This is a genomic window from Chromobacterium sp. IRSSSOUMB001 (assembly GCF_023507765.1).
Lineage (GTDB): Bacteria > Pseudomonadota > Gammaproteobacteria > Burkholderiales > Chromobacteriaceae > Chromobacterium > Chromobacterium haemolyticum.
The window spans coordinates 55,861-112,280 of record NZ_JALCYU010000016.1; the positions used below are offsets into that span (position 1 = coordinate 55,861).

At 63.8% G+C, this 56,420-nt stretch carries 47 protein-coding genes, 2 tRNA genes and 1 pseudogene (2 of these 50 only partly in view); 32 read left to right on the forward strand and 18 right to left on the reverse strand.

Annotated features, from left to right (window positions below; genetic code table 11):
- A protein-coding gene (locus MOV80_RS19240; protein WP_198001607.1) for an inositol phosphate phosphatase SopB crosses the window boundary here: on the reverse strand, positions 1-1,369 show its 5' portion. 329 nt of this gene lie to the left of the window's left edge; 1,369 of the gene's 1,698 nt are visible here — the first part of the coding sequence; it begins with the start codon at positions 1,367-1,369; its stop codon lies beyond the left edge, outside the window.
- A 121-nt stretch (positions 1,370-1,490) separates the two neighbouring features.
- Here MOV80_RS19240 and MOV80_RS19245 point away from each other — a divergent pair, with 121 nt between their 5' ends.
- On the forward strand, positions 1,491-3,341 hold the full coding sequence (locus MOV80_RS19245; protein ID WP_043589865.1) for a tetratricopeptide repeat protein: 1,851 nt from the start codon (positions 1,491-1,493) through the stop codon (positions 3,339-3,341).
- A 9-nt stretch (positions 3,342-3,350) separates the two neighbouring features.
- On the opposite strand, the gene MOV80_RS19250 is transcribed toward MOV80_RS19245, so the two are convergent.
- The 5 genes and pseudogenes from MOV80_RS19250 to MOV80_RS19270 all read right to left on the reverse strand — a co-directional run.
- Positions 3,351-4,733, reverse strand: coding sequence for an FAD-binding oxidoreductase (locus MOV80_RS19250; RefSeq protein WP_249605403.1), 1,383 nt, complete (start codon positions 4,731-4,733; stop codon positions 3,351-3,353).
- 1 nt (position 4,734) lies between these two features.
- On the reverse strand, positions 4,735-5,250 hold the full coding sequence (locus MOV80_RS19255; RefSeq protein WP_043589867.1) for a cupin domain-containing protein: 516 nt from the start codon (positions 5,248-5,250) through the stop codon (positions 4,735-4,737).
- 19 nt (positions 5,251-5,269) lie between these two features.
- Positions 5,270-5,893: a glutathione S-transferase family protein gene (locus MOV80_RS19260; protein WP_118268346.1), complete on the reverse strand. Its 624-nt coding sequence runs from the start codon at positions 5,891-5,893 to the stop codon at positions 5,270-5,272.
- Positions 5,890-7,401 carry a sodium/solute symporter gene (locus MOV80_RS19265; protein WP_118268345.1) on the reverse strand — a complete coding sequence of 504 codons (1,512 nt, stop codon included), beginning with the start codon at positions 7,399-7,401 and terminating at the stop codon, positions 5,890-5,892. Before MOV80_RS19265 ends, MOV80_RS19260 begins: the two co-directional genes overlap by 4 nt.
- A pseudogene (locus MOV80_RS19270) lies at positions 7,398-7,628 on the reverse strand (DUF485 domain-containing protein); the annotation flags it as partial. The gene MOV80_RS19265 and the pseudogene MOV80_RS19270, both read right to left, overlap by 4 nt.
- 222 nt (positions 7,629-7,850) lie before the next feature.
- Here MOV80_RS19270 and MOV80_RS19275 point away from each other — a divergent pair.
- Positions 7,851-8,078: a hypothetical protein gene (locus tag MOV80_RS19275; protein ID WP_249605404.1), complete on the forward strand. Its 228-nt coding sequence runs from the start codon at positions 7,851-7,853 to the stop codon at positions 8,076-8,078.
- Between the two features lie 3 nt (positions 8,079-8,081).
- Here MOV80_RS19275 and MOV80_RS19280 read toward each other — a convergent pair whose 3' ends face one another.
- Positions 8,082-9,218, reverse strand: a complete 1,137-nt coding sequence (locus MOV80_RS19280) for a sugar diacid recognition domain-containing protein (RefSeq protein ID WP_118268344.1) — start codon at positions 9,216-9,218, stop codon at positions 8,082-8,084.
- A gap of 184 nt (positions 9,219-9,402) precedes the next feature.
- On the opposite strand from MOV80_RS19280, the gene MOV80_RS19285 reads away from it, so the two are divergent.
- Entirely contained in the window at positions 9,403-10,722 is a 1,320-nt protein-coding gene (locus MOV80_RS19285; protein ID WP_249605405.1) for an MFS transporter, read from the forward strand.
- Between the two features lie 37 nt (positions 10,723-10,759).
- Positions 10,760-11,926: a glycerate kinase gene (locus MOV80_RS19290; RefSeq protein ID WP_107732893.1), complete on the forward strand. Its 1,167-nt coding sequence runs from the start codon at positions 10,760-10,762 to the stop codon at positions 11,924-11,926.
- Here the strand turns inward: MOV80_RS19290 and MOV80_RS19295 are convergent.
- Entirely contained in the window at positions 11,899-12,594 is a 696-nt protein-coding gene (locus MOV80_RS19295) for a S4 domain-containing protein (RefSeq protein WP_107732892.1), read from the reverse strand. The two genes, MOV80_RS19290 and MOV80_RS19295, sit on opposite strands and share 28 nt — an antisense overlap.
- A gap of 137 nt (positions 12,595-12,731) precedes the next feature.
- Between MOV80_RS19295 and MOV80_RS19300 the strand changes: the two genes are divergently transcribed.
- The 8 genes from MOV80_RS19300 (at position 12,732) to MOV80_RS19335 (ending at position 25,031) form a co-directional block, all read left to right on the forward strand.
- Complete coding sequence (locus MOV80_RS19300; RefSeq protein ID WP_043589876.1) at positions 12,732-13,448, forward strand: SDR family oxidoreductase; 717 nt, start codon at positions 12,732-12,734, stop codon at positions 13,446-13,448.
- Between the two features lie 85 nt (positions 13,449-13,533).
- On the forward strand, positions 13,534-17,124 hold the full coding sequence (recB, locus tag MOV80_RS19305; protein WP_249605406.1) for an exodeoxyribonuclease V subunit beta: 3,591 nt from the start codon (positions 13,534-13,536) through the stop codon (positions 17,122-17,124).
- Positions 17,125-17,386: 262 nt separating this feature from the next.
- Positions 17,387-18,871, forward strand: coding sequence for a polyphosphate:AMP phosphotransferase (gene pap / locus MOV80_RS19310; protein WP_019102245.1), 1,485 nt, complete (start codon positions 17,387-17,389; stop codon positions 18,869-18,871).
- Positions 18,846-19,580, forward strand: coding sequence for a transporter substrate-binding domain-containing protein (locus MOV80_RS19315; RefSeq protein ID WP_019102246.1), 735 nt, complete (start codon positions 18,846-18,848; stop codon positions 19,578-19,580). The genes pap and MOV80_RS19315 overlap by 26 nt, the downstream gene beginning before the upstream one ends.
- A 66-nt stretch (positions 19,581-19,646) precedes the next feature.
- A complete protein-coding gene (gene recD / locus MOV80_RS19320) occupies positions 19,647-21,344 on the forward strand; it encodes an exodeoxyribonuclease V subunit alpha (protein WP_019102247.1) in 1,698 nt (565 codons plus the stop codon).
- Positions 21,345-21,520: 176 nt separating this feature from the next.
- Positions 21,521-22,405 (forward strand): DUF4743 domain-containing protein, encoded by an 885-nt coding sequence (locus MOV80_RS19325; protein ID WP_019102248.1) that lies wholly within the window; start codon positions 21,521-21,523, stop codon positions 22,403-22,405.
- 388 nt (positions 22,406-22,793) lie between these two features.
- Complete coding sequence (locus tag MOV80_RS19330; protein ID WP_141111266.1) at positions 22,794-22,976, forward strand: hypothetical protein; 183 nt, start codon at positions 22,794-22,796, stop codon at positions 22,974-22,976.
- Positions 22,977-23,168: 192 nt separating this feature from the next.
- Positions 23,169-25,031, forward strand: coding sequence for an ABC transporter ATP-binding protein (locus MOV80_RS19335; RefSeq protein ID WP_019102250.1), 1,863 nt, complete (start codon positions 23,169-23,171; stop codon positions 25,029-25,031).
- Positions 25,032-25,200: 169 nt separating this feature from the next.
- Here MOV80_RS19335 and MOV80_RS19340 read toward each other — a convergent pair.
- Positions 25,201-25,277 (reverse strand) — tRNA-Arg (locus tag MOV80_RS19340).
- Between the two features lie 137 nt (positions 25,278-25,414).
- Here MOV80_RS19340 and MOV80_RS19345 point away from each other — a divergent pair.
- Positions 25,415-26,158: a c-type cytochrome gene (locus MOV80_RS19345; protein ID WP_039755367.1), complete on the forward strand. Its 744-nt coding sequence runs from the start codon at positions 25,415-25,417 to the stop codon at positions 26,156-26,158.
- Positions 26,159-26,530: 372 nt separating this feature from the next.
- Here the strand turns inward: MOV80_RS19345 and MOV80_RS19350 are convergent, their stop codons facing one another.
- Positions 26,531-28,546, reverse strand: a complete 2,016-nt coding sequence (locus tag MOV80_RS19350) for a UvrD-helicase domain-containing protein (RefSeq protein WP_107732888.1) — start codon at positions 28,544-28,546, stop codon at positions 26,531-26,533.
- A 129-nt stretch (positions 28,547-28,675) separates the two neighbouring features.
- Between MOV80_RS19350 and MOV80_RS19355 the strand changes: the two genes are divergently transcribed.
- The 4 genes from MOV80_RS19355 to MOV80_RS19370 all read left to right on the forward strand — a co-directional run bounded on the left by MOV80_RS19355 (position 28,676) and on the right by MOV80_RS19370 (position 33,260).
- Complete coding sequence (locus MOV80_RS19355; RefSeq protein WP_019102253.1) at positions 28,676-29,497, forward strand: symmetrical bis(5'-nucleosyl)-tetraphosphatase; 822 nt, start codon at positions 28,676-28,678, stop codon at positions 29,495-29,497.
- A 105-nt stretch (positions 29,498-29,602) separates the two neighbouring features.
- Positions 29,603-31,003 (forward strand): MBOAT family O-acyltransferase, encoded by a 1,401-nt coding sequence (locus MOV80_RS19360; protein WP_019102254.1) that lies wholly within the window; start codon positions 29,603-29,605, stop codon positions 31,001-31,003.
- Positions 31,004-31,071: 68 nt separating this feature from the next.
- A complete protein-coding gene (locus MOV80_RS19365; RefSeq protein WP_107732887.1) occupies positions 31,072-32,109 on the forward strand; it encodes an SGNH family hydrolase in 1,038 nt (345 codons plus the stop codon).
- On the forward strand, positions 32,106-33,260 hold the full coding sequence (locus MOV80_RS19370) for an SGNH/GDSL hydrolase family protein (protein WP_081575120.1): 1,155 nt from the start codon (positions 32,106-32,108) through the stop codon (positions 33,258-33,260). The genes MOV80_RS19365 and MOV80_RS19370 overlap by 4 nt, the downstream gene beginning before the upstream one ends.
- 73 nt (positions 33,261-33,333) lie before the next feature.
- Here the strand turns inward: MOV80_RS19370 and MOV80_RS19375 are convergent, their stop codons facing one another.
- Positions 33,334-34,149, reverse strand: a complete 816-nt coding sequence (locus tag MOV80_RS19375; RefSeq protein WP_039755374.1) for a lysophospholipid acyltransferase family protein — start codon at positions 34,147-34,149, stop codon at positions 33,334-33,336.
- A 40-nt stretch (positions 34,150-34,189) separates the two neighbouring features.
- A complete protein-coding gene (gene mutM, locus MOV80_RS19380) occupies positions 34,190-35,005 on the reverse strand; it encodes a bifunctional DNA-formamidopyrimidine glycosylase/DNA-(apurinic or apyrimidinic site) lyase (protein WP_039755375.1) in 816 nt (271 codons plus the stop codon).
- Between the two features lie 78 nt (positions 35,006-35,083).
- On the opposite strand from mutM, the gene MOV80_RS19385 reads away from it, so the two are divergent.
- The 10 genes from MOV80_RS19385 (at position 35,084) to MOV80_RS19430 (ending at position 43,358) form a co-directional block, all read left to right on the forward strand.
- Positions 35,084-36,841 (forward strand): tetratricopeptide repeat protein, encoded by a 1,758-nt coding sequence (locus MOV80_RS19385; protein ID WP_039755368.1) that lies wholly within the window; start codon positions 35,084-35,086, stop codon positions 36,839-36,841.
- The gene (gene lolB, locus MOV80_RS19390; protein WP_019102260.1) at positions 36,841-37,380 is read left to right on the forward strand and encodes a lipoprotein insertase outer membrane protein LolB; all 540 of its coding nucleotides are present in this window, start codon (positions 36,841-36,843) and stop codon (positions 37,378-37,380) included. The genes MOV80_RS19385 and lolB overlap by 1 nt, the downstream gene beginning before the upstream one ends.
- A 50-nt stretch (positions 37,381-37,430) precedes the next feature.
- The gene (gene ispE, locus MOV80_RS19395) at positions 37,431-38,288 is read left to right on the forward strand and encodes a 4-(cytidine 5'-diphospho)-2-C-methyl-D-erythritol kinase (protein ID WP_107732886.1); all 858 of its coding nucleotides are present in this window, start codon (positions 37,431-37,433) and stop codon (positions 38,286-38,288) included.
- 7 nt (positions 38,289-38,295) lie between these two features.
- Positions 38,296-38,370: transfer RNA gene (locus MOV80_RS19400), tRNA-Gln, on the forward strand.
- An 88-nt stretch (positions 38,371-38,458) separates the two neighbouring features.
- On the forward strand, positions 38,459-39,442 hold the full coding sequence (locus MOV80_RS19405; protein WP_043589892.1) for a ribose-phosphate pyrophosphokinase: 984 nt from the start codon (positions 38,459-38,461) through the stop codon (positions 39,440-39,442).
- Positions 39,443-39,502: 60 nt separating this feature from the next.
- Positions 39,503-39,790: a 50S ribosomal protein L25 gene (gene rplY, locus MOV80_RS19410; protein WP_043589895.1), complete on the forward strand. Its 288-nt coding sequence runs from the start codon at positions 39,503-39,505 to the stop codon at positions 39,788-39,790.
- A 91-nt stretch (positions 39,791-39,881) separates the two neighbouring features.
- Complete coding sequence (pth, locus tag MOV80_RS19415; RefSeq protein ID WP_019102264.1) at positions 39,882-40,463, forward strand: aminoacyl-tRNA hydrolase; 582 nt, start codon at positions 39,882-39,884, stop codon at positions 40,461-40,463.
- A gap of 76 nt (positions 40,464-40,539) precedes the next feature.
- The gene (gene ychF, locus MOV80_RS19420; RefSeq protein ID WP_043589896.1) at positions 40,540-41,631 is read left to right on the forward strand and encodes a redox-regulated ATPase YchF; all 1,092 of its coding nucleotides are present in this window, start codon (positions 40,540-40,542) and stop codon (positions 41,629-41,631) included.
- Positions 41,632-41,842: 211 nt separating this feature from the next.
- Positions 41,843-42,616, forward strand: a complete 774-nt coding sequence (locus tag MOV80_RS19425; RefSeq protein ID WP_232060426.1) for a transporter substrate-binding domain-containing protein — start codon at positions 41,843-41,845, stop codon at positions 42,614-42,616.
- A 79-nt stretch (positions 42,617-42,695) separates the two neighbouring features.
- Entirely contained in the window at positions 42,696-43,358 is a 663-nt protein-coding gene (locus MOV80_RS19430) for an amino acid ABC transporter permease (RefSeq protein WP_118268338.1), read from the forward strand.
- A gap of 52 nt (positions 43,359-43,410) precedes the next feature.
- Here MOV80_RS19430 and MOV80_RS19435 read toward each other — a convergent pair whose 3' ends face one another.
- Positions 43,411-45,165 carry a long-chain fatty acid--CoA ligase gene (locus MOV80_RS19435; protein ID WP_118268337.1) on the reverse strand — a complete coding sequence of 585 codons (1,755 nt, stop codon included), beginning with the start codon at positions 45,163-45,165 and terminating at the stop codon, positions 43,411-43,413.
- 234 nt (positions 45,166-45,399) lie between these two features.
- Here MOV80_RS19435 and MOV80_RS19440 point away from each other — a divergent pair, with 234 nt between their 5' ends.
- The 3 genes from MOV80_RS19440 (at position 45,400) to MOV80_RS19450 (ending at position 48,531) form a co-directional block, all read left to right on the forward strand.
- A complete protein-coding gene (locus MOV80_RS19440; protein WP_249605407.1) occupies positions 45,400-46,545 on the forward strand; it encodes a PLP-dependent aspartate aminotransferase family protein in 1,146 nt (381 codons plus the stop codon).
- 67 nt (positions 46,546-46,612) lie between these two features.
- The gene (locus tag MOV80_RS19445; RefSeq protein ID WP_081575115.1) at positions 46,613-47,668 is read left to right on the forward strand and encodes a nitronate monooxygenase; all 1,056 of its coding nucleotides are present in this window, start codon (positions 46,613-46,615) and stop codon (positions 47,666-47,668) included.
- 80 nt (positions 47,669-47,748) lie between these two features.
- Positions 47,749-48,531, forward strand: coding sequence for a ferredoxin--NADP reductase (locus MOV80_RS19450; RefSeq protein ID WP_043589904.1), 783 nt, complete (start codon positions 47,749-47,751; stop codon positions 48,529-48,531).
- A 19-nt stretch (positions 48,532-48,550) separates the two neighbouring features.
- On the opposite strand, the gene MOV80_RS19455 is transcribed toward MOV80_RS19450, so the two are convergent.
- Positions 48,551-49,000, reverse strand: a complete 450-nt coding sequence (locus tag MOV80_RS19455) for a GNAT family N-acetyltransferase (RefSeq protein ID WP_118268335.1) — start codon at positions 48,998-49,000, stop codon at positions 48,551-48,553.
- A 7-nt stretch (positions 49,001-49,007) separates the two neighbouring features.
- Positions 49,008-49,619 (reverse strand): LysE family translocator, encoded by a 612-nt coding sequence (locus MOV80_RS19460; RefSeq protein ID WP_118268334.1) that lies wholly within the window; start codon positions 49,617-49,619, stop codon positions 49,008-49,010.
- A 106-nt stretch (positions 49,620-49,725) separates the two neighbouring features.
- Between MOV80_RS19460 and MOV80_RS19465 the strand changes: the two genes are divergently transcribed.
- Complete coding sequence (locus MOV80_RS19465) at positions 49,726-50,112, forward strand: DUF488 family protein (RefSeq protein WP_019101969.1); 387 nt, start codon at positions 49,726-49,728, stop codon at positions 50,110-50,112.
- Between the two features lie 62 nt (positions 50,113-50,174).
- Entirely contained in the window at positions 50,175-50,804 is a 630-nt protein-coding gene (locus tag MOV80_RS19470; protein WP_043590018.1) for a LysE family translocator, read from the forward strand.
- Between the two features lie 18 nt (positions 50,805-50,822).
- Here the strand turns inward: MOV80_RS19470 and MOV80_RS19475 are convergent, their stop codons facing one another.
- The 3 genes from MOV80_RS19475 to MOV80_RS19485 all read right to left on the reverse strand — a co-directional run.
- Positions 50,823-52,256 (reverse strand): ATP-binding protein, encoded by a 1,434-nt coding sequence (locus MOV80_RS19475; RefSeq protein ID WP_118268333.1) that lies wholly within the window; start codon positions 52,254-52,256, stop codon positions 50,823-50,825.
- Between the two features lie 99 nt (positions 52,257-52,355).
- Entirely contained in the window at positions 52,356-54,611 is a 2,256-nt protein-coding gene (locus tag MOV80_RS19480; protein ID WP_118268332.1) for an arginine/lysine/ornithine decarboxylase, read from the reverse strand.
- 430 nt (positions 54,612-55,041) lie between these two features.
- Positions 55,042-56,420, reverse strand: partial view of a phospholipase D-like domain-containing protein gene (locus MOV80_RS19485; RefSeq protein WP_249605408.1) — the 3' portion only. It continues 142 nt past the right edge of the window; 1,379 of the gene's 1,521 nt are visible here — the last part of the coding sequence; the start codon falls outside the window, past its right edge — the gene reads right to left on this strand; its stop codon occupies positions 55,042-55,044.

Consider the following 56,420-nt stretch of genomic DNA (forward strand, 5'->3'; position numbering starts at 1 on the left):
CGCCGATCTCGAAGGCCAGCATCGCTACCCGTTGCGCAGCCTTGTAAGGCTCGCCGCCGTCGCTGCGGTGGGATTGCTTTGCCCAGATTTCCTGAAGCTGCATGGCCATGATTTCGACCTGCTTCTTATTGGCCGGGTTTTGCGCCAGGTAGTCGCCCACCCAGCCGCCTGGGGCTTTACCCGGCTTCAGATCCAGACCCAACAATTGATGCAAGGCTTCGAGGTTGAGCTTGTCGGATTCTTTGTGGCCCATGCCCAGCTTGAGCGCCAGTTCGTTGACGCCGAAATTGAAGGCGGCCACCTCCAGGTTCACCCTGACGGGTTGCAGCTCGCCATCGGCGTTTTTGATTTGCAGCGTTAGCGGTTGCGGCGCCGATGTCAAAGCGCGCCAGGCGCCGATCTGGTCGCGCAGCATGCCGCTTTCGCCGCCCAGACCCGGCGTCACCAGCGCGGTGGAGGTCAGCCGCAGGGTGACGGTGTCGCCGGCCAGCGCTTGTTGCAGCTTGTCGGGCTGTGAGAACAGCGCGGCGGTGGCGACTTCGGTCGCGCGCTGGCGGGCGCCGTCCTGGCGCAGCGTGGCGTCTTCCACGCCGTAAGGTGACAGAATGCCGTGGCGGATGCCTTTGAACAGGGTCTGGCCGGCATCGTCCTTCAGTTCGGACTGCCACAGATTGGCCGCGTGGCGGGTTTCGGTGGTGGACGCGGAGCAGACGCCGTGGTCGTGGTAGCGGTTGGGGAAGATGTCGCCGGAGGCGCTCAGCTTCATCTGGCCGGCCGGGGTCAGGGTGCAGCTGTAGCCGCGCTCATTGTGTTGCACCTGGGTTGCCACCGTCTGCCACGGGCGCTGGTTCAACAAGCGGGTGCTGGCCTCTTGTAAGGCGAACTTGGCGGCGTGGCGGGCCTGCTTGGCTGAATGGCCGAGCCGCATCAAGGCGCTGGCAACCAACTCTTTTACCTGAAGTTGCTGTTGCAAGCAGGCATCCATTTCCTGTCGTTGCGCGGTGAGCCCCATCGAGATGGGAACCGCGGGCAATTGTTGCTTCATAGCCCGCAGGGCACTGGTTTCGGGGCTGTTACGACATCCTAAGTCGCTTAGGAGCTGGATGGCGGTATTCAACCTGTGGGTTTGCAGCGTGTACAAGCCATGCAGTGAGCGCGAGGACGCCTGCGAGGCTTGTGCATGCTGGCTCAGGTGGCTGAGCCAGCCGCCGGCGGGTTCCACGCGTTGGATGCCGGCGGCGTTGAGTTTGCGCGGCGCCGGCGCACTGCCGGCAACGGGAGCGGACTGGGCTTGGGGGGCGGCTTGGGCGTTATTGCCGTGCATCCAGTGAGAGGGGCGTAGTGCTTGGAGGAAATTCAGGCGGAGCATGATAAAGGACATTTCATCAAGAAGAGATGCTGGTTACTATGCGGGAGACGATATTCCGCTGATTTCAAAAAGCGCTTATCGGGACGACGCCGGCCAGGCGCGTTCCGGGCGCCGACAATTTATGACTGAATCGACTTCCGACGCCCTGCGCGCAGGCGCCTTGCTGGCCGCCGGCGACCTGCACGGCGCGCTGCTGGCCGCGCAAAGCGGCTTGCAGGCCCAGGCAGACAACGCAGAATTGTGGAACCTGCTGGGCGTGTGCGCCGTGCGGCTGGAGCAACTGGCGATGGCCGAGCAGTGTTGGCGCCAGGCGCTGCAATGCGATCCGCGGACTCCGGACGCGCATTACAATCTGGGCCGCTGTCTGATGGCGCAGGGCCAGCTGGCGCAGGCGGAGGCGCATTACCGCGCGGAACTGGCGCAACGCCCGGAGCACGCCGCCTGCCAAGGCAATCTGGGGGTGTTGTTGGAGGAGGCGGGGCGGCTGGATGAGGCCGAGGCCCAATATCGGCAGGCCTTGCGCTTGCGGCCGCAGTCCGCCGCTCATTGTTTCAACCTAGGCCGTTTATTGTATCGGCAGCAACCGGAAGAGGCCGAGGACTGGCTGCGCCGGGCATTGGCCTGCGCGCCGGACGATGTCGACGCGCTCAATCTGCTGGGACAGCTGCTGGCGGAGCGCGGCGAGCGGGGCGAGGCGGAAACGCTGTTGCGCCGGGCGTTGGCGCTGGAGGCGAGCCATGCCGGCGCGCTGACCAATCTGGGTTTGCTGTTACAGGCTCAGCGGCGTTGGGCCGAGGCGGAAGCCTGCTTGAGCGCGGCGGCGGAGCGAACACCGGAACAGGCGCAGGTGCTGGGCAATCTGGCCTTATGCTTATGGCGCCAAGGGCGCAGCGCTGAGGCGGAGCCGCTGGCGCGCCGGGCCTTGACGCTGGAACCGGCTGGCGCGGAAGCGCATCAGCAATTGGCGCTGGCTCTGGCGCAGCAAGGCGCTTGGGATGAGGCCGAGGCGACGTTGCGCGCCGGGTTGGACGCTCAGCCGCTGCACGCCGGGCTGCGTCGCAATCTGGGCTATCTGCTGCTGACCCTGCGGCGCTGGGGAGAAGGCTGGCCCTTGCACGAGGCCCGGCTGGAAACCGCGCCGTCTCCGGCTTTGATGTCGCCGCGCTGGCGCGGCGAGGCATTGACCGGACGTCGTCTGCTGCTGTGGTTCGAGCAGGGCTACGGCGACGCCTTGCAGATGGCGCGTTACTTGCCGCCGCTGTTGCAGCGTTCGCCAGGGAGCGTGGTCGCCGCCTGCCGGCCGGCCTTGCTGCCCTTGTTGGCGGCTCAGGGCTGGCCAGTGGAGTGCTTGTCGATCTCCGACCTGGGCGGGCCGTGGCCCGAGCACGATTGTCATGTATTTTCGATGAGCTTGCCCGGTTTGTTGCAACCGGAGCCGATGCCGGAGCCGGCGTATCTGCGCGCCGACTCAGCCGGCCGCGCCGCCTGGCGCGCGCGCTTGCCGGCCGGCGGATGCAAAGTGGGGCTGGTGTGGCGCGGCAGACCGGAGCATGAATTCGACCATTGCCGCTCTTTGCCGGATCTGGAAACGCTGAATCCGTTGCTGACAGCGCCAGGGATCACCTGGCTGGCCTTGCAGCCGGAGTTGAACGAGACGGAGCGCGACTGGCTGCGCGCGCGCGGCGTGGAGGCACTGGGAGATGAACTGACGGACTTCGCCGCCAGCGCCGCCTTGCTGGCGGAATTGGACGGGCTGGTGACGGTGGACACCGCCTTCGGCCACCTGGCCGGCGCCTTGGGACTGCCCTGCGCCTTGTTGCTGTCGGCCGATCACACCGACTGGCGCTGGGGGCTGGACAGCGAAACCACGCCCTGGTACCCGGAGCATCGCTTGTTCCGCCAAAGCGAGCCGGGCGATTGGACCGAGCCGTTGGCGCGGGTCCTGTCGGCGGGTTTCGGCGCTAGCGCCTGAGCCGGCGGCTTACAGCCATTTGCCCGGATTCATCAAGCGCTCCGGGTCCAGCGCGGCTTTGAGCGTGCGCATCAACTCCAGCGCCAGCGGGTTCTTGTAGCGTTCCAGCCATTGCGGTTTGAGCTGGCCTATGCCGTGTTCGGCCGCCAGCGTGCCGCCCAGCCGGTAGACGTGGTCGTAGACTATGGCGTTGACCGCGGGCTCGTCGTCGAACAGATCGACGTTGCCGGGCCGGGTGTAGCTGATGTTGTAATGCAAATTGCCGTCGCCGGCGTGACCAAAGGCGACGATGCGCACGCCGGGGTAAGCCTGGCGCAGGGCGGCGCCGCAGTCGCGCACCAGTTGCGGCAAGGCCGAGGTGGGCACTGCGATGTCGTGCTTGATGCTGGGGCCGTCTTGTTTCTGGATTTCCGAAATCTCCTCGCGCAGCAGCCACAGCTTGCGTCGCTCGGCCTCGCTTTGCGCCACCACCCCGTCGCGCGGGGTCTGCCCGGCCAGCCAGTCCAGCAGAGCCTCGTTCAGCGCGGAGTCGTCGCCGCCATCGGACAACTCGATCAACAGCAGCCACGGCGCGGTGAACGGCAACTGGCCGGGCCGGTGGCGTGCTATCGCTTGTTGGCAATCGGCCTCGATCACCTCGAAGGCGGTGAGGCGGTCGTCGAAGCGTTGGCGCAGGCCGTTGAGCCAGCGAATGGCGGTTTCGATGTCGTCGACGCCGATCAGCGCCGTGGCGCGGGCGCTGGGCAGCGGGAACAGCTTGAGCGTGGCGGCGGTGATCAGGCCCAGTTGTCCCTCTGCGCCGATGAACCATTGCTTCAGATCCAGGCCGGTGGTGTCTTTGCGCAGGCCGGCCAGCGCGTCCAGCACCCGGCCGTCCGGCAGTACCACTTCCAGGCCCAGCGTCAGTTCGCGCATGGTGCCGTAGCGCAGCACCGCCACGCCGCCGGCGTTGGTGGACAGGTTGCCGCCGATCTGGCAACTGCCTTCCGAGGCCAGCGACAGAGGAAACAGCCGGCCGGCCTGCTCCGCCGCCAGTTGCACTTCGCGTAGGGTGGCGCCGGCCTCCACGGTGATGGCGTTGTTGTCCGCGTCCAGCCTGCGCACGGCGCGCAGGCGCCGCATCGTCACCACCAATTGGCGGCCGCTGGCGTCAGGCGTGGCCGCGCCGCAGGTGGAGGTGTTGCCGCCTTGCGGCACGATGGCCACCTGATGGCGGCGGCAGAGCTTGACCAGCTCGGCGGCCTCGGCTGTGCTGCCGGGCAGCGCCACCGCCAGCGGGAGGCCTTGGTAGCGGCGGCGCCAGTCCAGGGTGTAGGGCGCGGTGTCGGCGGCGTCGGTCAGCAGATGGGCCGGGCCAATCAGAGCCGCGACGGCCTGGAGAAAATCGCGCATGTCAGAAAGGGCCTCCGGCTGCGCGCAGCAGGTCGGGCAAGCCGTCGTGGTCGCCCAAGGGCCGCTCCGGCGCGTCGCTCCAGTGCAGAGGGCCGATGGCGGCGTTGCGCGCCGGGTGCAGCGGGTAGTGCACCTGGTTGTCGGCGCGGTTGACGTCGCCGACGCAGAGCAGGCGCACGGGCTGCGCGGTGTTGTTGATGAAGGTGTGAGCCAGGCCGGTGCCGGCCTTGAAGCCGACTGAATCGCCCGGCCGCAGCCGGTGCAGCGCGCCGTCCAGCCAGACGTCGGGCTCGCCCTCCAGCACATGGACGAATTCATCCTCGGTTTTTTCGGCGTGCGGCCAACTGGTGCGCTGGCCCGGCGCCAAGAGTTCGTGATGGATGCCCAGCCGGGCGAAACCGTAATGCTTGCCCAGCGCCGCACCCCGCGCCAGCGGCTCCCGGCTGTCGGGGTAGCTTTGGGAGTCGGCTTCGATCAACTCGCTCCAGTGTCGGATGCAATCGGGACGGGGGGACATGGCGGGGCTCCGTGGGCGGTCAGTCGGGAATATCCGGGGCCATCAGCACGTCTGGGTGCTGCCAGCCAGGCTGTTGGGCGATGCGTTCCAGCCAGGTCTGGACCCGCGGCCAGCCGGCGATGTCGAGGCCGGCGTCGGCCAGCCACCATAGATAGGCGCTGGCGGACAGGTCGGCGATGCTCGGCCGCTGGCCGGCGAGATAGGGTTGTTCGGCCAGCGCGGCGTCCAGAGTGTCCAGATCGGCGCGCGCGCGCTGTTCCAGCCAGGCCTCCACCTCCGGCTGCGGGAGGCGATTCAGCCGCGACCAGCGCAGATTGGGCACCGACAGGCCAATGCGGTTGGCTTCCCAGCTTAGCCATTCGCGCACGGTTTCCCGGCTGCCGTGCTCGCCGCTGAGCTGACCGAAATTATTGGCCAGCCATTGCAGGATGGCGTTGGACTGGCACAGCGCGGTGCCGTCGGCCACCAGCACCGGCACTTCGCCGAAGCGGCTGGCGGCGCGAAAATCCTCCGGCCGCTGCTCGCGCGGTACGGCCAGGTCCACGTGGACGTAATCATGGGAAACATCGGCCAGCATCAGCGCCAAGCGCACCTTGTAGCTGTGGCCGGACAGGCGATTGCCGTAAAGAGTCAGTGTGGTCATGAGCGTTGGGATCGATTCGAAGTTTGGCCAGCCGATGATACCGCCGTTGCGCCGCGGCGCGAACCCAGCCAGGCCAGCGCAAAGGCCAGCGGCACCGAGAACAAGGCCGGGTTGGCGTAAGGGAACAGCGGCTTGGCGTGGCCCAGCGCGCCCACCCATACCGCCGGGCCAGCCACGATCAGCGTCACCGCGGCGGCCAGCCCGCCCAGGCTGCCCCACAGCGCGCCGCGCGCGCTGAGGCCGGGCCAGTGCAGGGCGAGCAGCAGCACCGGGAAATTGGCGGAGGCGGCGATGGCGAAGGCCAGGCCCATCAGGAAAGCGATGTTTTGCTGCTGGAACAGCGTGGACAGCAGCAGCGCCAGCAGACCCAGACCGACGGTGGCCCATCGCGATACCCGCAGTTCGGCGTTGGCATCGGCTCGGCCGCGCCGCCACCAGGCGGCGTAGAGATCGTGACTGATGGCGCTGGCGCCGGCCATGGCCAGGCCGGCCACCACCGCCAGGATGGTGGCGAAAGCCACCGCCGCCACCAGGCCCTGCCAGGCCGGCCCGCCCAGCAGGGTGGCCAGATGGATGGCGGCCATATTGCCGCCGCCCAGCAGCTTGCCGGCGGCGTCGTGGAAGCCGGGCTCCGGCGTCACCAAGGCCAGGGCGCCGTAGCCGATGACGATGTTGACGGCGAAGAACAGCGCGATCAAGCCGGTGGCGAAGCAGGCGGACTGCCGCGCGGCGCGGCGGTCCGGCACGGTGAAGAAGCGCATCAGCACATGGGGCAAGCCCAGCAGGCCCAGACAGAGGCCCAGGCCCAGCGACAGCACTTCCAGCGGATCGCTCAGCGCCGGGCTGGGCAGGAAGACTTGCGGTCCGCGCAGCGCCTCGGCGGCGGCGAACAGCCGCGCCGGGTCGCCGCCGAAGCGCGCCAGCACGCCGCCGGCCAGCAGCAGCGCGCAGCCGAACATCAGCACCGCTTTGACCATCTGTACCCAAGTGGTGGCCAGCATGCCGCCCAGCGCCACGTAAAGCACCATCAGCGCCCCCACCAGGCTCACGGCGGCCAGATAGGGCAGGCCGAACAGCAGTTCGATCAGCTTGCCCGCGCCCACCATCTGCACGATCAGATAAAACAGCGTCACCGTCAGCGAGTTGACGCTGGCGGCCAGCCGCACCCCGTCGTGGTCGAAGCGTCGGCCCAGCACTGCGGCGGCGGTGTAGCAGCCGCTGCCGCGCAGCTTCTCCGCCAGCAACAGCAGTAATAGCGGCCAGCCGGCCAGGGTGCCGACGGCGTAGGCCAGCGAATCGTAGCCCTGGGACAAATACATGCCGGCGGCGCCGAGGAAGGCCGCCGCGGACAGATAATCGCCGGCCAGCGCCAGCCCGTTCTGCCAGCCGCGGATGCGGCCGCCGGCGGTGTAGAAATCGCCGGCCGAGGCGGTGCGCCGCGCGGCGGCGGCGGTGATGGCCAGGGTCAGCAGCACGAACAATAGGAAAAAGGCGGAGGCGTGGCTCATGAAGGCTCCGAGTCGTCGGCGCGGCCGGCGGCCAGCGCGTAGCCGGCGGCCAGCAGGAAGAACAGCAGGAACATGGCCAGCGCGAGCAGGACGGACGCCGGCCAGCCGGCGAGCTTGGCTTCCAGCCAGGCCGGGCGCAGCGCCAGCAGCAGGTAGTAGCCCAGGCAGCCGGCGGCGGCGGTCCAGGCCAGCCGGCGGGAGAGTGAGGTGGTCCGCGTCATGGCAGCGAATTCGGGAGAAAAGCGCTAGTGTAGCGCATCCGGTCGCGCAGATGCCTTCCGGCCCGGGGACGACGACGCCTTGCTGGCCGGCATGATGGCGCAGATGGAGAAAACCACCGCGCAGGCCGGCGCTGCCATCGACGAAGCCTTGAGCTATGTAGAAGCTTCCAACCGCCGCATCGCGGCGATGGAAGCGCGCGCCAGCGGCAAGCGGGTGGCGTGATGGGCGTGGGCGACAAGATGTGGGACGCGCTGACCACCGTGATCAAGATGAACGACAAGGTGGAGCGCATGGCCGGCGCGCTGAAAAGCCAGCAGGCTAAGATTGAAAGCCTGACCGAGCGCGTGATCCGCTTGGAGACTCTGCTGGAAATCGCGCTGGCGCAGCAGGGGGCCAAGCCGGCGCGGCTCAAGCGCATAGGCCGGCAGCCTGAAGCCGATGCCGGCGGCGAGTGAGTTTCAGCCCAGCAGCAGCGCGACGTAGAGCCGGAAACGGTCCTCGTGGCGCTCCAGATCCAGGCCGGTGATTTCGGCGATGCGGTCCAGCCGGTAGTCCAGCGTGTTGCGGTGGATGTGCAGCGCCCGCGCGGTGGCGCCGGGATGCGATTGATGGGCGAACCAGGCTTCGGCGGTGCGGCGCAGCCCGCTCTTGCCGGCTTGCTCCAGCCGTTGTAGCGGCTGCCGCAATTGTTGGGCCTGCCAGCCGTGGTCGAGGCCGGACAGCAACACGGGCAGCGCCAGTTCGTAATAGCTGTGCGCCCGCTTTTTGGGCTGCCGTTGCCGGCCGATGCGCGCGGCGGCGCGCGCGCTGAGGCAGGATTGGGCCGCGCCGTCCCGTCCGGGTAGCGCAATGCCCATGCCTAGGCGGAAGCCGGGAGTCTCCATCTCCTCTAGCCAGCCAGCCAGCGCGCTCAGCCGGCGTTGCAGCAGCGCTTCGCGTTCGGCTTCGCCGTCTTCCTCGCAGGCCTCCACCAGCACCAGTTCGTAAGGGCCGGTGGCCGCGCTAAGCAGTCGCGGCCAGCGTGCGGCCAACGTTGATTGCAACTGCTGCAGCGTTGCCTGGGCCTGATCGGCGGCCAAGTTATCTTCGTCCAGTTGCAGGCTCAGCACTACATGAGGTTGTTCCAGCCTCAGCCCCAGCCGCTGCGCCCAAGCGTCCAGCGCCGCGCCGGATTCGCCTCGTATCCACTCCAGTACAAAGGCTTCGCGCTGGCGCGCATCGTGTTGCAGCGCCCGCTGCAATTGGGCCTGCTCCAGAATCATCTCGGCGGTGAGCCGCACCAATTCGCCAAACTGGCGCACCTGCTCCGGCTGGCCGGTAAGGCCGACCACGCCCGCGATACGACCGTCCACATGCAAGGGCAGGTTGATGCCGGGGCGGGAGCCGTGCAGTTTGCCGGCGGTGACGTCGTCGATTTCCACCGTGCGCCGCTGCGCCAGCGCCAGCAGCGCGCCATCGTGCAATTGCCCCAGCCTGTCGGAGTCGCCGCTGCCCAGGATTGCGCCTTGGGCATCCATTACATTCACGTTGAAAGGGATGATGCGCATGGTGCGGCTGACGATGTCTTGCGCCAGTTCCGTGGTCAGAATGGACATGGACACTCCCGTTGATGTGCTTTTGCCCAATATATCCGTGGATTGATCCGATATAAATAGTGCGTTTGCATGAAGCATTTTCCGAGCGCGCTGACCAGAATGGGCGGCACAATACAAAAACAATATTCATCAGAACCAAGGAGACGCGCCGGAGGGACGGCCCCCGCGCGCAGAGGAGATGGATTTGAACCCTAGCGACACCCTGAGCGCGCCGCGGCAAGACATTCTGGCCGGCGCTTACAAGAAAGCCGTGTGGCGGCTGATTCCCTTTATTTTTGTCTGTTACCTGTTCAACTACCTGGACCGCGTCAACGTCGGCTTCGCCAAGCTGGAGATGCTGGACGCGTTGGGTTTGAGCGAAACCGTCTACGGCTTGGGCGCCGGTATTTTCTTCATCGGCTATGTGTTGTGCGGCGTGCCCAGCAACCTGATGTTGCACAAGGTGGGCGCGCGGCGCTGGATCGCGCTGCTGATGCTGGTGTGGGGCACGCTGTCCGCCTGCCTGATGTTTGTTTCCACGCCGCAATCTTTTTATGTGCTGCGTTTTTTCACCGGCGTGGCCGAGGCCGGTTTCTTCCCCGGCATCGTGCTGTACTTCACCCGTTGGTTCCCGGCCGACAAACGTGGTCAGGTGATGGCGTTGTTCATGTCGGCGATCCCGGTGTCCGGCGTGCTGGGCGGCCCTTTGTCCGGCTGGATGCTGCAACATTTCGCCGCCGGACAAGGCGGCCTGGCCGGCTGGCAATGGCTGTTTCTGTTACAGGGCCTGCCCACGGTGCTGTTGGGCCTGGGCGTGTATTTCTATCTGAACGACGGCATCGCCCAGGCGCGCTGGCTGAGCGCGGAAGAAAAGGTGGCGATGCAACAGGCTCTGATCGACGATGAGGCGCGGCGCGCGGCGCAGCGTCCAATGGAACAGTCTTTCGCCAGCGTGTTGCGCAACGCCAACGTCTGGATGCTGGGCGCGATTTACTTCGCCATCCAGATGGGGGTGTACGCCATCAACTTCTGGCTGCCGTCCATCATCAAGAGCCTGGGTTTCCAGAGCGCAGGCGTCATCGGCTGGCTCAGCGCCTTGCCCTACTTGGCCGCTTGTTTCTTCATGGTCTGGGTCGGCCGTTCCGGCGACCTGCGCGGGGAGCGCCGCTGGCACGTGGTGCTGCCGCTGCTGATGGGCGTGCTTGGCCTGCTGTTGGCGGCCAATAGCGGCGGCGCGGTCTGGCTGTCCATGCTGGGCCTGACCCTGGCCACCATGGGCGCGTTGGCCGGCCTGTCCATGTTCTGGCCGCTGCCCACAGCCTTTCTTGGCAGCGCCGCCGCCGCCGGCGGGCTGGCCTTGATCAATTCGCTGGGACAGGTGGCCGGTTTCGTCAGCCCCTTCCTGGTGGGCTGGATCAAGGACCTGACCCATAGCACGGACCCGGCGCTGTATATTCTGTCCGGGGTGATGCTGGCCGGCGCGCTGCTGGTGCTGAGGATTCCGCCGCGGCTGGTCAATCGCTAATATCTTGCTCTTGTCATCTTTTGTGATTGAAAACCGCATGAAAATCGTGATTGCCCCGGACTCCTACAAGGAAAGCCTGAGCGCGCTGCAGGTGGCTCAGGCGATAGAGGACGGCTTCCGCCAGGTATTCCCCGCCGCTCTCTACCACAAGCTGCCGATGGCGGACGGAGGCGAGGGCACGGTGCAGGCCATGTTGGACGCGCTGGGCGGCCAGCGGCGCGAGGCCACGGCGCGAAGCCCGCTGGGCGAGACGCTGTCCGCGAGCTACGGTTTGACCGCGGACGGCGTGGCGGTGATTGAAATGGCCGCCGCCAGCGGTCTGGCGCTGTTGCCGCCGGCGCGACGCAACCCCTTGCTGACTGGCAGCCACGGCACCGGCGACATGATTCGCGACGCGTTGGACGCGGGGGCGCGCCGCTTCGTGTTGGGCATCGGCGGCAGCGCCACCAACGACGGCGGCGCCGGTATGTTGCAGGCCTTGGGCGCCAGGCTGCTGGACGCGGAAGGACGAGACCTGCCGGCCGGCGGCGCTGCTTTGGCGAGACTGGCGCGGCTGGATCTGTCCGGACTGGACCCGCGCTTGGCCGCCTGCCGCATCGATGTGGCTTGCGACGTCGACAACCCCCTGATCGGCCCGCGCGGCGCGTCGGCGGTTTTCGGGCCGCAGAAGGGCGCGACGCCGGAGATGGTGGCGGAACTGGACGCGGCGCTGGCGCATTTCGCGGTGTTGATGGAGGCCGCGTCGGGAGTGGCCGCGGCCGAGGCGGCCGGCGCCGGCGCGGCCGGCGGCATGGGCGCCGCGCTGCTGGCTTGCCTGGGGGGCCGCCTGCGTTCCGGCAGCGCCATTGTCGCGGAGGCCGTCGGCCTGGACGCGGCGTTGGCCGACGCCGATCTGGCGCTGACCGGCGAAGGCCGCATCGATAGCCAGAGCGTGCAAGGCAAGACGCCGATTGGCGTCGCCCGCGTTGCTCAGCGATATGGCGTGCCGGTGCTGGCGATAGGGGGTTGTTTGGGCGCGGGCAGCGAACTGACCCACGCGCACGGGCTGGACGCGGTGTTCGCCGCGGTCAGCCGGCCGTGCAGTCAGGAGCAGGCTTTGGCCGAGGCCGCGGACAATGTGAGCCGCGCCGCGCGCAACGCGGCGGCGGCATTGGCTCTGGGCATGAGGCTAAGCTCTCAGAAACGCTCGAAGTCCGGCACATAACGCCATTGTCCGGCGGCCAACTGGCCGATGGCCAGCCGGCCGATGCGGATGCAGCGCAGCGCCAGCGGGCTGACGCCCAGGCCGGCGCAGATATCGTCCAGCCAGCACGCGTCGCGCGCCGCGAGCACCAGGCGCAGCTGACGGTCGCTTTGGCGCGAAACCTTGAGGTCGCGCAGCGGCTTGCCACCGGGGCGCAAGCCTTTTTGACGCTGCTGCAGGTCGCCGGCGGAGGGCGCGGCGTCGACATTGATCAGGAACTCCAGCTGGCAATCGGCCAGCCGCTGCGCCAGCTTGCGGTCCTGGGTCAGCGCCACCAGGCCGTGGGCGTGGTCGGCGATGGCGCCGAAACCTTGCAGATGCTGGCGATGTCGCGGCAGCCAGCTCAGCCCGCTGATATCGCCCGGCAACTGGCTGTCCGGCCCCAGCAGCGCCAGCGGCTCGGCGCCGGCGGGCTTGTGCAGCAGCAGGGTGACCGCCGCTTCGCGCTGCGCGTCGGGCCGGCCCATGAGTTCGACGCGCTGTTGCGGTTCCACCCGGCTGCCCAGCGCGGTGACGGTCTGGCCGTCCACTTTCACCAGGCCTTGTTCGATGCAGGCGTCGGCTTCGCGCCGCGTGCACAGGCCCAGCTCCACCATGCGTTTTGAAAGTCGGATTGCGGCGTCGCTCATTGTGTCTGGCCTTGAGTGCGGGTGTTCGGGCGGCGATTATCCCCTTTGCCGGCGCAGCCGACAAATTTGACGAATCGAGTATCCTTCTCGTCTGGTGCCGCCGCGGGACCGCCGCGCGGATTCATTTTGGAGAAGCCGTGAATATACTGATCATTGGAGCGAGCCGGGGGCTTGGCAAGGCTTTTGTGGAAGGGCTGGGGACAAAAGGGGACCGGGTGATCGGCGTTTCCAGGCGCAGGCCGGAGGGCTTGAAGCCGCCAACCGGCGTTGGCGTGGACTGGATTGAAGCCGACTTGTCCAAGCCGGCCCTGGCCGTGCAACAGGTCATTAGCGCGCTTCCGGAACAGTTGGACGTGGTGATGTGCAATGTGGGCATTTGGGAGCGGGAGGCGTTCGAGCCGTCTTATGCGTTTTCCCGTTGTTCGGATCTGGAGCTGATGGAAGTGGTCCAGGTCAATATCGCTTCGACCATTCTCTTGCTCAAGCATGTGTTGCCGCGCATGTCGGGCGCGGCCAAACCGCAGTTGTTCCTGACCGGGTCGACATCGGGCCTTCCGCGCAGCGGCCGCCCCGAAGTGGCTTTCGCCGCGAGCAAGTTCGCCTTGAGCGGCATGGCCGACGCGCTGCGCGAGGAGTACCGCGCACAGCGGCTGGCCGTGACCTGCCTGCAATTGGGCTACCTTAACACGGAGGACGATTTGTCCGTGTCCCGCGAGCAAGCCGCCGAACGAGGCGCCGGTCATCTGATCCCGCTGCATGACGTAGTGAGCTTGACGCGGGCTTTGCTGAATTTGTCCGACGCTTCCTTCGCGCGGGAAATCGTCCTGCCCGCGATCCTGGACGAGCGCTTCTGAACATGGGCGCGCGGCGCGGACAAGCGCATCTAATCTCGTTTTTCGGGTCGTTTAAATGCTCAAATCGCATTAAAGTGTCGCCATTATGAGCCTGCTTCCCCAAGCGCTGGATGCGCTGAACTGCCCGCTGACCGGCATCAACCTGATCGAGGCTTCGGCCGGCACCGGCAAGACGTGGACCATCGCGGCCCTGTTCGCCCGGCTATTGCTGGAAGAGCGCGACGGCCAACCGCCGCCCACCGTCGATCAAGTGCTGGTGGTCACCTATACCAAGGCCGCCACCGCCGAGCTGCGCGAGCGCCTGCGCCGACGGCTGAGCGAGCTGGCGCAGACGCTGGCCGGAGACGGCGACGTTGGCGGAGATCCCTTCCTGTCTGCGCTGGCGGCGCGCTTTCCGCCCGGCTCGGCGCGGGAGCAGGCGTTGCAGCGGCTTAACGCCGCGATCACCGGCTTCGACGCCGCCGCCATCTACACCATTCACGGCTTCTGCCAGCGGGTGCTGACCGACGCCGCTTTTGAAAGCAGCCAGACCTTCGACGCCGAACTGGTCAGCGACGACGAGGAGCGCTTGACCGAAATCGTCGACGATTTTTGGCGTCGACGGGTGGTGGACGACCCCTTGCTTGCCCAAGTGCTGGTGGACAACGGGGAGACCCCGGACGGTTGGTTGGCCGACATCCGGCCCTATCTGTCCAAACCTTATCTGCGCATGCGCGCGCCGCACACCGCCGGCCTGGAGCGCGCCTTGCTCGCGGTGGAGCAAGGCTGGCGGGCGCTGGCGGCGCGGCCGGAATACGCGGCGGAGGCGGCCGATTTGCTGCGCTCCGCCGCCGGTTTCAACGCGCGCAGCTACAGCCCCGCCATCATCGAGCGCGCCATCGGCGCTTTGGACGGCCTGCTGGCGACGCCGGAAACCACGCCGGTGCTGGACAAGGAAAGCCGTCGCCAGCTCGACAAGCTGCTGCCGGCCTCGCTGGCCAAGGGGGTGAAGAAAGGCCACGCTGCGCCGGAACATCCCTTGTTCGGGCTGGCGGAGGCCTGGCTAGGGGCCTGGGACGCCTATCTGGACGAAGTGGCGCTGTCCGTGGCCCAGCTCAAGTTGGAACTGATCGCCTGGACCAACGAGCAACTGAGCGCGCGCCGGGCGGGCGAGCGCAGCCGCAGCTTCGACGATTTGCTGACCGACCTGGGGGCGGCGCTGGCCGATCCGATCAGCGGCCCGCTGCTGGCCGCTCACGTGGCTCGCAGCTTTCAGGTGGCGCTGATCGACGAGTTTCAGGACACGGACCCCATCCAGTACTCGATCTTCCGACATTGCTTTGTAGCGCAGCAGCGGCCGGTTTTTCTGGTGGGCGACCCGAAACAGGCCATCTACAGCTTTCGCGGCGCAGACATCTTCGCCTATCTGGCGGCGCGCGGAGATGCGCAACATCATTACACGCTGGACACCAACCGCCGGTCCGAGGCGCCGCTGGTGAGCACCGTCAACGCCTTGTTCGCGCGCGAGCTGCCGTTTCTGATCGAAGGCATCGCCTATCAGCCGGTGGCGGCGCAACCGGCTTCCGGCGGTCGGCTAGAGATCGACGACGACAGGCCGCCGTTCTGCTTCCAATGGCTGCAGCCGGAGAAGGCGGACAAGGCCGCCAGCGGCGAGAGCGCCGCCGAACTGGCGGCCAACGCCAGCGCCGACGAGATCGCGCGCTTGCTGGCGCTGGCCGCCGACGGCCGCGCCGCCATCGTCGCCTGCGACGCCCGACGGCCTTTGGCCGGCGGCGATATCGCGGTGCTGGTGTCCACTCACCGTCAGGGCGACCGGGTGCGCCAGGCCTTGGCGGAGCGCGGCGTGGCCAGCGTGGCGCTGACCCAGGAAAGCGTGTTCGCCAGCCGCGAGGCCGGCGAGATGCTGGCCTTGCTGCGCGCTTGGGCGGAGCCGGCCAGCGAGGCGCGTCTGCGCGCGGCGCTGGTGACGGAACTGGCCGGGGTCGACGCCGGCGAATTGCTGGCCAGGGTGGAGAACGAGACGCGCTGGGAAGCGCAACTGCAGGCCAACGCCGCAGACCACCTGCTTTGGCGCGAGCGCGGATTCATGGCGGCTTGGCGGCATTTCTTCGCTCGGGAACGGGTGGCGGAACGCTTGTTGCCGCTGCCGGACGGCGAGCGACGGTTGACCAATTTGTCGCACCTGGCTGAATTGTTGCAACAAGAGAGCGACCAGCGCCAGGGCATGGCGCCGCTGCTGGGCTGGCTGGAGACGCGGGTGGCGCAGCCGCCGGGCGGAGAGGAGGCGGTGTTGAGGTTGGAGAGCGACGCGGCCCTGGTCAAGATCGTCACCATCCACACCGCCAAGGGTCTTCAGTATCCAGTGGCCTTCTGCCCCTTTCTGTGGGGCGGGGCGCTGGAACGGCGCGACGCCGCGTTCTGGCGCTACCACGCTGAAGATCAATCCTGGCTGGCGCCGGATGCCGCGGCCGACGCCGGGGTGAAGCTGGCGGCGCGCAGCGAGTTGTTGGCGGAGAAGCTGCGCCTGCTCTATGTGGCGCTGACTCGGGCGCAGTATCGCCAATACCTGTGCTGGGGCTGGGTGCGGGGCATGGAGACGGCGGCTTTGAGCTGGCTGCTGCATGGCCGCGACGCGCGCGCGCTGCCGGAACTGGAGGCGCTGGAGTTGGACGCCGAGGTGCTGAGACGAGAGTTGGGCGCTTTCGCGGCCGCGGCCAACGCCCAGGCGGCGGGCGCGTGCGCGGTGCTGGAGGAGAGCGGCGTGGGGCCGGCCTTGGCCGCGCGGCGCGAAACAGGACGGAATTATCTGGCCCAGACATTCACGCGCCGGCTGGCCGCGCCGTGGCGGGTAGCCAGTTTCACCTCGCTGACCCATGCGCAGGCGGCCGGCAAATGGCAGGAAAGCCCGGACCACGACGCGGGTCAGCCGGCGGCGGCGGAACTGCAAGCGCCCCCGGTTTTGGATCGTTTCGGTTTTCCGCGCGGCGCCAAGGCCGGTACCTGCCTGCACGAGATTTTTGAAACCATCAGCTTCGGTGTCGATGCGGCCGGGCTGCGGCAGGCGGTGGAGCTGGCTCTGGCCAAGCACGGCTTCGCGCCGGAGTGGGGCGATGCCGCTTGTGAAATGGTGACGGCCACGCTGAACGCGGAACTGGACCCGGGCGTGAAGCTGGTTGAAGTACCGGACGGCAAGCGGCTGGTGGAAATGGAATTCATGTTGCCGGCGCCCAGGTTGGAGGTGGCGAAGCTGGCCGCCATCCTGTCCGCGCCGGAACACGGCTTGGCCGCGCCTTTGCGCGCGGCCGCGGCGCAGTTGGATTTTTCCACCGTGCGCGGTTTTCTCAAGGGCTTCATGGACTTGGTGTTCGAGTCCGACGGACGCATTTATCTGGTGGATTATAAATCCAACCACCTGGGAGGGCGGCACGAAGACTATCGCGCCGAGCGGCTGGCGGAATCCATCGCCCAAGAACATTATTACCTGCAATACCTGATTTACTGCGTGGCTCTGCGGCGCTATTTCAGCGTTCGCGGCGTGGACTTCGCCGCCCGCTTCGGCGGTGTGCGTTATCTTTATCTGCGCGGCGTCGGCGTCGAGGCCTGCGGGATCTGGAGCGATCAACCCGCGCCGGCCCTGCTGGAGGCGCTGGACCAATGGTTCGCCGGGCATGCGTAGGAATGCGGAGTGCGCAAGCCGCGGTCATAAGACTAAGCTGAACTATCTGGAGTGGAACGCGGCCGGAAGGGGAAAGTGGCACCGGGCGCGGGCCGACAATAAGAACCTGTTCAAAGTCTGATGAGCGTCGTGAGACGTCACACGGTGAGTACAGCTTCGGAATGCTCATGTACCACCTGTGCATTCCGCTTTCTCAGCTGTTTTCGCCTTGTCTCGTTCTTGCTCGCGAGACTTTGGAGCAGGTTAAAACCAAGGACGCATCATGTTTGAATCCGCCGAAATCGGCCACAGCATCGATAAAAAGACATTCCGCGAAGCCATGCCCAAATTGCGCGAGGCCTTGCTGGACCTGCAATACGATTTAAAGGAAAAGGCCGACTTTCCAGTGCTGATCCTGATTCACGGCTTCGACGGCGCCGGTCGCGGCGAAACCATGAATCTGATCAACGAATGGCTGGACCCGCGCCTGATCGACACCGTGGCTTTCGCCGAGGCCAACGACGACGCCCGCGCCCGTCCCTGGATGTGGCGCTACTGGATGCAATTGCCGGCCAAGGGCCGCATCGGCATGTTCTTCGGCTCCTATTACTCCGACGCCTTGTTCGACCGGGTGTTCGCCCGCAGCGACCGCGACGCGCTGGACAAGCAGATCTTCGACATCCTGCGTTTTGAACGCATGCTGACCATGGACGGCGCGTTAGTGCTGAAATTCTGGTTCCATCTGACTCGGGAGCAGCAGCACAAGCGGCTCAAGCAGATGGAAAAAGATCCAGCCAGCAGTTGGCGCGTGACCAAGACCGATTGGGAGCATTACGAGCGCTACGACAAGATACGCAAGTCCGCCGAGCACATTTTGCGGCTGACCAATACCGCCGCCGCGCCCTGGGTGGTGGTGGACGGCGAGGACGCCAATTACCGCAGCCTGACGGTGGGCAACACCCTGCTCAACGCCATTCGCAACCGGCTTGCTCAGGCGCAGGGTTCTAAGGCCGAGCTGATAGACGCGCCGCCGTTGCTGGCGCCGATAGACAACAAGCTGTTGCTGGACACCCTGCAACTGGACCAATCCATGGACAAGGCCAAGTACAAGGCCGAACTGGAGCAATTGCAGGGCCGGCTGCACCGGCTGACCCGACATCCGCGCTTCGCCCAGCATTCGTTGGTACTGGCTTTCGAAGGCAACGACGCCGCCGGCAAGGGCGGGAGCATCCGCCGCATCACCCAGGCGCTGGACGCGCGCCGCTACCGAGTGGTGCCCATCGCCGCGCCCACCCAGGAAGAAAAGGCCAAGCCCTGGTTGTGGCGCTTCTGGCGTCATGTGCCGGGCAAGGGCGGCATCACCATCTTCGACCGCACCTGGTACGGCCGGGTGCTGGTGGAGCGGGTGGAAGGCTTCGCCAAAGAGGCGGACTGGATGCGCGCCTATTACGAAATCAACGACTTTGAGCATCAACTGAGCGAAAACGGCGCCGTCATCGTTAAATTCTGGCTGGCCATCAGCAAGGAAGAGCAGATGGCGCGTTTCAAAGGACGCGAGGAAACCGGTTTCAAACGCTTCAAGATCACGGAGGAAGACTGGCGCAATCGCGACAAGTGGGACGCCTACAAGCTGGCCGTCAGCGATATGGTGGACCGCACCAGCACCAGCAAAGTGCCCTGGACGCTGGTGGAGGCTAACAATAAATACTATGCACGCATCAAAATTCTCAAAACCATTTGCGATGCGCTGGAAGCCCGGCTTGCTTGAGCGTGGCGTCAGCCTGATTGCCTTGCTGCTGGCGGCGCAGGCCGCGCCCGCGGCGGTGCCTAGCCTGCGCGCCGGTGTGGCCAATGACAGTTTTGGCCCGCTGTACAGCGTGCAGGACGGCGCGCTGGCCACTCAGTACCGTGCCGCGCTGGAGCTGATCGGCCGGCACAGCGGCGTCCGCTTCGAACTGGAGTACTACCCGTCGCCGCGGCTGCAGCAATTGTTCGAGGTGGGCAAGGTGGATGTGGAGGTGGGGGTCAATCCGGCCTGGCGCGCCTTGTCCCCGGTGGCCGGCTTCTACACTCGGCCCATCGACGTACAGACGCTGCGGCTGTGCTTCGCCGCCGGCAAGCGGCGCAAGGGGGCGACGCCGGCCAGCCTCAACGGCCTGAGTCTGGGTGTGCTGCAGGGGCGGACCTACCCTGTGCTGGAGCCTGGTTTCGCCAGCGGTCAGCTCAAGCGGGTGGAGGCCGCCAGCGAGAGCGATCTGCTCAGCGGCCTGCGTCAGGGCAGCATGCAGGCCATCGTCCTGAGCCAGCGTCAGCTGGACGCGCTGCTGAACCGCGCGCCGGAGGCGCAGCCCTGCGCGGCGGGCGACGCCGTGGGCAGCGTGCCGGTGATGTTGCGTCTGCATCCGCAATACCGGCAGTTGTTGCCGCAATTGGACAAGGCGATTCAGCAGTTGCAAGATAACGGCAAATTGCGCTGAAGCGCCTCCAGTCTTCCCATTAAGGCTCCGCGCCGCGCGGAGCGCAAAGCATCCGGATTCTCGCCCATGTCTGTCCAGCAAGCCCTGTTGCCCGCCGAACTGGCGCGCTTGTTCGTCCGCCTCGATCCCGGAGTGGATGAGGCCGCGTTGGCGCTGATTCATGAACTGGCCAGCGCCAATCAGGCCGGCCACGTCTGCCTGCCGCTGGCGCAGCGTCCGGAGCGCAAAGCCTTGCAGGCCAGCGCGCTGGTTGGCCGCCCCGGCGATTACGCTCCCTTGATCCTGGACGCGGCCGGCCGCTTGTATTTTGCCCGTCACTGGTTCGATGAAGCACGGCTTGCCGAGCGCCTGGCCGCCCTGGCCGAGCCGGGGCCGGCGCTGGACGGCGCGCGCTTGCGTCCGCTGCTGGAGGCCTTGTTCGGTTCGGCATCCGCGACGGGGCCGGACCGGCAGAAGCTGGCAGCGGCTCTGGCGGCGCGCCAGCGCTTGATGGTCATTTCCGGCGGCCCGGGCACCGGTAAGACCACCACCGTGCTCAAACTGTTGGCCTTGCTTGCCGGCCTGTCGCCGCAGCCGCTGGTCATGGCGATGGCTGCGCCCACCGGCAAGGCCGCCGCGCGGCTGTCTGAGTCAGTGCGCGGCGCGCGCGAGCGGCTGGACCTGGCCGAGGAAACACTGCGGCAATTGCCGCAGCAGGCGCAGACCCTGCACCGTCTGCTGGGCTTGCGTCCGGGCGCGGCGGCGCCGCGCCACCACGCGGGCAACCCTTTACCGCTGGACGTGCTGGTGGTGGACGAGGCGTCGATGATAGATCTGTCCTTGATGGCGCGCATGGTGGAGGCCCTGCCGTCCCAAGCGCGGCTGATTCTGCTGGGCGATCGCGATCAGTTGGCCTCGGTGGACGCCGGCGCGGTGCTGGGCGATCTGTGCGCCAACATCCATTACCGGCCGGACACGCTGGAGTGGCTGCGGGTGAACTGCGGCGAAACTTTGCCGCCCACGCCGGGCGCGGGAGGCAAACTCACCGATTGCGTGGCGCTGCTCACTCACAGCCATCGTTTCGGCGCCGACTCCGGCATTGGCGAACTGGCGAGAAGGGTGAACGCCGGCGATGGCGCCGGCAGTTGGGCGGTGTTGCAAGATCCGGCTTGGCGCGATGTAGAGGCGGTGCCGACGCTGGACGCGGCGGAAGTGCTGGCGCGCTGGCGGCCGTATTGGCGGGCGGTGCGCGCCGGTGAGCCCCTGGCCGAGCGCCAGCGAGCCTTCGCCGGTTTCATGTTGCTGGCGGCGGAGCGGCGGCAGGTAGAGGCCTTCAATCTGCGCATTGAGCGACAACTGGAAGCCGATGGGGACAAGCCGGCCGGCCGAGACTGGTATCCGGGGCGTCCGGTGATGATCAGCGAGAACGATTACGGCCTGGGCCTGTTTAACGGCGACATCGGCTTCACGGTGCAAGGCGAGGCCGGTTTGAGGGTGGCTTTTCCCGGAGACGACGGCGGCTGGCGCGAGTTCGCTCCCGGCCGCCTGCCGCAGCACGATACCGTGTACGCGATGACGGTGCACAAGAGCCAGGGGTCCGAGTTCGGCGAAGTCTGTTTGCAGCTGCCGGAGGCGGTGGGGCCGCTGCTAAACCGGGCGCTGGTGTATACCGCGATCACCCGGGCGCGGGAGCGTTTCGTCGTGTCAGGCGCGCAGCCGGTGTGGGAACAGGCGGCAGAGGCGGCGCCGCAACGTTACTCCGGGCTGGCCGACAAACTGAAATGACGTTGTTGTTAAATTGAATGGGCGACGCGGTTTTCGTATTGGCCACCGAGACAATTCCGCAACATCCTACCGCAAAATAATCTGTTTATTTGCCGGCTGTTACGCCAGATATAGTCAAAGCCGAAGAAGCATCCTAAGATGCAGCCTTCCCGAAACACATCGCAGCGGAGTTGGCAATGCAAGTGGATGCGGTTCTGGCCTATCTCGACAAGATCACCCGTTTTGATCGTCAGCAATTCACGCCCTTGTATATCGGCAAGGAGCGCTTGGGTTGGGTCAACGCGGCGTGGAAGGAACGTTTGCTGAACAGCGAATCCCAGCTGTTCGAGGAGCAATACCAGAAACTGCATTGCCGTCTCGACGGTAGTTACCGCAGCATCAGCCATGCGCTGGCCCAAGCGGCGCGGCGCTGGCAACAGGCAGGCTGGCTCAATGGCTGGCGCAATGAAAACTTCACCGCCTTCCGTCACGATGGATCCCCGTATTTTGAGCTGGAGCGGGCCGCCTTCCGCCCGCTGGGCCTGACCAGCCGCGCCGTGCACCTGAACGGGCTGACCCGGCTGCCGTCCGGCGAAGTGCGGATGTGGGTGGGGCGCCGCAGCCCGCACAAGGCGGTGGACCCCAATCGCATGGACAATCTGGTTGGCGGCGGGGTGGCCGCCGGAGAGACCATTGAACTGGCTCTGGAGCGCGAGGGCTGGGAGGAAGCCGGCGTGCGCCGCGAGCAGGTGCTCGGCTTGCCGCAATCCAGCTTGCTGCTGGCCGAGCGTCCTGTGCAGCGAGGCCTGCATCGCGAATGGATTTACGCCTTCGACCTGTGGTTGGAGTCCGGCGAAATCCCCTGTAATCAGGACGGCGAGGTGGCCGAGCACATCCTGACGCCGTTTGCCGAAGTCGAGCGCTTGCTGCTGGAAGAGCGTTTCATGATAGATGCGGCGCTGGTGGCTACCGACTGCCTGGCGCGCCACGGCTATTGGGGAGAGCACACCCCGACGATAGACGCCGCCTTGGCGCGCATCCGCCGTCCGCAGCTGCACGACGTGCACGCACTGGCTCACTAGCCGGTTTCGAAAGCGCCGGGCCGCCTCAGCGGCGGTTCCGCCTGGCCCGGCGCGGTATTGGAATAACTCCCCTTGGTTTATGTTACAACTGCGTGAATTAATTCAGGAATCTTTGCCTGATACTGCTAGTAATGGGTAGAATCATTCACAAGAGCGGCAAAAGCCGTCAATAAATGCCATGGGCTAAAGGCCCGCGCCGTTTTCCCACGCCAAACACCGAGCCACCGCACGCCGTCATCTACGAAACGGCGCTTGGCTTGCATTGATTTATGCCATTGGGTTCATTTTGGCAGGATTAACGAAACGGCGGCATGGCGAATTTCTCACTTTTTGTCGGCGGCGATGGAAGCCGCCGCGGCCTTGGGGGGGCTCAAGGGAGATGTATCGTTTGAAACTGATCTCGGAGCAGTTCGGCGTCGACGACAGCGGGCCGCTGCATCCCAGCCAGGAGCAGGCGCGGCGGGCCGCGCTGGTGATGTGGAACGTCTACCGCGGCCAACTGCGCATCGAGATTCACAGAGTGGTGGATCTGCGCAGCCGCAAGACGGAAAAGCTTGAGGAGTTTTGCTGACTGTCGCGTTTTAGCCAATGTAATTGACGACAAATAAAATCTTTTCGTGTTCATTGGCTGAATATGACAAATGGAGGCATGGCCAAGGCTAATTTTCCATTGCGCGATTTTCAGCCCTTGGCTATTGTCCTACTTCCTATTAAACCCAAAGCAGGCGCGGTCCAAGCGGCGGCCTCTGCACTGGAGCGATCTTTGTTCAACTGGTTCGAAAAGCGGATCAATCCGTATCCCGACATGTCTCCGGCCCAACCCCCCAAGGGCTTTTTCCCATTTTTGTGGTTCTGCACCCGCGGCTTGCGCGGGCTGATTGCGGCCGTCATTTTGCTGACCGCCGGCATCGGCGCCTTTGAGGCTTTGCTGTTCTCCATGCTCGGTTCCGTCGTGGACTGGCTAAGCTCGGTCAAGCCCGCGCTGTTGTGGGACACGCAGCGCCATAATCTGTTGCTGCTGGCGGGCATTCTGCTGGCCAGCCCGTTGCTGATCGCCCTGCAGGCATTGATCAAGTATCAGGGCATTTCCGCCAATTTTCCGATGCTGCTGCGCTGGAATTTCCATCGCCACCTGCTGCGGCAGAGCATGAACTTTTATCAAGACGAGTTCGCCGGCAGGGTATCCGCCAAGGTGATGCAAACCGCGATCGCGGTGCGTGAAACGGTGATGATCGTCGCCGACATTCTGGTGTTCGTGGTGATTTACTTCGTCACCATGATCGCCGTGGTCGGCAGTTTCGACAGCCGTTTGCTGTGGCCCTTCCTGGCCTGGTTGGCCTTGTACGTGGCCACGCTGTATTTCTTTGTGCCGCGCCTGGGGCTGGCCGCCACCGCCCAGGCAGACGCGCGCAGCCTGATGACCGGGCGCATCACCGACGCCTATACCAATATCGCCACGGTGAAGCTGTTCTCGCACGCCCAGCGGGAGGCCGGCTTCGCCCGCGGCGCGATGCAGGAATTCCTGGCCACGGCCTATCGTCAGATGCGTTTGATCAGCGGCTTCGAAATCATCAACCACAGCCTGAGCATGTTGCTGATCGCCAGTACCGCCGGCGCGACCTTGTGGCTGTGGAGCATGGGCGAAGTCGGCGTCGGCGCGGTGGCGGCGGCCACCGCGATGGCCTTGAGGTTGAACGGCATTTCGCACTGGATCATGTGGGAGATGGCTTCGCTGTTCGAACAAGTGGGCACGGTGCAGGACGGCATCGCCACCTTGTCGCGGCCAGTGTCGATCAATGACCGGGCCGACGCCAAGCCCTTGGAAGTGAAGCAGGGAGAAATCCGCTTCGACCAAGTGGACTTCAGTTACGGCGGCAGCAAGACCGTGATCGAGCAATTGTCGCTAACGATACGCCCGGGCGAGAAGATCGGCCTGGTCGGCCGTTCGGGCGCGGGCAAGTCCACCATTGTCAACTTGCTGTTGCGTTTCTATGATTTGGACGGCGGCCGCATTTTGATTGACGGCCAGGACATTGCTCATGTGACGCAGGACAGCCTGCGCGCCCAGGTGGGGATGGTGACGCAGGATACTTCCTTGTTGCACCGCTCTGTGCGCGACAACCTGCTCTACGGCAGGCCGGACGCCGGCGACGCCGAGATGGAGGCGGCCGCGCGCCGCGCCGAGGCGCATGACTTCATCCTGACCTTGACCGATCCGAAAGGTCGCAGCGGTTATGATGCCCATGTAGGAGAGCGGGGGGTCAAGCTGTCCGGCGGGCAGCGCCAGCGCATCGCCATCGCCAGGGTGATGTTGAAGGATGCGCCCATCCTGTTGCTGGATGAGGCCACCAGCGCGCTGGATTCGGAAGTGGAAGCGGCGATCCAGCGCAGCTTGTACCGGCTGATGGAAGGCAAAACCGTGGTGGCTATCGCTCACCGCTTGTCCACCATCGCGGCGATGGACCGGCTGATCGTGCTGGACAAGGGACGCATCGTGGAAGAGGGCGATCACCGCAGTCTGTTGGCCAAGGGCGGGTTGTATTCGAGGCTGTGGGCGCACCAGAGCGGAGGCTTTCTCGGCGAAGAGGACGACGATGCCGCCGAGCCGGTGGCCACGTTGGCCTGAGGCTAGACGAATGGAGCGAAGCGGGACGCGTGAGCGGCCCGCTTTTTCATTGCGGCGACGCTAGAGCAGCATGACCGCGCAGGACGTGTTTCGACGAAAACATGGTTTTGACGTTAAGCGTGGGAAATAATGGGGAAAAGCGGGAAAAACAGAAAACTTCGAGGAGTTGTGGCGCACCCGACAGGGATCGAACCTGTGACCTTCAGCTTCGGAAACTGACACTCTATCCAACTGAGCTACGGGTGCGCTGTGCTTGCTTTGAGGCAGGCCCGCATCATAGCGCAACTTCCTTACCCGAGTCCAGTGTATGGTTTTGCCTTGCCTTCAGGCTTACCGTATAATTATCCTATTTTAAATGTCATTAATTCCAGGCGAGGCTCGTAATGAGTAATGAGAACGGAATGGCTCCCGGCCAGGTCATCAAAGTGCTGGTTGGCGTCGTTGTCTTTCTTGTGGTGGCAATTTGGCTTCTGGCCAAGCTGGCCACCAGCGGTTACAACGTGGATGCCGAAGTAATGACCAAGGAGGCCGTCGCGTCTCGCCTGAAACCGGTCGGTGAAGCCAAGGCCAGCGACGCGCCTCCGGGAATGCGCACTGGCGAACAGGTATATAAAGGCATCTGTATCTCCTGTCACGGCACCGGCCTTGCCGGCGCCCCCAAGTTTGGCGACACCGCTGCTTGGGGCTCGCGCATCGCCAAAGGCTGGGACATGCTGACCCAGCACGCGCTGCAGGGCTTCAACGCGATGCCGGCCAAGGGCGGCGCAACCGACTTGAGCGATGATGAAGTGAAGCGCGCGGTAGCCTATATGGGCAACTCCGCGGGTGGAAAGTTCACTGAGCCGCCGGTGGGCGGCGCAGGCGGCGCGGCCGCGGCGGCAGATCCGGCCGTGGTGGGCAAGAAGATTTACGACAGCGTGTGCATGGCCTGCCACGCGGCCGGCATCGCCGGCGCGCCGAAGTTCGGCGACAAGGCGGCCTGGGCCGTGCGTCTGAAGCCGGGCCTGGACGAAGTGGTCAAGATCGGCATCAAGGGCTTGAACGCGATGCCGGCCAAAGGCGGTTACACCGGCAGCGACGCCGAGTTCCGCTCCGCTGTCGAGTACATGGTGAATAATTCCAAATAATCGGCTGATCAGCGCAGCAAAAAACGCCTTGCAATACCGCAAGGCGTTTTTTATCGCCTAAAAGCGAGGATTTCTATGTTTTTTGGGAAATTTCTACCGGATGAAATGGCAATGTGCTATGTCAACAAAACCCCGCTGTAAGAAGGGACAGGTGCCCTTCGGAGGCGCATAGTGCATGATGGCTTCATCTGTTTAGGTCGTGAAGCGTCAGGCGCTTCGCGGCTTGGTGTGGGGATTCAGTGGGCTTCCACTTTCGCTTCACCCAGAGATGTTCCTCATTCTTCATATGGCGCCGCTGGCGCCATTTTCTTTTTGGTGGCCGGTATAGGCCGTCGGCGCGGAAGCAAGTTCTCGCCTGCGTCGCCGGCGCCTTCATGAATCCGCCGGTTTCTCCTTGTTGGCCAGCATGGCGCTGAGGCTGGCCAACCGCGATTTGCCCTCGGTTTTGCTGACGATGGGTTCGGCGCCGGGTTTGCCGAAGTGGCGCAGATCATCGCCGTTGATCTCGGAGATAAAGCGCGACGGCTCGACAAACTGCCATTCACCGGCGCGTTTGCGCTTGACGCAATAGGTGAGCGTCAGCATGCGCTGCGCGCGGGTGATGCCGACGTACATCAGCCGGCGCTCTTCCTCCACCATGCCGTTGTCCACCGATTCGCTGTGGGGCAGGATGCCTTCCTCGGTGCCTACCAGGAACACGTAAGGGTATTCCAGGCCCTTGGACGCGTGCAGCGTGGACATTTTCACCGCGTCTACCTCGCCTTCCTCGCGGCCTTCCAGCATGGTGATCAGAGCGATGGTCTGGGTCAGCTCCACCAGATTCTTGCCGCTGTCCTCGCCTTTGCGGCTAAGCCAGCTCACCATTTCCAGGATGTTTTTCCACTTGGTTTCGGCGATGCGCGGGCTGTCCTCGCTATCGTAAAGCCAGGCCTCGTAGCCTATCGCCAGCATCATTTCCATCGCCAGTGGGCCGCCATCCTCGCGGGTGGCGCGGTATTGCAGATTGGCGATGAAGTCGCAGAACTGTTCCAACGGCTCGAGTTGGGCTTTTTGTACTTGCAGGCGGAAACCCTCTTCATGGGCGCAGGCGAACAGGCTCTTGCCGCGTTCGCCGGCCCAGGCGCCCAGACGTTCCAGCGTGGTGGCGCCTACGCCGCGCTTGGGCGTGGTCAGCGCGCGGATGAAGGCCGGGTCGTCGTTGGGATTGGCGATCAAGCGCATATAAGCCAGCATGTCTTTGATTTCCGGCTTGTCGAAAAAACTCTGGCCGCCGGCCATCTGGTAAGGAATGCGTTGGTTGCGCAAGGCTTGTTCGAAGATGCGCGCCTGGTAGTTGCCGCGATAGAGGATGGCGTAGTCCTTGAACTCGGTGCGGTATTCGAATTTATGCGCCAGCAGCCTTTGCACCACGGTCTCAGCTTCGTGCTCTTCGTCCTTGCATTGAACCACGTGGATGGGTTCGCCCAGGCCCAGTTCGCTCCACAGTTGTTTCTCGAACAGCTTGGGGTTGTTGGAGATCACCGAGTTGGCCGCGCGCAGGATCCGGGCGGTGGAGCGGTAGTTCTGCTCCAGCTTGATGACCTTGAGCTTGGGGAAGTCGCTTTGCAGCAGCCTCAGGTTTTCCATATTGGCGCCGCGCCAAGCGTAGATGGACTGGTCGTCGTCGCCCACCGCGGTGAACATGCCGCGCAGGCCTGTCAGCAGCTTGACCAGCTGGTATTGGCAGGTGTTTGTGTCCTGGTATTCGTCTATCAGCAGGTAGCGCAGCTTGTGCTGCCACTTCTGCAGCACTTCTTCATTACTCTGGAACAGTTGCACCGGTAGGCGGATCAGGTCGTCGAAGTCCATCGCCTGGTAGGCGCTTAAAGTGTCTTGATAGGCCACATACGTGGTGGCGCAGATGCTTTCCCATTCGCCCTGAGCCTCCAGCAGCATCTGGTCCGGTGTTTTCAGATCGTTCTTCCATAGCGAGATCTGGCTCTGCACCTTGCGCACCTCATCCTTTGAGGTGGTTTTCAGAATGTCGGAGATGATCTTGCCGGCGTCAAAGGCGTCGAGAATAGAGAATTGAGGTTTATAGCCCAGGTGCGGCGCTTCCTGGCGCAGCATTTGCATGCCCAGAGAGTGGAAAGTGGATACGGTGATGCCGCGGATTTCCGCCGGCGTCATCAGCTTGCCCACCCGTTCCAGCATCTCGCGCGCGGCCTTGTTGGTGAAGGTGATGGCGGCGATATTGCGCGCATTGATGCCGCCTTCGCGGATCAGGTGCGAAATCTTGAAGGTGATGACTCGGGTTTTGCCGGAACCTGCGCCGGCAAGCACCAGCAAGGGGCCGTCAAGATACTGGATCGCCGCGCGTTGCGGCGGATTGAGCAAGGGAGCGGACATGGCGGTATGGGGGAAGGGGCCCGGCAGGGCGCAGTAAATCGGTAACTCAGCCAGTGCATTGTAGCATGCGGTATCATGGCGCTATCCGCGGATGACATCTCAGATCGATCCGCCACTTATGGGGTGCATATGGCCATCTACGCTATTGGCGACATTCAAGGGTGTTTCCAGCCGTTTCAGCAGTTGCTGCGGCAAATCGATTTCAATCCCGGCAAGGATACTTTGTGGTTGACGGGAGATTTGGTCAATCGCGGGCCGCAGTCGCTGGAAGTACTGCGCTGGGTGTTCCAGCATCAGGATCATGTCGAGATCGTGTTGGGCAATCATGACCTGCACTTGCTGGCGGTGTCCGAGGGCTTCGGCAAACTGCACCGCAGCGATACGGTGCTGGACATCCTCAACGCCGCCGATGGCAAGGTCCTGCTGGACTGGTTGCGCTGCCAGCCAATGATGATAGCCGGCCAGGGCTACGCGATGGTGCACGCTGGGTTGCTGCCGGAGTGGAGCATAGATCGCGCGCTGGATCTGGCGGAGGAAGTGGAAGCCGGGCTGTCAGGCCCCAGGCATCGTGAATTCCTGTCGCGCTTGTACGGCAACCGGCCAACGCGCTGGAGCGAGGAGCTGCGCGGCTCGGACCGTTTGCGCGTGATCGTCAACGCGATGACCCGGATGCGTTTCTTGAACCGCGACGGAGAGATCGATCTTAATTATAAGGGCGAGCTGGAGAACGCGCCGGCCGGCCTGACGCCCTGGTTCGAGGCGCCGGGACGCTGGCAAGGCGAGATGCCCATTATCTGCGGCCATTGGTCTGCGCTGGGCGTGCATATCACCGACGATGTGGTGGCTATCGACTCCGGTTGTTTGTGGGGCGGCAGCCTGACCGCGATGCGTTTGGGCGACCAAGCTTTATTTTCCTTGCCGTGTTCCGCATATCGCGAAATAACCGCGTAAAGAATATTGGCGGCGGCGCTGTAAATAAAATATTGGCAAGCCATAGTCAGCCGGGCCCTATGGCTGTCATAATCTCGGCTCTTGCCAGAGCCGTTTTTTATTTGTATGAGTTACCTTTCGATTGAGTTCGCACTGGCATTCCTCGCCTTTTTCGCCCTGTATTGGCTGTGCCGCAAGCGCACGGATTGGCAGAATGGTTTGCTGTTATTGGGCAGTTACGCCTTTTATGCCAAGCTAGATTGGCGTTTTGCGCTGATTCTGGCCGTTTATACCCTGTTATTGACCCTGATATCGTCGTGGATGCTTGATTCCGTCCGACCCAAGCGCTGGTTGCGCATGGGGCTGCTGATGGCGGTGGGCAATCTGGCGGTATTCAAATACTTCGACTTCTTCCGTGAAAGCGCGCAAGCGGCTTTGCATGCGCTGGGTATTGCGGCGATATTGCCGGCGGTGGATTTCCTGATGCCGGTGGGCATCTCCTTTTACACTTTTCAATCGGTCAGTTATCTGGTGTCCTTGTACCGCGGCGAGTTGCGTTTCGCCCGGGCCAGGGAACTGGGGCTGTTCCTGGCTTTCTTCCCCACTTTGTTGGCCGGGCCTATCTGCCGGGCCACCGGGCTGCTGGAGCAGTTGCGCAGCGGCGAACGCCGCCACATCTTGCAACTGGACCGCGCGTTGGGACTGATCGTGCTGGCCCTGGCCAAAAAACTGTGGCTGGCCGGCTGGCTGGCCAGCGCCTGGGTGGACCCGGTGTTCAGCGCGCCGGAAACCTACCACGCGCTGGAGGTCTGGGCGGCGTTCTACGCCTACGCCTTCCAGATCTATCTGGATTTCTCCGGCTATACCGATCTGGTCACCGCCTTGGCGCTGCTGCTGGGCATCCAGTTGCCGCGCAATTTCGACGCGCCGTATCTGGCTCACAATCTACGCGATTTCTGGCGGCGCTGGCATATGTCGCTGTCCAGCTGGATTCGCGATTACATTTATATTCCCTTGGGCGGCAACCGGCTGGGCTTTGCCCGCGCCCAGCTCAATTTACTGCTTGCCATGGTGTTGTCCGGCCTGTGGCACGGCGCCAGCCTGAAATACCTGGCGTGGGGCGGCATGCACGGTTTGGGCGTGGTGGGTTTGAATCTGGGAGACAAGCTGCTTGGCAAGGAGGCTGTGTCGCGGCGGCTGACCTGGCTGGCGCGTCTGCTGACCTTCCATTACGTTTGTCTGGCCTGGGTGTTTTTCCGCGCCGCGTCGCTGGAAGACGCCTGGAGTTTCTTGGAAGCCATGACCGGCACCGATCAGGAACTGACGCTGAACGCGCCGGGCTTCCTGGCGCTGAGCGCCGCGGCGTTTGCCGCGCTGCCCTATCTGGGCGCGGCTTGCGAACGCGGCATCGCCCAATTGGGTCGCCTGCCGTGGTGGGGCAAGCCCAGCTTGCTGGCCGGCTGCGCCTTGCTGATCATCGTGGTGTCGCCGCCGGGCATTCCGGGCTTTATTTATTACCAGTTTTAGCCGTGCCGGCGCGATGGCATCTCCGCTGTCGCGCTTTTCGTTTCTTACCGCATTGAGGCAAGCGTCAAATGATCGCCCGTTCCGCCATCCGTCAGGCCCTGGCCATCCTCGGCAGCAGCATGTTGCTGCTGTGCTGGATTGAGCAGACCTCAATCAACGCCTATTGGCGGCAGACCTTTCACCGCCCCAGCCAGCTGGAGGCCTTGTCCGAGTTGAGCGTCTGGCGTCTAGGAGCGGAGCTGGGGCGGGAGTTCCGGGATCAGAGCCGAGGGCTGTTGACCAGGCTGGATCGGTGGGACGACGAGATGATCGCCTATTTCAACGCCTGCTGCCTGCGACCGGCTTTGTCGCCGGAAGCGGCGCCGGCGGAGCCCGTCGCGGCGCGGACAACGGCGGTAGAGCCCAGCGTGCGCCCGCTGCAGCCATTGCCATCGCCGTCGGCTCCGCCGCCGCAAGCGGCGGCCAAAGATCCCCGCATCTTGCTGCGGCCGGGGAGCAAGGTGTTGCTGGCCGGCGATTCCATGATGCAGGGGGTGGCGCCGCATTTGCTGCGGCCCTTGTTCAAGCTGCACCAGATCAAGGCGCTGGACCTCAGCAAGCAGAGCACGGGGCTGACCTATCCCGACTTTTTCAATTGGCCGGATACGATAGAACGACAGTTGGCGGCGAATCCGGACACCGGCCTCGTGGTGATTTTCTTGGGCGCCAACGATACTTGGGACATGGTGGGCGGCAGCCGCTACATCCGCTTTGCCTCCGAGGAGTGGGAGCAGCGCTACCGCGAGCGCATCCGCGCCATCCTGGCTTCGGCTCGCAAGCACCGGACGCAACTGTTGTGGTTGGGCGCGCCGAACATGGGCAAGGACAAGCTCAATCGCGGGGTGCATTACATCAATGGCATTTTCCGGGAGGAAGTTGAAGGCGCAGGCCAGCGTTATTTGTCCACCCGCGAAGCCCTGGGGAGCGAGGACGAGGCGTTCACCAAGTTCATGACGCTGCCCGATCAGGGCGAAGTGGCGGTACGCACCGCCGATGGCATTCATTTCACTCGCCAGGGCCAGGTATTGCTGGCGCGGCGCGTGTTGGCAGAATTGAGGTTTGAATGAAGTTGAGAATCAGCGCGGCATGGGTCGGCTGGCTGGTGGCGGCATCGGCGTTGGCCGCGCCGGTGCAGGATTTCGGCGAGATCAACCTGCCGAGGCTGGCGTCGCGGTTGAAGGCGATCTCCACAGCAGTGCAACCGGTGCGAGTCACCCAACTGGGGGATTCGCACACCGCGGCGGATTATCTGACCGGCACGTTGCGCGAGCGTTTCCAGGCCAAATTCGGCGACGCCGGCATCGGCTGGACGCCGCCGATGGCCGTGCCCGGCCAGCGCCACGCCCTGGTGATCGAGCGCAGCGAGGGTTGGGCCTTGACCAATAGCCGCAAGGACGGCGATCCGGACTTCCCGCTGGGCGGCTATATTGCCCAAGCCCAGAGGCCGGGCGCTGCCATCAGCCTGTTGCCGCGTAATCCGCTGGACGGCTTGTGGCGGGTGCGTTTCCGCGTACGAGCGGCCCAGGATGGGGCCGGCGCGCTGGACGTGGACGATGGTCACGGCAGCCGCAAGTTGAATCCGCCAGAACCGGGCAGAGGCTGGCAGACGGTGGAACAGAAGCTGTATTTCCCCTTCGTGGTGCGTGCCGGCGCGCTGCCGGCGGTGGAGCTGGGCGGGATAGAGCTGGAGCGGCTGGCGCCGGGCGTGGTGCTGGACAGCATCGGCAGCAACGGCGCTCAGCTTTCGATCTGGCAGCGCTGGGGCAAGAGCTGGAGCGCGCAGCTGGCGGAGCGCGGCAGCGATCTGGTGATCTTGGCCTACGGCGTCAACGAAGCCTTTGACGATCGTCTGGACCTGATCGAGTATCAGCTCAATCTGCAGGCGGCTATCAACACCATACGCCGGGATCTGCCGCAGGCGGCTATCCTGATGCTGGGCGCGCAGGATGCCGCGCGCAAGCGGGGCGCGGCCAGCAAGGAGTGCGTGCCGGGTCGTCCCTTGCAACTGGCCGCGGTCAAGCGCATTCAACAGAAAGTCGCGCGCGACAGCCATGTGCTGTATTGGGATTGGGAGCAGGCGATGGGCGGCCCTTGCAGCATGAAGCGTTGGCAAGCGCAGCAGCTGGCGCGGCCGGACATGGTGCACTTCTCGCAGCAAGGCTATGCCAAGTTGGCCGATGATTTATTCGATAACCTGATGGCGCGGCTCAGCCTGTGAGCGTAGTCGGCGCTGGATGAGAAAAGCCCCCGGAACGGGGGCTTTTGCATTGGCGAGGTTTCGCAGCTGGTGCTCAGTGTTGCCGAGCCGGTTCCTGCGGCGCTTCCGCGGCCGGAGGCGGGCTCAGGCGCAGCGCGCGCGCCACTTCCTGCTGTGCCCGCTCGGCTAGCGCAAAGCGGGTTTCCAGTCCGTTTTCCCAGGCTTTCAGCGGCTGGCCGTAGCTGACTTCCACCTCCATCGCCGGCATCGCCAGCACTTTGCGCACGCTTTGCAGAAAAGTCAGATCGCCGATAAAGGCGGGCTCCAGCGTTTGTTGTCCGTCCGCGCCGTAATAGCGCAAGCCCACTGGCTGCACGGTGCCGCGCGACAGCAAGGCGGCTTCGAACAACGAGGCCTTGAACGGCAAGAGATTCAGGCCGTCGGAGGTGGTGGATTCGGGAAACACCGCCATGCATGCGCCGTTCTCCATCGCATGCGCCAACGCCTTGTAGACGCGGCTGGCGTCCTTGCGCTTGCTGCGGTCGATGAACAGAGTGCCGCCCAGGTGCGCCAGCCAGCCCAGCACCGGCCAGGAGCGAATCTCTCGTTTGGCGACGAAGCGGGACACCGTGCAGCTATTGAGCACGAAGATGTCCAGCCAGGAAATGTGGTTGGCCACCAGCAAGGTGTTGGGCGGGTAAAAGCCGGGATTGACGCCGTTGATCCGCACGCTGATGCCCAGAATTTTCAGCGCGTGGGCGGCCCAGCGCCGGGTAACGACGGCGCGTTCGGCGTGGGCCAGCCGAGAATAACGGGTGGCCAGGATGAAGACTCCTATGGCCAAGTGGCCGAACAGGCGCGCGACGCGTCCTATCCGGGTGAGCGAAGAGGTTGTGGCGGTTGACTTCAAGATGCTTTGAGGCTCGGTGCGCAAGGTTGAGGCCGTAACTCTAGCATGGCTGGCATAGCGGACAATAGTAGGAACTGCGTTGGCCCTGGCGCAAATGCCGGATCGGCGTGCCGCATTGCCGGCAGGGCTGGTCCTGCCGGCCGTACACCATATAAGTTTGCTGGAAATAGCCGGGCTTGCCGTCGCTGTGCACGAAGTCGCGCAGCGTGCTGCCGCCGGCCTGGATGGCTCGGTTCAGCACGCTGCGGATTTCCTCGGCCAGCCGGCGGTATTCGCCGTCGCGCACCGTGTTGGCTGCGCGTGCTGGATGGATGCCGGCGTGGAACAGCGCCTCGTTGGCGTAGATGTTGCCGACCCCGACCACCACGTGGTTGTCCATCAGCATCAGCTTGACTGCGCTGCCGCGGCGTTGCGCGGCCCGGATCAGCGTGTCGCCGTCAAAGTCGTCGGACAGCGGCTCGGGCCCCAGCGCTTGCAACAAGGGATGGTGCTCGATGGCGCCGACATGCCACAGCACCGCGCCGAAGCGTCGCGGGTCGCGGTAGCGCAGCACATTGGGGCCCAACAGCAGGTCGACGTGGTCGTGTTTCTCCGGTGGAGTGTCCGCAGGCAGGAAACGCAGGCTGCCGGACATGCCCAGATGGATGATCAGGGTGCCGGCGTCGGTGCCCAGCAGCAGGTATTTGGCGCGGCGGTCGACGGAACGTATCGTCAGGCCGCGCAGGGTGGCATGCAGCTCCGGCGGCACCGGCCAACGCAGGCCGGCGTGGCGGACCACGGCGCCGTCCAGTTTGGCGTTCAAGAGGTGGGGCAGAATCCCGCGGCGGGTGGTTTCGACTTCTGGCAGTTCAGGCATGGGTAGAATGGCGCGAAGATAAAAACAGGTCATGCTATTCTACGCATTCAACAGGTTTATAAGCAGGTCTCTGACTCCATGCGAATGCAACGGCTGAAAAAAACACTCCCTTTGCTGATGGTCGCGCTGCTGTCGGCATGCGCCAATTTCAAGCACCCGGGCGCGGCGAAGGCGGTCGATGCCGGCAAACCGGCCGGCGACGAGGCCGCGATAACGCAGAAAGAAGATGAAACTCTATTGCCCAAGGCGGAGCTGACGCCGGAAATCCTTTATGGCGTGGTGGCCGGCGAAATCGCCGCCCAGCGCGGCTCGGTGGGCGCTTCCGCCGTGACCTATCTGGAACTGGCGCGACAAACGCGCGATCCGCGGCTGGCGCAACGGGCCGCCGAGTTTTCTATGTTCGCAGGGCTGCTGAAGGAAACCTCGGAAGCCTTGACCTTGTGGATGGAACTGGCGCCGGATTCGGTGCCGGCGAGAGAACAGCTGTTCATCACCCTGCTGCGCGCCGGCAAGTTGGCGGAAAGCAAGCCGCTGATCGAGGCGCTGCTGCAGAAAGAGCCGGAGCGCGCGCCGGCCATCTTCGTTCAGTTGGCGCGGCTGACCTCGCGCCAGAGCGACAAGCAGGCCGCTTATGAATTGGTCAAGCAGTTCGCCGCCCGTTATCCGGACCTGGCCGAGGCGCGCTTCGCGCTGTTGGCTGTGGCCGCCGAAGCCGGCGACCAGGCCACGATGAACCGCGAGTTCGACCGGCTGGCGCAGATCGCGCCGGCCTGGGACTTGCCGGTGGCCTGGCAAGTGGATCGGCTGCGCCGCGAGCAGTTGGATCAGGCCATTGATTTTCTGCAACGCGAACTGGCGCGACGGCCTAATGCCGGCCTGGAGCTGAAGCTGGCCAAGCCGCGGCTGCTGGTGGGCGCCAAGCGCTTCGCCGAGGCGCGACAGGCTTTCGATCAGCTCTTGCCCGGCAATCCCAATAATCCCGATTTGCTCTACGCGTCCGGCCTGATGGCTTACCAGATGCGCGATCTGCCTGCCGCGGAGCGGCATCTGCGCCAGGCGCTGGCGGCAGGGCATCCGGAGGCCAATTTCATTCGCTACACCCTGGGGCAGATCGCGGAGGAGCGCCAGGACGTCGGCGCGGCCAAGGGTTGGTATGAGATGGTGGGCGCCGGGCCGCAATTTCTGCCGGCGCAAGGCCGGCTGGCGGTGATGGAGGCCGGCGACGGCAAGCTGGATCTGGCCCTGGCGCGTCTGGCGCCCTTGGGCGGCAACGACCAGGAGAAAATCACCCTGGCCCTGCTGCAGTCCCAGCTGGCGCGCGAAGCCAAACAGCCGGGCAAGGCCCACGATTTGCTGAGCAAGGCGCTGCTGCGCATGCCCAAGGCGCCGGAGCTGCTGTACGAGCGGGCGCTGGTGTCGGACACCCTGGGCAATGTCGGCAACGCCGAGCGCGATCTCAAGCAAGTGCTGAAGGAAAAGCCGGGCGACGCCCAGGCGCTGAACGCGCTGGGCTATACCCTGACCAATCGCACCAGCCGTCATCAGGAAGCGCTGGGCTATATCGAGAAGGCGCTGAAGAGCGAGCCGGACAATCCCACCATCCTGGACAGCCTGGGCTGGGCGCAGTACAAGCTGGGCCGCCTGGACGCGGCCTTGAAGACGCTGCAGAAGGCCTATGCGCTGTTGCCGGACCCAGAGCTGGCCGCCCATCTGGGCGAAGTGCTGTGGAAGCTGGGTAAGAAAGAGGAGGCGCTGGGGGTGTGGAACAAGGCGCTGGAAGCTAGCCCGGAACATGATGTGCTGCGCGATACCATGCGCCGTCTGGGGGCGCATTGATGAGGTGGGGCGGTCTGATTCTGGCTTTGTCGCTTGTTGTGACCGGCTGCGCGACGCGCGAGGCGGTGTTCATGCCCTCCGCGACGCAGTCCGCGGATCAGCCGTTCGCGGTCAGCGGGCGTCTGTCGGTCAATCTGGACGGCAAGGGGCATGTCGCCAACTTCGATTGGCGGCATCAGCCCGAGCGCGACCAATTGGCGATCAACTCGCCGTTGGGCAATACCGTGGCCGAAGTGGTCCGCGACGCCGGCGGCGTCACCCTGCTGGCGGACGGCAAGGCCTGGCAGGCGCCGGATGTGGAAAGCCTGACCGAGAAAACCCTGGGCTGGCCGCTACCGCTGTCCGGCTTGGCCTGGTGGATCCGCGGCATGCCGGTGCCGGGCGAAGCTAGCGAGATCCGTCCCGACGGCGAGCTGTTGCAGCAGGGGTGGCGTATCCGCTTCGTGCGCGAGGCCGAGTCCGGCGAGCGCTATCCCAAGCGCGTGGATCTGGCCCGAGACGGTTTGACGGTCAGAGTGGTGACCCGCGACTGGCGCTGACCGCATCGCCACATACGTGTTATTTCAATGATTGCCATGGTGTTCTGTTGATGAGTTCCCCCGTATTCCAAGACTTTCCGGCCCCGGCCAAGCTCAACCTTTTATTGCATGTCGTCGGCAAGCGCCCGGACGGCTACCATTTGCTGGAGACGGTGTTCCGCTTCGTCGACTTCAGCGACACAGTGTCGCTGGCCCTGCGCGACGACGGCCGTGTTGTGCTGGAGACGCCGATTGCCGGCGTGGATCCGGAGCAGGACCTGACGGTGCGCGCGGCGCGTCTATTGCAGGCCCATGCCCAGTGCGGGTTGGGCGTGGCCATTCGTCTGGATAAAAAGATACCTATGGGCGGTGGTTTGGGCGGCGGAAGCTCCGACGCCGCCACCGTTTTGCTGGCCCTTAACCGCATGTGGGAACTGAATCTGCCGCGGGCGGTGTTGCAGGAACTGGGCTTGAAGCTGGGCGCGGACGTTCCGGTGTTTATTTTTGGTCGCAGCGCGCTGGCTACCGGCGTTGGCGAAAAACTGAATGAAATCAAATTGAAGCCGGCATGGTATGTGGTAATTCACCCTCAGGTGCAAGTGCCCACCAGCAAAATATTTCAAAATTTCTCGCAAGAGGTGTTGACAGAGGTAGGGGGCGTCGGCATAATGCGAATCCTCGAAACAACGCAGCAACGACGAAACGATCTGCAAAACGTTGTTTCGAATATGTACCCAGCGGTGAATGAAGTGCTGACCGAATTAAGAAAATATGGTTCGCCGCTGATGACTGGTTCCGGTTCCTGTGTGTTTCTGGAGTGCCAGTCTAAAGACGAAGCCGATAAAGTTTATCAGGCGGTGTCGATAAAATATAAGGGTTTTTTAGCAAAAGGACTCGATGTCCATCCCTTGATCGACAACGCTAAATAAAGGTTACTGGGGAGTCGCCAAGTGGTAAGGCACCGGATTTTGATTCCGGCATTCGTAGGTTCGATCCCTACCTCCCCAGCCAAGACTTTCTCTCAATAAGAGAGAGCATGAAAAAAGCGTGTAAGAATCCCTTACACGCTTTTTCTTTATCTAGCTAAGGCACACGAATCATGGCGGCATACGACAGTTTGATGGTATTCACCGGGACCGCGAACCCGGAACTGGCCCAAAACGTAGTCAAACATCTGGATATCTCGTTGGGACGCGCCGACGTCGGCAAGTTCAGCGACGGCGAAGTGGCGGTGGAGCTGCTGGAAAACGTCCGCGGACGCGACGTGTTCATTCTGCAGTCGACCTGTGCGCCGACCAATGACAATCTGATGGAAATCCTGACTATGGCCGACGCGCTGAAACGCGCTTCGGCCGGTCGTATTACCGCGGCAATTCCGTACTTCGGTTATGCGCGCCAGGACCGTCGTCCGCGTTCCGCCCGCGTGCCGATTTCCGCCAAGCTGGTGGCCAATATGCTGACCAGCGCCGGCATCGACCGCGTGCTCACCGTCGACCTGCACGCCGACCAGATTCAGGGTTTCTTCGACATCCCGGTGGACAACGTCTACGCGACGCCGGTGCTGTTGAAGGACATCCGCTCGCAGCGCATCGAAGACCTGATCGTGGTCAGCCCGGACGTCGGCGGCGTGGTCCGCGCCCGCGCGATGGCCAAGGCCTTGAACACCGACTTGGCCATCATCGACAAGCGCCGCCCCAAGGCCAATGTGGCCGAAGTGATGAACATCATCGGCGACGTGTCCGGCCGCACCTGCCTGATCGTCGACGACATGATCGACACCGCCAACACCCTGTGCAAGGCGGCCAGCGCTCTGAAAGAGCGCGGCGCCCAGCGCGTGCTGGCCTATGCGACTCACCCGATCTTCTCCGGTCAGGCGATCGATCGCATCAAGAATTCCGACATCGATATGGTGGTGGTGACCGACACCATCCCGTTGACCGCCGAGGCCAAAGCCTGCCCGAATATCAGGGTGGCCTCCATCGCCGGCCTGCTGGCCGAGACGCTGCGCCGGATCAACAACGAAGAATCGGTGTCCTACCTCTTCAATGAGGAACTGGTTGCGGCGGGCGCCTGCCTGCCGTGAACATCGGGCCCGCTGGTCGCGGCGGGCCGGGTGCTTTTAATCTGAAACTGGAGTTTTGCCATGTCTTTTGAATATACCGCCAGCAAGCGTGAAGAGTCGGGTACGAGTGCGAGCCGCCGCCTGCGTCACGCCGGCCAGGTTCCGGCCGTTGTTTACGGCGCTTCCAAAGAAGCCGTGTCCATCGTTCTGGACCACAACACCATGTACTACGCGCTGAAGAACGAAGCGTTCCACACTTCCGTTCTGGATCTGGTGATCGACGGCCAGAAAGAACAAGTTAAAGTGGCTGCGTTCCAAATGCACCCGTACAAACAGCAAGTAATGCACATCGACTTCGCTCGCGTGTAATCTAGCTGCCGTGCCGTCTGACGGTAACGGTTGAAAAGCTCGTTGCTAGCCGTCGGCCCGCAACGAGCTTTTTCATTTGGAATAAGAGAATATGTCCGGCATTCGCCTGATAGTGGGTTTGGGCAACCCCGGCCCCGAATACGATAGAACGCGCCATAACGCCGGTTTCTGGCTGTTGGATGAGTTGTGCTGGCGCTATAAGGGAAGTTGGCGCACCGACGGCAAATTTCACGGCGATATCGCCCGCGTGGATATCGAGGGACAGGACGTCTGGCTGCTCAAACCGATGACTTATATGAATCTGTCCGGGCAGGCGGTGTTGGCGCTGGCCCATTTTTATAAGATTCTGCCGGATCAGATTCTCGTCGTGCACGACGAACTGGATCTGCCTCCGGGCGCGGCCCGTTTCAAGCAGGGCGGCGGCCATGGGGGCCACAATGGCTTGAAGGACATCGCCGCCCGCTTGGGCTCGCCGGCTTTCTGGCGCTTGCGTTTGGGCATCGGTCATCCGGGAGACCGCAACGAAGTCGCCAATTTTGTGCTGAAGAAGCCGCGCGCCGAGGAACAGCAGGGGCTGGACGAGGCGATCGAGCAGGCGTTGCGGCAATTGCCGGCGGCCATCGGCGGCAAGATGGCGGCGGCGATGAAGGAATTGCACACCGCGGCCAAATGAGCGGCTGGGCAAACCGCCGGCTTGCGGCTATGCTGCGGCAGAACAAGATTTTTCAAGAATTCGAAGGAATGCGGACATGAGTCTGAAATGCGGTATCGTCGGCCTGCCCAATGTGGGCAAGTCCACCCTGTTCAATGCGCTGACCAAGGCTGGCATCGAGGCCGCCAACTATCCGTTCTGCACCATCGAGCCCAATGTCGGCATCGTGGAAGTACCGGACCAGCGTCTGGCCGAGCTGGCCAAGATCATCAATCCGCAACGCATCCAGCCGGCCATCGTCGAATTCGTCGACATCGCCGGCTTGGTGGCGGGCGCTTCCAAGGGCGAAGGTCTGGGCAATCAGTTCCTGGCCAATATCCGCGAGACCGACGCTATCGTCAACGTGGTGCGCTGCTTCGAGGATGAGAATATCGTTCACGTTGCCGGCAAGGTGGATCCTATCGCCGATATCGAAACCATAGGCACAGAGCTGGCGTTGGCCGATCTGTCCGCGGTGGAAAAGGCGATGAACCGTGAGGGCAAGAAGGCGAAATCCGGCGACAAGGATGCGCGCGCCTTGATCGCGGTGCTGGAAAAGCTGGTGCCGCATCTGGATCAAGGCCTGCCGGCGCGCTCGCTGGACCTGAGCCCGGAAGAAATGGTCTTGGTCAAGCCGCTGTGTCTGCTGACGATCAAGCCGGCGATGTATGTGGCCAACGTGGCTGAAGACGGCTTCAGCAACAACCCCTTGCTGGAGCGGGTGCAGCAGCTGGCGGATAAAGAAGGCGCGCCGGTAGTGGCGCTATGTGCGGCGATCGAGTCCGAAATCGCTGAGCTGGACGACGCCGACAAGGCCGAGTTCCTGGAAACCTTGGGCTTGGAAGAGCCGGGTCTGGATCGTCTGATCCGCGCAGGTTACAAGCTGCTGGGTCTGCAGACCTACTTCACCGCCGGCGTTAAGGAAGTGCGCGCTTGGACCATTCACATCGGCGACACCGCGCCGCAGGCGGCCGGCGTGATCCACACCGATTTCGAACGCGGCTTCATTCGCGCGCAGACCATCGCCTATACTGACTTCATCGCACTGGGCGGCGAGGCCAAGGCCAAGGAGGCTGGCAAGATGCGGGCCGAGGGCAAGGACTACGTGGTCCAGGACGGCGATGTGATGAACTTCCTGTTTAACGTCTGAGTTAGCGGGGAACAAAAAAAGCATGAGTCATCGGCTCATGCTTTTTTTATGCGCGGGGTATGGATTACTGCTTGTCTAAGTATTGGATGCCACCTAGTTTGTGAAGGGGCTTAGTATCGACTCTTGGCAGGTCAATCTAGTAGTGTTATTCTGCAAAAGTTAATTAAAATACTTTGAAATTACCAAAGGTTATATTGATATGCGCAAGCTGATGACGGTTCTTGTAATGGCGGGCCTGGCTGGCCAGGCGTTTGCGGCGGACTTGTTGGATACGGTCAAGCAGCGCGGCAGTTTGAAAATCGCATTGGAAGGCACTTACCCGCCGTTCAACTTCAAGGACGCCAAGCAGCAATTGACTGGTTTTGATGTCGAGATTGCCACTGAAATCGCCAAGCGTCTGAAAGTGAAGCCGGAATTCACCACCGCGGAGTGGAGCGGCCTGCTGGCGGGCTTGCAGGCCGGCAAGTTCGACATCGTGGTCAATCAGGTGGGCGTGACCGACAAACGCAAGGACGTGTTCGACTTTTCCCAGCCTTATACTTATTCCAGTGCGCAGCTGATCGTGCGCAAGAACGAGAGCCGCGTTTTCAAGAGCCTGGCGGACCTGAAAGGCAAGAAGCTGGGCGTGGGCCAGGGCAGCAATTACGCCGATATGGCCAAGGCCGTGGCCGGCATCGAGGTGAAAACCTATCCCGGCGCGCCCGAATACCTACAGGATCTGGCCAGCGGCCGCGTGGACGCGGCGCTGAACGACAGCTTGCTGATCCCCTTCGCCATCAAGCAGGCCAAGTTGCCCTTGAAGGCCGGCGCGCCGGTGGGCGAGGTGGCGACGATGGCTATCCCGTTCGCCAAGAACAATCCGCAGTTCAAGGCGGCGATAGACAAGGCGCTGGGCGATATGAAGGCCGACGGTAGCTTCAAGAAGATCTCGGTCAAATGGTTCGGCATCGACGTGTCGAAAGCGCCGGTGGCGGCCAAGAAATAAGCGGCAGTTGATTTCAGAGTGGATAGGGCAAGACGCCCCTGCTTGCGCGGGGGCGTCGGTTTTTTTTGGAAAAACGTGAATGACTGACTGGATCGTCCTGTTCGAATCGGCGCTGCCGGTGCTATTGCAAGGCGCGGGCTATACCTTGATGTTCGCGGTGGTTTCCATGATCCTGGGGCTGGCGCTGGGCTTCGTCGTGGCCTTGCTCCGTGTGGCGCAAGTGCCGGTCCTGGCGCAACTGGCCGCCTTCTATGTCAGCGCGATGCGCGGCACCCCGCTCTTGGTGCAGATTTTCGTCATTTATTACGGTCTGCCAGGCGCGGGCATTGAATTGGGGCCGGTGACGGCGGGCATTCTGGCCTTGACGCTGAATGTGGCCGCCTATTTGTCGGAAAGCCTGCGCGGCGGCATCGCCGGCGTGCACCGCGGCCAGTGGGACGCCGGCCTATCCTTGGGCCTGAGCTGGTGGCAGACCATGCGCCACATCATCGCTCCGCAGGCTTTGCGTTTGTCGGTGCCCAGCCTGTCCAATTCGCTGATCAGCTTGATCAAGGATACTTCGCTGGTATCGGTGATCACCGTGACCGAATTGATGCTGGCGACCAAGGAAGTGATCGCCCAGACCTTTCAGCCCTTGCCGCTCTATCTGGCCGCGGCGGCGATCTACTGGGTGCTGAGCGCCAGCTTCGAGCGGGTGCAGGGTTATGTGGAGCGGCGGCTGGAATTAGCCCACAAGCGTTGACCGCCGTCTTCAAGCAAAAAGCCCCGCGTTGCGGGGCTTTGTCGCATCCGGCTCAGGCCGGGGCGTAGAGGTTTTCTATCATTGCGCGGCAGCGTTCGGCGATCACCTTGCGGCGCAGCTTCAGCGTGGGCGCCAATTCGCCGGCGTCGACGCACCAGGGCTTGTCGATCAGGGTGAATTTCTTGATGTGTTCCCAGTTGCCGAAGTAGCGGTTGAAGCGCTTGATCTCGCGGTCAATCAACTCGACGATCTTGGGGTGGCTGCTCATCTCGCTGTCGGTGGTGTAGGCGATGCCGTGTTCGGCGCACCATTCCTTCAGTTTCTCGAAGAGCGGGACAATCAGCGCCGCCGCGTACTTCTGACCGTCGCCCACCACCATGATCTGGTCGATGAAGGCGGATTCCTTCAGCTTGTTCTCCAGCGCTTGCGGCGCAATGTATTTGCCGTTGCTGGTCTTGAACATTTCCTTCTTGCGGTCGGTGATGCGCAAGTAGCCGTGCTCCAGCACGCCGATGTCGCCGGTGTGCAGCCAGCCGTTGTTCAGCGCTTCGGCGGTAAGTCCCGGCTCCTTGTAATAGCCGAGCATCACATTGTCGCCGCGCACCAGGATTTCGCCGTCGTCGGCCAGGCGCACTTCCACGCCGGGCAAGGGCAGGCCCACGCTGCCGATCCGGGTGTCCCTGGCGTTGAACGGGTTGGCGGAGATCACCGGCGCGGATTCGGTCATGCCGTAGCCCTCCGCCACCGACACGCCGCAGGCCCAGAACAGGCGCGCCAGCCGCGGCTGCAGCGCGGCGGAGCCGACATTGATCCATTTGAGCTCGCCGCCCATCGCGGCGCGCCATTTGCGGTAAACCAGCTTGTCGGCCAGCGCGTGCTTGGCGGCTTCCAGCGGCGAGTGGCGGGCGTTGGGGTCGAAGCGCTCGGCGCGCTCCACGGCCCACAGATAAAGACGGCGTTTGAAGCCGCTGAATTCGCGCGCCTTGCCCACTAGCTTGTCGTGCACTTTCTCCAGCACGCGCGGCACCGCGCTGAAAGTGTGCGGACGGATGTCGGCGAGCGCGGAGGACAGGCATTCCACGCTGGAGAAGTAAACGCCGGCGCTGCTGTACATATAGTAGAAGACCCCGGCGCGCTCGAAGATGTGCGACAGCGGCAAAAAGCTTAGCGCGCGGCATTCTCCGTGCGGCAGGCGGGTGAATTCCGCGGTGGCGACCACGGTGCTGAGCACGTTGCGGTGCGACAGCATCACGCCTTTGGAGCGCCCGGTGGTGCCGGAGGTGTAAATGATGGTGTAGACGTCGTCCGGCTGGATCGCGTCGCGGCGGCGTTCCAGCTCGGCCTGCCGCTCCGGTTTGGCCTGGGCCAGGATTTCGGTCCAGGACGGGCAGCCTTCGATCTGGCTCAGGCCGTAGATCGGGCAGCTGAACTTGCCCAGCGCTTCATGCAATTTGCGTTGCAATGCGGCATTACCGACGAAAGCGAGCTTGACCTCGGCATGAGTCAGGATATAGCGTGCATCATCAAGGGTCATTGTGGGGTAGAGCGGCACGCTGACGGCGCCGATTTGCTGCAGCGCCAGATCGGCCAGCACCCATTCTATGGAGTTGTCGGCGGCGAGGGCGACTTTGTCGCCGTTGGCGATGCCCAACTCCAGCAGACCCAGGCTGAAGCGGTTGACGCTGTCCGCGACTTCCTCGGTGGACAACCTGCGCCATTCCTTGCCGGTTTTGGCGGCGAGGCAGTCGGTGCGCGGGTGGCGTTCGAGTTGGCGGGGCAGGATGTCAAATACGCGTTCTAGCTTCATTCGTACAATTGTTTGAATGCGAAACGCTGCAAAATAGTCCTAAAGAGCGTGGATGTAAAGCCAAAGCTGCTAAAAATTTAGTCAAGATCAAGGGAGTAGTCACCGTTTTAACAGCGGTTTCCTTGAAGTTTTCGAAAAATGATGAAAGAGTCATGGCTGCGGCGCGCTAGAAGCTTGATTGCAGTCGGTTTGTCCGACAAGGCGGACAAGTGAATGATTTTTTGAGGAAAAGTCGTGAAATTTGCAACCAGATCCATTCATGCCGGCTATGACAACGCAGAGCATGGCAAGGCGGTGATGCCGCCGGTGTACCAGACTTCGGTGTTCGAATACGGCCATGTCGGCGAATCCATGCCCTTTGTGTACGCCCGTACCGGCAATCCCACGCGGGCAGCGCTGGAGGCCTGCCTGGCCAGCCTGGAGAACGCCCGCCACGGCCTGGCCTTCGCCAGTGGCATGGCGGCTATCGACGCGGTGCTGCGTGCCTGCCTGAAGCCGGGCGACGAGGTGATCGCGGTGGCGGACCTTTATGGCGGCGCTTACCGGCTGCTGAGCAAGGTGATGGAGCCGGCGGGCGTCAAGATCACTTTCGCGGATTTGAGCGATAGTCGGAACCTGACGGCGCTGATCAGCGCGCGGACCAGGCTGCTGTGGCTGGAGTCGCCCACTAATCCGTTGTTGGGCATGGTGGACATCGCGGAGTTGTCCAAGATCGCGCACGCTCATGGCTCGCGAGTGGCGGTGGACAGCACTTTCGCCACGCCTTATTTACAGAATCCGCTCGATTTGGGCGCCGACATCGTTGTACATTCCGCCACCAAGTATCTGGCCGGTCACTCCGACGTCTTGCTGGGCCTGGTGGCGGTCAACGACGATGCCTTGCACCGCGAGATCAAATTCATCCAGAACGCCGCCGGCGCGGTGCCGGGGCCGCAGGATTGCTTCCTGACCCTGCGCGGCATCAAGACCCTGCATTTGCGCATGGACCGCCATTGCGACAACGCGGAGCGGGTGGCGAATTACCTGCAATCGCACCCCAAGGTGGAGCGGGTGTTCTTCCCGGGGCTGCCTGAGCATCCGGGGCATGATTTGGCCCGCCGACAGATGCGTCGCTTCGGCGGCATCGTCAGCATCTGGCTTAAGGACGATAGCCGCGAGGCGGCCAGCAGATTGGCGGAGCGGCTGCGCTTGTTCGCGTTGGCGGAGTCGCTGGGTGGAGTCGAGTCGTTGATCAATCACAGCTATACGATGTCGCACGGTGGCATGCCGCCCGAGCAGAAGGCCCTGTTGGGGATCCGCGAAGGTGGAGTGAGACTGTCGATAGGCATAGAAGACATCGAGGACATCCTGGCTGATCTGGAGCAGGCTTTGGCGGACTGATTGAAGAGCGCGTCTGATAGCGCAGTCTTTCAACCGACGCCCGCGCGGGCGTAATCTGAGGATAAATATGGCTTCCGCTTTGTGTCGTCGCTGGCAGTTGCACACCCCTTTGATTCAGGCGCCGATGGCGGGCGGCGCCACTACCCCTACCTTGGTGGCCTCGGTCAGCCAGGCCGGCGGCCTGGGTTTCCTGGCGGCGGCGCTGCTGCCGCCGGAACGCCTGCTCAGCGAAGCCGCCGTGGTGCGTCGCCTCACGGACAAGCCTTTCGGCATCAATTTATTTGTGCAGGAGGATCCCGCTCCCAGCAGAGAGGCCTTGGAACAGGCGCTGGAATGGCTGGCGCCGCTGCACCGTGAACTGGGACTGCCGGCGCCGCAAATCCCGGAGCGCTTCTGTGAGCCGTTCGCACGTCAGTTCGAAGCGTTGCTGGAGGCTAAGCCGGCGGTGGCCAGCTTCACCTTCGGCATCCTCAACCGCAATCAGCTCAAATTGTTGAAGCAGGCCAAGATTGACGTGATCGGCACCGCCACCAATATGGCGGAAGGGTTGGCCTGGGCCGAACTGGGCGCTGACGCGATCTGCGCGCAGGGCCGGGAAGCGGGTGGCCATCGCGGCACCTTCATCGGCCGGCCGCAGGACAGCCTGCGGCCGACGCTGTCGCTGGTTTACGAATTGGCGCAGAACCAACCGCTGCCGGTGATCGCCGCCGGCGGCATCATGCATGGGCGCGACATCGCCGCCGCGATGCGTCACGGCGCCCAGGCGTGCCAGTTGGGCACTGCGTTCTTGCGTTGTCCGGAGTCCGGCATTTCCGCCTTGTGGAAAAGCGAGCTGGCCAAGGCCGCGCCCGGCGGCACCCGTTTGACCCGCGCGTTTTCCGGGCGCCACGCGCGCGGCCTGAGCAACCGTTATATGGAATTGATGGCCGACAAGGAAGACCTGGTGCCGGCTTATCCTGTGATGAACGCCTTGACCGGGCCCTTGCGAGCTGCTGCGGCCAAGGCAGAACTGTCTGATTTTCTATCCTTGTGGGCTGGCGAAAACGTGGCCGCCGGCCGGGAGCTGCCCGCGGGGCAACTAGTCGCCACGCTGCATGAGGAATGGCTGGCCGCCTATCGTTGAGCGCCTCTGTGACGCCGGCTTGAAGCCGTAGCCGATCTGGAGGACAATACTTGAGTGATTTACTTGGGTATTGGCGAGCAATGGATACAGCGATCGAAGAGAAATACACGGTTCAACCCATTTTATGGTTGCGGCGCTGGGCGGACAATCTGCTCAGCTTCCGCTTGCGGCGGCCGGACGCCTATCGTTTTGAGCCGGGGCAGTTCGCGAGGCTGGGCCTGCCGTTGGGCGAACACGGCGGTCAGGTGTGGCGGGCGTATTCGATGTGTTCGGCGGTGACCGACGAGTATCTGGAGTTCTATTCCATCGTGGTGCCGGACGGCCAGTTCAGTTCGCGTCTGGCGCGGCTGCAGGTGGGCGCGGAAGTGATGTTGGACAAGAAGGCGATGGGCTTCTTCCTGGCGGACCGGCTGCCGGCGGGCAAGGATTTGTGGTTGTTGGCCACCGGCACCGGTTTGGCGCCGTATTTGTCGATTCTGCAAGACCCCGCTCAGTGGCGGCGTTTCGAGCACATCGTGCTGGCGCACTGCGTGCGACGCGCCGAGGAGCTCAGCTACCAGGATTTCATTGCTTCTTTATGCGAGCATCCGTTGTGGGAAGAGCACGGCCATAAACTGCAATACCTGCCCATCGTGACGCGCGACGCGCCGGAAGGCGTGCTGGACGAACGTATACCGGCCTTGCTGGCCAATGGACGTTTGGAGCGGGCGGCTGGGCTGTCGATGTCGCCGGAAGACTCGCGTTTCATGATCTGCGGCAACCCGGCGATGGTGGAGGACACCCATAGGCAATTGATGAAGATGGGCTACCGGATGAGCCGGCAAAGCGCGCCGGGCCATCTGGTATTGGAGAATGGCTGGTAGCCGTCGCAAGCCGGCCGGCCTACAAGGCCTTGCTCATGAACAGGCTAAGCGGGTCGGGCCGGTAGTCGCCGAACGGCGGACAGGGATCGAATCCGGCGCGCCGGTACAGGCCAATGGCTTCAGGCTGCGACACGCCGGTTTCCAGTTTAAGCGCGGACAGGCCGGCGGCGCGGGCTTCTTCCTCCAGGCGCGCCAGCAGCGCCTGAGCCACGCCCTTGCCGCGTTGGGACGTCGCCACAAACATGCGCCTGATTTCGCCGTAATCCTCATGCGGCACCAGCGCGGCGCAGCCGACCGCCGCATGCTTGTCGTCGCGGGCGACGATGAAGTAAACCTGCTGGCGCTCCAGCTCCGCCGGGTCCATCAAGTGATTGCTTTCCGCCGGGTAGAGGGCGGCCTGGTATTCGTCCAGTTGTCGAATCAGTTCCAATACATCGTGTTGCCGCGGCGATTCCTGTTGCAGATGCATGGCGCTGTTACTTGTTGGCGTTGGCGAGCAGGGCACCGAACAGCAGAAAAGTCATGCCGCCAGCCTTGTTCACCCACTTGCCGCCGCGTTCGCTGGCCAGCCAGCGCCGCGCGCGTTGCGCGGTCAGCGCGTACACGGTGTGGATCAGGATGATGAGGCTGCTGAAGGTGCCGACCAGCAGCAGGAACTGCGGCGCGTAAGCGCCCTGGGTGTCGATAAACTGAGGGAAGATGGACAGAAAGAAGAAAATGGATTTGGGATTGGTCAGTTGCACCGCCATGCCTTCTCCAAAGCGTCGGGCAAAACCGCGCGGCTGGGTTTTAATCTCATCGAAACGGAAAGCCGGCGCGAGCAGAAGTTTGACGCCAAGATAAAACAGATAGGCGGCGCCTATCCATTTCATCACGGTGAAGGCCAGCGCTGAGGCCGCCAGCAACAGGCCGAGGCTGGTGGCCGACACGCCGGCGACGATGAAGGAGCCGCAGGCGGTGCCGAGAATGCCGCCCATGGTGCCGCGCAGGCCGAAGCGCAGAGAATTGGTCAGGGTCATCAAAATGCCGGGGCCGGGGCTGACCACGGTGGCCGCCGCCATCAGTAGATAAAGCGGATAGTGTTGCATGAGGATTGTTCTGGTTGGGGCAGGCCCTTAGTCTACGCAGGGTTCGCCATTGATGACAATGTTGTTGCGCGCGGCGCACGGGCCGCGCTGTTTTGGGGAGCGAGCTATGACGATACGTGTCGTGCAATTGGGCAGTCCGCGTCACCCGCAGGAGGGCCCGCGCATCGGTACGGTGCGTAGGCCTCCGCGCGGTGTGTCCAAGGAGGCGTTTGCCAGCGGTGATTGGTACGACGTCTGGTTTCCCAACCTGGCGCCTAGCGCGGAGCTGGTGAAACAGGCACAGGCCGCGCAGGGTTCCGCTGAATGGCAGGCTTTCGAGCGGGCGTATCGCGCGGAGATGAAGGCGCCGGCGCAAAGCCGCGAGCTGGATTTGCTAGCGGCGCTGTCGCACGGCAGCGACTTTTCCATCGGCTGTTACTGTCAGGACGAGGCGCGCTGCCATCGTTCGGTGCTGCGGGCTTTGCTGCGGGAACGCGGCGCGGCGCTGGATTGAGGCTTTGATTCAGTCGGGCCGGCTTGTATCATGGCAATTTGTATCTATTCGGAATGTCCGCCATGCCTGATTTGTCTACGCTATTGTTGTTCAGCCTCGCCTGCGTCGCGCTCGCGGCGACGCCGGGTCCCGATATGCTGTTGATCGCCAGCCGCAGCGCCAGCCAGGGTTGCAAGGCTGGTTTCGCCACCTTGGCGGGTATTCAGATGGGGACTTACTGCCATGCTCTGGCGGCGGCCTTCGGCTTGGCGCAGTTGTTCGCGCATGCGCCAATGGCCTACGATTCGGTGCGAATCGCCGGCGCCGCCTACCTGTTCTACCTCGCTTGGACCACGCTGCGTAGCGGCAGTGTGTTGAGCATCCCCGGCGCGGCGGGCGCGCAATCGATGCCGCGCATCGTGGCCCAAGGTCTGATCACCAACTTGCTCAACCCAAAGATGGCGCTTTTCGTGTTGGCTTTGTTCCCCCAATTTGTGCACCCGTCAGCTGGGCCGGTTTCCCTGCAGATCATGGTGTTGGCTACTGTGCTGAACGGGATCGGCCTGCTGATCAACGGCGCGATCATCTTGGCGGCCAGCCGTTTCGGGCGCGCGCTTGGCGACAGGCTGGGAAGCAGCCGGCTGCCGCAATGGCTGCTGGCCTCGGTGTTTGGCGGCTTGGCTTTGCGCTTGGCGCTGGCGAGCAAGGACTGAGAGCGCCTGTTCAACGCCTCATGCGTCGCGCCTGGCCCAGGGCAGAATCAACTGGGCGATGACGCCGCCGTTGGCGGCGTTTTGCACGTGCAGTTTGCCGCCTTGGGCCCGAGCCAGGGTTTCGCATAGCGGTAAACCCAGGCCCATGCCGCGGGAGCGAGTGGTGAAGAAGGGGAGGAAGATCTTGGGCAGGATGGCGTCGGGAATCCCCGGGCCGTTGTCTATGACCTTGAAACGATAGTTGTGTCCGTCGCTTTCGCCGCTGATCACGATGCGACCGCCTTGTTCTTGTAGCGCGTCGCAGGCGTTCTGCACCAGATTGTGCAGGATCTGTTCCAGCGCGGTGCGTTCCGCGCGGGGCCATTCGTCCGGGCTTAAGTTATGCCATTCCAGGGTGATGTTTTGGTTGGCCAGTTCGGCTTGGCGTAGGAACAGCAGGGAATTCACCAGGGCGTCTGGGTCCAGCGGCGTGGTTTCAGTGGCTTTGGGATGGGCCAGCAGGCGACTGAGCCGACTGATCAAGGCGGCGGCGCGACGCGCTTGCGCGCCGGTGGCCAGCAGCGTGTCGCGCACGGTTTCGCGCTGCGAGGGTTCGTCCAGCGTCCGCTCCAGCTGGCGGGTGTTGGCGATGATGGCGGTGAGCGGTGGGGTCAACTCCTGCGCTAGCCCGGCCATCATTTCATTCAGAGTGTTGAGCCGGGCTTGAGCGGCCAGCCGGTCCTGTTGCTGCTGACGTTGTTGAGAGGCACGTTGGCGATGCCTGGCGTACAAGGCGACGGCAATGGCTGCGAGCAGTGCGTTCCACAGCAGGATTTCCATCCAGGGCAAACTGTTCCAACTCAAGGCGGTGCGGCTGGATAGACGGAAGGGCTGGCTGGTGCTGGGCAGTTTGCGGTCCAGGCTCAGGTCCCAGTCATTAGCCGGCGCGCCGGCCTTGCGTTGCAGCAATTCGATGCGATGGCCGCGCAATTGCAGCGAGATGTTTTCCAGCGGTTCGGGCAGTTCGGCTTGGACCAGCATGTGCAGCGGATCGATCAGCAGCGCCCAGCCGCCGGGGCTTTGCAGCCAGTAGCGCTGTTGCGCGTCGAAGCCGAGGACGGTCTGGCCTTGTTGCTGGGCCTGCCACAACAAGGCCAGCGGCGGGCGGAGACCGCCGGGGTCGCCATGCCATTGCTGTTGCCGCCAGTAACCAATGGCGCTGAGCTGGGGCATGGCCGTTTGCAGGCGCTTGAGCATGTCGGTCGGCAAACGGCTTTGTTCCGAGGCTGCCAGGGTGGCCAGCACCGCGTCGTGTTGCGAGGCTTTCTGGCTCAGCAGGCGCAGGGCAATAAAGGATTCCTGGCGGAAGCGCTGCTCCAATTCGCCAAACTGGCGCCAGCCCAGCCATAGGCAGCCCGCCAGGCTGAGCAACAGCCAGGCGGTGAGGGCGTAGCGGCGATCCAATGACATCATGGCGGCGATTATCGCACGCCGCCGAGGGCGCGCCAGCCTGGTGTGTTAAGGATTATTGTGTAGAAAGTGTGCGGCGGGCGGAGCGCCGCCCGCCGTTCCTCATTTCACGCAGTCGACGCAGTAGACCTTGCGGCCGTCAAGCTCCGCCGCCACCAGCCCGTGCACATCGGTTTCAAAGCCGGGCAGCTCGCGGTTGAAGTCCTGGGCGAAACGCAGATAGTCGACGATGGTCTTGTTGAAACGCTCGCCGGGGATCAGCAGCGGGATGCCCGGTGGGTACGGCGTCAACAGCACCGCGGTGACGCGGCCTTCCAGCTGTTCCACCGGCACGCGCTCGATTTCGCGGTGGGCCATTTTGGCGAAGGCGTCGGCCGGGCGCATCGCCGGCTCCATTTCCGACAGATAGATCTCGGTGGTGATGCGGGCCACGTCGTGCTTGCTGTAGAGCTGGTGGATGCGCTGGCACAGATCGTGCAGGCCGACGCGCTCGTATTGCGGATATTTGGCGATGAACTCCGGCATCACCCGCCACATGGGCTGGTTCTTGTCGAAGTCGTCCTTGAACTGTTGCAACAGGGAGATCAGCGTGTTCCAGCGGCCCTTGGTGATGCCGATGGTGAACATGATGAAGAAGCTGTACAGCCCGGTCTTTTCCACCACCACGCCGTGCTCGGTCAGGTACTTGGTGACGATGGCGGCGGGAATGCCCATCTCTTCGAAGCTGCCGTCCACATCCAGGCCCGGGGTCAGCACCGTGGCCTTGATCGGGTCCAGCATATTGAAGCCGTCCTCGATGCCGGCGAAACCGTGCCAGCGCTCGTCCGGACGCAACTGCCACTCGGCCGGGTCGCAGATGCCGTCGTCGGACAGGTCGTCCGGGCCCCAGACGCTGAACCACCAGTCGCGGCCGTATTCCTCGTCCACCTTGCGCATGGCGCGGCGGAAGTCCAGCGCCTCCACCAGCGATTCTTCCACCAGCGCCTGTCCGCCCGGCTGTTCCATCATCGCCGCGGCCACGTCGCAGCTGGCGATGATGGAATATTGCGGGCTGGTGGAGGTGTGCATCAGATAGGCCTCGTTGAACCAGGCGGTATCCAGCTGACGCTGCTCCGGGTCCTGCACCAGGATCTGCGAGGCCTGGCTGATGCCGGCCAGCAGCTTGTGGGTGGACTGGGTGGAGAAGATCAGGCTGTCCTTGCAGCGCGGCCGCCCTTCGCCGATGGCGTGGAAGTCGCCGTAGAAATCGTGGAAGCCGGCGTGGGGCAGCCAGGCTTCGTCAAAGTGCAGGGTGTCGACCTCGCCGTCCAGCAGATGCTTGATTTCCTCCACGTTGTAGAGAATGCCGTCGTAGGTGGACTGGGTCAGCGTCAGGATGCGCGGCTTGGCCTGCGGGTTCTTGGCCAGCGCTTCGCGGGCGAAGGGATTGGCCTGGATTTTCTTCTTGATGTTGTCGAGCTGGAATTCGGACTTCGGAATCGGGCCGATGATGCCGTAATGGTTGCGCGTCGGCATCAGGAACACCGGGATCGCGCCGGTCATCATGATGGCGTGCAGATTGGATTTGTGGCAGTTGCGGTCCACCAGCACGATGTCGCCGGCCGCCACGCAGCTGTGCCAGACGATCTTGTTGGAGGTGGAGGTGCCGTTGGTGACGAAGAACAGATGGTCGGCGTTGAAGATGCGCGCGGCGTTGCGCTCGGAGGCGGCGATGGGGCCGGTGTGGTCCAGCAACTGGCCCAGTTCGTCCACCGCGTTGCAGACGTCGGCGCGCAGCATGTTCTCGCCGAAGAACTGGTGGAACATCTGGCCCACCGGGCTCTTCAGGAAGGCGACGCCGCCGGAGTGGCCGGGGCAGTGCCAGGAGTAAGAGCCGTCGTGGGCGTAGTCCACCAGCGCGCGGAAGAACGGCGGCGCCAGGCTGTCCAGATAGCTTTTGGCCTCGCGGATGATGTGGCGGGCGACGAACTCCGGTGTGTCCTCGTGCATGTGGATGAAGCCGTGCAACTCGCGCAGGATGTCGTTGGGAATGTGGCGCGCGGTGCGGGTTTCGCCGTACAGATAGACCGGGATGTCCGGATTGCGGCGACGGATTTCCGCGACGAAGCCGTAGAGTTTGCCCAGCGCTTCCTGCGCCGCGTCCTCGGTGTGGAATTCCTCGTCGTCTATCGACAGGATGAAGCCGGCGGCGCGGCTTTGCTGCTGGGCGAAGGAAGTCAGATCGCCGTAGCTGGTGTAGCCGATCACGCTCATGCCTTCCGCCTCCATGGCGGCGGCGAGTTCGCGGATGCCGGAGCCGCTGGTGTTTTCCGAGCGGAAGTCCTCGTCGATGATCACGATGGGGAAATGAAAACGCATACCTGAGTCCTTAGTTGCTTTAACTCGGACACGCGCGGGGCGGGACGCGGGTTGGCCGCCGGTTCGCCGTAGGCGGGGCCGGAGCCGCGGGCACCTGTAACCCTTTGCGGTGTCACTCGGTGCGCGTTGGGGCGCAGTTCTGTACGCACGGGCAGACGCGGGGTCCGCCGCCGCCATGGAGGCTGGCCTTGAGGCGCGAATAAAAACAGGGCGCTTTGCGCCGCGGTCCGTAGTCGGCTCGCGCTGGAATCCGCGCGGGCTTCACGTCTGCCGGCCTGGAGAACATCCCAAGAAAGCGCGCATTTTAGACCTTTTGCTTGTCATGTTGTTGCGCAGCAAAAACTTTTCGGCGAAAAAAGCGCCCGGCGGCGGCCTCACGCGGTGCGGCGGGGATGTATTGAAGACCTCGCCCTAGGTCAAGGATTTGTTTTTAATCGCCTTTGTCCTGGGGCGTGCGATCTTGAGCGCTTGCCGGCGCGGCCGGCGGCTGCTGTTGTTTTTTGCCACGTCTGGCCCAGTACAAGCCCAGAGCCTTGGCGACGATGGCGCCGCCGCTGAGCAGCAGCAGAAACAGCAAGGGCGCGGCCACCAGCCAGGGGAAGAAGGCGATCAGGCCGGCGAAGATCAGCAGGGCCATGCCTATGGTCAGGAAGGCGGACGCCTCGCTGGCGTCGACATTGCGGGTGCCGCGCACCACCACGCCCAGCGCGTCGCCAATCCGCGCCGCTTGCCGCGCGGCGGCGCTGGCGCCGCTGATGGCGGCGGTGTGCGGTGGCAACAGCAGGCCGTGATAGTCCTTGGGGCGCGGCTTGGTCAGCGTCGGGCGGCGGCGCTGGCCGGCCAGAATCACTTCGGTGGCGTGGTCCAGATCCTGCAGGAATTGCTCGGCCAGCTTTTCCGCCAAGGCCTGGTCCTCCACCGCCACGTCCAGTTCGCGGTTGGCCAGCCAGCTGGACAGATTGAGATTGGTGGAGCCGATGCGCGCCCAGCGGCCGTCCGCTACCGCGGTCTTGGCGTGGATCATCGGGCCGTCCCATTCGAAGACGCGCACGCCGGCTTCCAGCAGCGGGCGATACTGGGTGCGCGACACGGTGGCGATCCAGCCGATGTCGCTGGAGCGCGGCACCAGCAAGCGGACGTCGACGCCGTCGCGCGCGGCCTGTTTCAGCGCGGTCAGATACATGCTGGTGCCCATGAAGTAGGCGTCGGTCAGCCACAGCGTGCGTCGGGCGAAGCAGGCGATCAGCAAATCCAGGCGCATCATTTGCGCGGTGGCGGGCGTGGTGGCGATCAGACGCGCCGCCACTGCGCCGCGGTTCTCCGCCGGCGGCGGGGTCAGCCATTCCTCGGGCAGCGGGCCGCCGCAGCTGGCCCAGCTGTCGGCGAAGGCGGCCAGCGCGTCGGCCGCCAGCGGTCCGCTGAATTTGACGCCGGTATCGCGCCAGGGCTCTTGGCCGCGTTCCGGCCGCCCTTCCCAACTGGAGCTGATGCACAGGCCGGACACGAAGACGGTCTGGCGATCAATCACGATCAGCTTGCGATGGTTGCGGCCCAGCATGCTGAGGCCGGCGGTCAGCGACGGCGGGTTGTAGGCGCGCAATTCCGCTCCCGCGGCCTGCAAGGGCTTGAAAAAACTGCCCAGATGGGTTTTCCAACTGCCCAGCCAGTCGTAAAGCACGCAGACCTTCACCCCGGCGCGCGCGCGCTCGGTCAGCAGGTCCCGCACCCGCAGGCCGAACGCGTCGTTGGCGAAGATATACATCTCTATGAATATCGACTCCCGGCTATCGGCGATGGCTTGTTCCCATG

What these genes read in the sequence shown, in the direction of transcription:
- MOV80_RS19345 (WP_039755367.1), top strand. Translation starts at nt 25,415, where the DNA reads ATGAGTAATGAGAACGGAATGGCTCCCGGCCAGGTCATCAAAGTGCTG.
- MOV80_RS19250 (WP_249605403.1), bottom strand. Translation starts at nt 4,733, where the DNA reads ATGCGCGATTTTCTCCAGGCCGTCGCGGCTCTGATTGGCCCGGCCCAT.
- pap (WP_019102245.1), top strand. Translation starts at nt 17,387, where the DNA reads ATGTTTGAATCCGCCGAAATCGGCCACAGCATCGATAAAAAGACATTC.
- ychF (WP_043589896.1), top strand. Translation starts at nt 40,540, where the DNA reads ATGAGTCTGAAATGCGGTATCGTCGGCCTGCCCAATGTGGGCAAGTCC.
- MOV80_RS19365 (WP_107732887.1), top strand. Translation starts at nt 31,072, where the DNA reads ATGATCGCCCGTTCCGCCATCCGTCAGGCCCTGGCCATCCTCGGCAGC.
- MOV80_RS19455 (WP_118268335.1), bottom strand. Translation starts at nt 49,000, where the DNA reads ATGCATCTGCAACAGGAATCGCCGCGGCAACACGATGTATTGGAACTG.
- MOV80_RS19460 (WP_118268334.1), bottom strand. Translation starts at nt 49,619, where the DNA reads ATGCAACACTATCCGCTTTATCTACTGATGGCGGCGGCCACCGTGGTC.
- MOV80_RS19315 (WP_019102246.1), top strand. Translation starts at nt 18,846, where the DNA reads ATGCGCTGGAAGCCCGGCTTGCTTGAGCGTGGCGTCAGCCTGATTGCC.
- MOV80_RS19280 (WP_118268344.1), bottom strand. Translation starts at nt 9,218, where the DNA reads ATGTCCATTCTGACCACGGAACTGGCGCAAGACATCGTCAGCCGCACC.
- MOV80_RS19255 (WP_043589867.1), bottom strand. Translation starts at nt 5,250, where the DNA reads ATGTCCCCCCGTCCCGATTGCATCCGACACTGGAGCGAGTTGATCGAA.
- MOV80_RS19265 (WP_118268345.1), bottom strand. Translation starts at nt 7,401, where the DNA reads ATGAGCCACGCCTCCGCCTTTTTCCTATTGTTCGTGCTGCTGACCCTG.
- MOV80_RS19290 (WP_107732893.1), top strand. Translation starts at nt 10,760, where the DNA reads ATGAAAATCGTGATTGCCCCGGACTCCTACAAGGAAAGCCTGAGCGCG.
- MOV80_RS19360 (WP_019102254.1), top strand. Translation starts at nt 29,603, where the DNA reads ATGAGTTACCTTTCGATTGAGTTCGCACTGGCATTCCTCGCCTTTTTC.
- recD (WP_019102247.1), top strand. Translation starts at nt 19,647, where the DNA reads ATGTCTGTCCAGCAAGCCCTGTTGCCCGCCGAACTGGCGCGCTTGTTC.
- MOV80_RS19350 (WP_107732888.1), bottom strand. Translation starts at nt 28,546, where the DNA reads ATGTCCGCTCCCTTGCTCAATCCGCCGCAACGCGCGGCGATCCAGTAT.
- MOV80_RS19245 (WP_043589865.1), top strand. Translation starts at nt 1,491, where the DNA reads ATGACTGAATCGACTTCCGACGCCCTGCGCGCAGGCGCCTTGCTGGCC.
- MOV80_RS19425 (WP_232060426.1), top strand. Translation starts at nt 41,843, where the DNA reads ATGACGGTTCTTGTAATGGCGGGCCTGGCTGGCCAGGCGTTTGCGGCG.
- recB (WP_249605406.1), top strand. Translation starts at nt 13,534, where the DNA reads ATGAGCCTGCTTCCCCAAGCGCTGGATGCGCTGAACTGCCCGCTGACC.
- MOV80_RS19430 (WP_118268338.1), top strand. Translation starts at nt 42,696, where the DNA reads ATGACTGACTGGATCGTCCTGTTCGAATCGGCGCTGCCGGTGCTATTG.
- lolB (WP_019102260.1), top strand. Translation starts at nt 36,841, where the DNA reads ATGAGGTGGGGCGGTCTGATTCTGGCTTTGTCGCTTGTTGTGACCGGC.
- MOV80_RS19325 (WP_019102248.1), top strand. Translation starts at nt 21,521, where the DNA reads ATGCAAGTGGATGCGGTTCTGGCCTATCTCGACAAGATCACCCGTTTT.
- MOV80_RS19480 (WP_118268332.1), bottom strand. Translation starts at nt 54,611, where the DNA reads ATGCGTTTTCATTTCCCCATCGTGATCATCGACGAGGACTTCCGCTCG.
- MOV80_RS19465 (WP_019101969.1), top strand. Translation starts at nt 49,726, where the DNA reads ATGACGATACGTGTCGTGCAATTGGGCAGTCCGCGTCACCCGCAGGAG.
- MOV80_RS19385 (WP_039755368.1), top strand. Translation starts at nt 35,084, where the DNA reads ATGCGAATGCAACGGCTGAAAAAAACACTCCCTTTGCTGATGGTCGCG.
- rplY (WP_043589895.1), top strand. Translation starts at nt 39,503, where the DNA reads ATGTCTTTTGAATATACCGCCAGCAAGCGTGAAGAGTCGGGTACGAGT.
- MOV80_RS19475 (WP_118268333.1), bottom strand. Translation starts at nt 52,256, where the DNA reads ATGATGTCATTGGATCGCCGCTACGCCCTCACCGCCTGGCTGTTGCTC.
- MOV80_RS19445 (WP_081575115.1), top strand. Translation starts at nt 46,613, where the DNA reads ATGGCTTCCGCTTTGTGTCGTCGCTGGCAGTTGCACACCCCTTTGATT.
- MOV80_RS19450 (WP_043589904.1), top strand. Translation starts at nt 47,749, where the DNA reads ATGGATACAGCGATCGAAGAGAAATACACGGTTCAACCCATTTTATGG.
- pth (WP_019102264.1), top strand. Translation starts at nt 39,882, where the DNA reads ATGTCCGGCATTCGCCTGATAGTGGGTTTGGGCAACCCCGGCCCCGAA.
- MOV80_RS19405 (WP_043589892.1), top strand. Translation starts at nt 38,459, where the DNA reads ATGGCGGCATACGACAGTTTGATGGTATTCACCGGGACCGCGAACCCG.
- MOV80_RS19435 (WP_118268337.1), bottom strand. Translation starts at nt 45,165, where the DNA reads ATGAAGCTAGAACGCGTATTTGACATCCTGCCCCGCCAACTCGAACGC.
- MOV80_RS19260 (WP_118268346.1), bottom strand. Translation starts at nt 5,893, where the DNA reads ATGACCACACTGACTCTTTACGGCAATCGCCTGTCCGGCCACAGCTAC.
- ispE (WP_107732886.1), top strand. Translation starts at nt 37,431, where the DNA reads ATGAGTTCCCCCGTATTCCAAGACTTTCCGGCCCCGGCCAAGCTCAAC.
- MOV80_RS19295 (WP_107732892.1), bottom strand. Translation starts at nt 12,594, where the DNA reads ATGAGCGACGCCGCAATCCGACTTTCAAAACGCATGGTGGAGCTGGGC.
- MOV80_RS19355 (WP_019102253.1), top strand. Translation starts at nt 28,676, where the DNA reads ATGGCCATCTACGCTATTGGCGACATTCAAGGGTGTTTCCAGCCGTTT.
- MOV80_RS19470 (WP_043590018.1), top strand. Translation starts at nt 50,175, where the DNA reads ATGCCTGATTTGTCTACGCTATTGTTGTTCAGCCTCGCCTGCGTCGCG.
- mutM (WP_039755375.1), bottom strand. Translation starts at nt 35,005, where the DNA reads ATGCCTGAACTGCCAGAAGTCGAAACCACCCGCCGCGGGATTCTGCCC.
- MOV80_RS19370 (WP_081575120.1), top strand. Translation starts at nt 32,106, where the DNA reads ATGAAGTTGAGAATCAGCGCGGCATGGGTCGGCTGGCTGGTGGCGGCA.